Annotated in this window: 41 protein-coding genes; 29 read left to right on the forward strand and 12 right to left on the reverse strand. The window is 38.7% G+C overall.

The genetic code is table 11. The features are described from left to right. Window positions 1-680: 680 nt before the first annotated feature. From K5G00_RS23225 to K5G00_RS23250, 6 genes are all read left to right on the forward strand, one after another. Window positions 681-1,823, forward strand: coding sequence for a helix-turn-helix domain-containing protein (locus K5G00_RS23225; protein WP_238768879.1), 1,143 nt, complete (start codon window positions 681-683; stop codon window positions 1,821-1,823). A gap of 213 nt (window positions 1,824-2,036) precedes the next feature. Continuing rightward, window positions 2,037-2,408: a hypothetical protein gene (locus K5G00_RS23230; protein ID WP_238768880.1), complete on the forward strand. Its 372-nt coding sequence runs from the start codon at window positions 2,037-2,039 to the stop codon at window positions 2,406-2,408. A 131-nt stretch (window positions 2,409-2,539) separates the two neighbouring features. Then, entirely contained in the window at window positions 2,540-4,060 is a 1,521-nt protein-coding gene (locus K5G00_RS23235) for a glycosyl hydrolase family 79 N-terminal domain-containing protein (protein WP_238768881.1), read from the forward strand. A gap of 11 nt (window positions 4,061-4,071) precedes the next feature. Then, window positions 4,072-4,872 (forward strand): SDR family NAD(P)-dependent oxidoreductase, encoded by an 801-nt coding sequence (locus tag K5G00_RS23240; protein ID WP_238768883.1) that lies wholly within the window; start codon window positions 4,072-4,074, stop codon window positions 4,870-4,872. 48 nt (window positions 4,873-4,920) lie between these two features. After that, window positions 4,921-5,181 (forward strand): hypothetical protein, encoded by a 261-nt coding sequence (locus K5G00_RS23245; protein WP_238768884.1) that lies wholly within the window; start codon window positions 4,921-4,923, stop codon window positions 5,179-5,181. Window positions 5,182-5,385: 204 nt separating this feature from the next. Continuing rightward, the gene (locus K5G00_RS23250; RefSeq protein ID WP_238768885.1) at window positions 5,386-7,044 is read left to right on the forward strand and encodes a hypothetical protein; all 1,659 of its coding nucleotides are present in this window, start codon (window positions 5,386-5,388) and stop codon (window positions 7,042-7,044) included. A gap of 72 nt (window positions 7,045-7,116) precedes the next feature. On the opposite strand, the gene K5G00_RS23255 is transcribed toward K5G00_RS23250, so the two are convergent. Together K5G00_RS23255 and K5G00_RS23260 are read right to left on the reverse strand one after the other, a co-directional pair. Next, a complete protein-coding gene (locus tag K5G00_RS23255; protein ID WP_238768887.1) occupies window positions 7,117-7,413 on the reverse strand; it encodes a hypothetical protein in 297 nt (98 codons plus the stop codon). Between the two features lie 124 nt (window positions 7,414-7,537). Then, on the reverse strand, window positions 7,538-9,424 hold the full coding sequence (locus K5G00_RS23260; RefSeq protein ID WP_238768888.1) for a C1 family peptidase: 1,887 nt from the start codon (window positions 9,422-9,424) through the stop codon (window positions 7,538-7,540). 907 nt (window positions 9,425-10,331) lie between these two features. On the opposite strand from K5G00_RS23260, the gene K5G00_RS23265 reads away from it, so the two are divergent. After that, window positions 10,332-11,738 carry a Gfo/Idh/MocA family protein gene (locus K5G00_RS23265; RefSeq protein ID WP_238768890.1) on the forward strand — a complete coding sequence of 469 codons (1,407 nt, stop codon included), beginning with the start codon at window positions 10,332-10,334 and terminating at the stop codon, window positions 11,736-11,738. Between the two features lie 23 nt (window positions 11,739-11,761). Continuing rightward, window positions 11,762-12,703 (forward strand): sugar phosphate isomerase/epimerase family protein, encoded by a 942-nt coding sequence (locus K5G00_RS23270; protein ID WP_238768892.1) that lies wholly within the window; start codon window positions 11,762-11,764, stop codon window positions 12,701-12,703. Window positions 12,704-12,775: 72 nt separating this feature from the next. Here the strand turns inward: K5G00_RS23270 and K5G00_RS23275 are convergent, their stop codons facing one another. After that, complete coding sequence (locus K5G00_RS23275; RefSeq protein ID WP_238768894.1) at window positions 12,776-14,569, reverse strand: glycoside hydrolase family 15 protein; 1,794 nt, start codon at window positions 14,567-14,569, stop codon at window positions 12,776-12,778. A 73-nt stretch (window positions 14,570-14,642) separates the two neighbouring features. Between K5G00_RS23275 and K5G00_RS23280 the strand changes: the two genes are divergently transcribed. Beyond that, entirely contained in the window at window positions 14,643-16,850 is a 2,208-nt protein-coding gene (locus K5G00_RS23280; protein WP_238768895.1) for a bifunctional alpha,alpha-trehalose-phosphate synthase (UDP-forming)/trehalose-phosphatase, read from the forward strand. Window positions 16,851-17,137: 287 nt separating this feature from the next. Beyond that, window positions 17,138-17,566 (forward strand): hypothetical protein, encoded by a 429-nt coding sequence (locus K5G00_RS23285; protein WP_238768897.1) that lies wholly within the window; start codon window positions 17,138-17,140, stop codon window positions 17,564-17,566. 62 nt (window positions 17,567-17,628) lie between these two features. On the opposite strand, the gene K5G00_RS23290 is transcribed toward K5G00_RS23285, so the two are convergent. From K5G00_RS23290 to K5G00_RS23300, 3 genes are all read right to left on the reverse strand, one after another. Beyond that, window positions 17,629-18,900 carry a hypothetical protein gene (locus tag K5G00_RS23290; protein ID WP_238768899.1) on the reverse strand — a complete coding sequence of 424 codons (1,272 nt, stop codon included), beginning with the start codon at window positions 18,898-18,900 and terminating at the stop codon, window positions 17,629-17,631. A 77-nt stretch (window positions 18,901-18,977) separates the two neighbouring features. Continuing rightward, the gene (hydF, locus tag K5G00_RS23295) at window positions 18,978-20,207 is read right to left on the reverse strand and encodes a [FeFe] hydrogenase H-cluster maturation GTPase HydF (protein WP_238768900.1); all 1,230 of its coding nucleotides are present in this window, start codon (window positions 20,205-20,207) and stop codon (window positions 18,978-18,980) included. A gap of 94 nt (window positions 20,208-20,301) precedes the next feature. After that, a complete protein-coding gene (locus K5G00_RS23300) occupies window positions 20,302-20,622 on the reverse strand; it encodes a hypothetical protein (protein ID WP_238768901.1) in 321 nt (106 codons plus the stop codon). Between the two features lie 119 nt (window positions 20,623-20,741). Here K5G00_RS23300 and K5G00_RS23305 point away from each other — a divergent pair, with 119 nt between their 5' ends. Then, window positions 20,742-21,350, forward strand: coding sequence for a TetR/AcrR family transcriptional regulator (locus tag K5G00_RS23305; protein WP_238768902.1), 609 nt, complete (start codon window positions 20,742-20,744; stop codon window positions 21,348-21,350). 48 nt (window positions 21,351-21,398) lie between these two features. Beyond that, complete coding sequence (locus K5G00_RS23310; RefSeq protein ID WP_238768904.1) at window positions 21,399-22,493, forward strand: alkene reductase; 1,095 nt, start codon at window positions 21,399-21,401, stop codon at window positions 22,491-22,493. 361 nt (window positions 22,494-22,854) lie between these two features. Here K5G00_RS23310 and K5G00_RS23315 read toward each other — a convergent pair whose 3' ends face one another. The 3 genes from K5G00_RS23315 to K5G00_RS23325 all read right to left on the reverse strand — a co-directional run bounded on the left by K5G00_RS23315 (window position 22,855) and on the right by K5G00_RS23325 (window position 27,141). Continuing rightward, entirely contained in the window at window positions 22,855-23,328 is a 474-nt protein-coding gene (locus K5G00_RS23315) for a T9SS type A sorting domain-containing protein (RefSeq protein WP_238768906.1), read from the reverse strand. A 10-nt stretch (window positions 23,329-23,338) separates the two neighbouring features. Beyond that, complete coding sequence (locus K5G00_RS23320) at window positions 23,339-24,973, reverse strand: autotransporter outer membrane beta-barrel domain-containing protein (RefSeq protein ID WP_238768907.1); 1,635 nt, start codon at window positions 24,971-24,973, stop codon at window positions 23,339-23,341. 221 nt (window positions 24,974-25,194) lie between these two features. After that, the gene (locus K5G00_RS23325) at window positions 25,195-27,141 is read right to left on the reverse strand and encodes a tetratricopeptide repeat protein (RefSeq protein WP_238768909.1); all 1,947 of its coding nucleotides are present in this window, start codon (window positions 27,139-27,141) and stop codon (window positions 25,195-25,197) included. A 690-nt stretch (window positions 27,142-27,831) separates the two neighbouring features. Between K5G00_RS23325 and K5G00_RS23330 the strand changes: the two genes are divergently transcribed. From K5G00_RS23330 to K5G00_RS23340, 3 genes are all read left to right on the forward strand, one after another. Next, on the forward strand, window positions 27,832-28,950 hold the full coding sequence (locus tag K5G00_RS23330; protein ID WP_238768911.1) for a DEAD/DEAH box helicase: 1,119 nt from the start codon (window positions 27,832-27,834) through the stop codon (window positions 28,948-28,950). A 32-nt stretch (window positions 28,951-28,982) separates the two neighbouring features. Then, window positions 28,983-29,270 carry an RNA recognition motif domain-containing protein gene (locus K5G00_RS23335; RefSeq protein ID WP_238768913.1) on the forward strand — a complete coding sequence of 96 codons (288 nt, stop codon included), beginning with the start codon at window positions 28,983-28,985 and terminating at the stop codon, window positions 29,268-29,270. Between the two features lie 109 nt (window positions 29,271-29,379). After that, the gene (locus K5G00_RS23340; RefSeq protein ID WP_238768914.1) at window positions 29,380-29,571 is read left to right on the forward strand and encodes a cold-shock protein; all 192 of its coding nucleotides are present in this window, start codon (window positions 29,380-29,382) and stop codon (window positions 29,569-29,571) included. A gap of 302 nt (window positions 29,572-29,873) precedes the next feature. Here the strand turns inward: K5G00_RS23340 and K5G00_RS23345 are convergent, their stop codons facing one another. The 3 genes from K5G00_RS23345 to K5G00_RS23355 form a co-directional block, all read right to left on the reverse strand. After that, entirely contained in the window at window positions 29,874-34,205 is a 4,332-nt protein-coding gene (locus K5G00_RS23345; RefSeq protein ID WP_238768916.1) for a hypothetical protein, read from the reverse strand. A gap of 11 nt (window positions 34,206-34,216) precedes the next feature. Next, on the reverse strand, window positions 34,217-39,679 hold the full coding sequence (locus tag K5G00_RS23350; protein WP_238768918.1) for a hypothetical protein: 5,463 nt from the start codon (window positions 39,677-39,679) through the stop codon (window positions 34,217-34,219). A 149-nt stretch (window positions 39,680-39,828) separates the two neighbouring features. Further along, window positions 39,829-40,518, reverse strand: a complete 690-nt coding sequence (locus K5G00_RS23355; protein WP_238768920.1) for a LuxR C-terminal-related transcriptional regulator — start codon at window positions 40,516-40,518, stop codon at window positions 39,829-39,831. Between the two features lie 550 nt (window positions 40,519-41,068). Between K5G00_RS23355 and K5G00_RS23360 the strand changes: the two genes are divergently transcribed. From K5G00_RS23360 to K5G00_RS23425, 14 genes are all read left to right on the forward strand, one after another. After that, entirely contained in the window at window positions 41,069-41,536 is a 468-nt protein-coding gene (locus K5G00_RS23360; RefSeq protein WP_238768922.1) for a GbsR/MarR family transcriptional regulator, read from the forward strand. Window positions 41,537-42,126: 590 nt separating this feature from the next. Next, window positions 42,127-42,849 carry a carboxy-S-adenosyl-L-methionine synthase CmoA gene (gene cmoA / locus K5G00_RS23365; RefSeq protein WP_238768924.1) on the forward strand — a complete coding sequence of 241 codons (723 nt, stop codon included), beginning with the start codon at window positions 42,127-42,129 and terminating at the stop codon, window positions 42,847-42,849. A gap of 14 nt (window positions 42,850-42,863) precedes the next feature. Beyond that, complete coding sequence (locus tag K5G00_RS23370) at window positions 42,864-43,568, forward strand: methyltransferase family protein (protein WP_238768925.1); 705 nt, start codon at window positions 42,864-42,866, stop codon at window positions 43,566-43,568. After that, complete coding sequence (locus K5G00_RS23375; RefSeq protein ID WP_238768926.1) at window positions 43,546-45,804, forward strand: patatin-like phospholipase family protein; 2,259 nt, start codon at window positions 43,546-43,548, stop codon at window positions 45,802-45,804. The genes K5G00_RS23370 and K5G00_RS23375 overlap by 23 nt, the downstream gene beginning before the upstream one ends. Window positions 45,805-46,005: 201 nt before the next feature. Next, window positions 46,006-47,079 (forward strand): efflux RND transporter periplasmic adaptor subunit, encoded by a 1,074-nt coding sequence (locus tag K5G00_RS23380; protein ID WP_238768927.1) that lies wholly within the window; start codon window positions 46,006-46,008, stop codon window positions 47,077-47,079. Continuing rightward, window positions 47,079-50,129, forward strand: coding sequence for an efflux RND transporter permease subunit (locus tag K5G00_RS23385; RefSeq protein ID WP_262921432.1), 3,051 nt, complete (start codon window positions 47,079-47,081; stop codon window positions 50,127-50,129). Before K5G00_RS23380 ends, K5G00_RS23385 begins: the two co-directional genes overlap by 1 nt. Window positions 50,130-50,191: 62 nt before the next feature. Continuing rightward, window positions 50,192-51,595, forward strand: a complete 1,404-nt coding sequence (locus K5G00_RS23390; RefSeq protein ID WP_238768929.1) for a TolC family protein — start codon at window positions 50,192-50,194, stop codon at window positions 51,593-51,595. A gap of 24 nt (window positions 51,596-51,619) precedes the next feature. Further along, complete coding sequence (locus tag K5G00_RS23395) at window positions 51,620-52,690, forward strand: sensor histidine kinase (protein WP_238768930.1); 1,071 nt, start codon at window positions 51,620-51,622, stop codon at window positions 52,688-52,690. Between the two features lie 52 nt (window positions 52,691-52,742). Next, window positions 52,743-53,513 (forward strand): LytR/AlgR family response regulator transcription factor, encoded by a 771-nt coding sequence (locus K5G00_RS23400; protein WP_238768931.1) that lies wholly within the window; start codon window positions 52,743-52,745, stop codon window positions 53,511-53,513. Window positions 53,514-53,576: 63 nt separating this feature from the next. Further along, window positions 53,577-54,269: a DUF6134 family protein gene (locus tag K5G00_RS23405; RefSeq protein ID WP_238768932.1), complete on the forward strand. Its 693-nt coding sequence runs from the start codon at window positions 53,577-53,579 to the stop codon at window positions 54,267-54,269. Further along, on the forward strand, window positions 54,262-55,062 hold the full coding sequence (locus K5G00_RS23410) for a sulfite exporter TauE/SafE family protein (RefSeq protein WP_238768933.1): 801 nt from the start codon (window positions 54,262-54,264) through the stop codon (window positions 55,060-55,062). Before K5G00_RS23405 ends, K5G00_RS23410 begins: the two co-directional genes overlap by 8 nt. Window positions 55,063-55,067: 5 nt before the next feature. Continuing rightward, on the forward strand, window positions 55,068-55,796 hold the full coding sequence (locus K5G00_RS23415) for a phosphatidate cytidylyltransferase (protein WP_238768934.1): 729 nt from the start codon (window positions 55,068-55,070) through the stop codon (window positions 55,794-55,796). Between the two features lie 16 nt (window positions 55,797-55,812). Then, the gene (locus tag K5G00_RS23420) at window positions 55,813-56,487 is read left to right on the forward strand and encodes a diacylglycerol/polyprenol kinase family protein (protein ID WP_238768935.1); all 675 of its coding nucleotides are present in this window, start codon (window positions 55,813-55,815) and stop codon (window positions 56,485-56,487) included. Between the two features lie 51 nt (window positions 56,488-56,538). Further along, window positions 56,539-57,645 (forward strand): SDR family oxidoreductase, encoded by a 1,107-nt coding sequence (locus K5G00_RS23425; protein WP_238768936.1) that lies wholly within the window; start codon window positions 56,539-56,541, stop codon window positions 57,643-57,645. Window positions 57,646-57,671 lie beyond the last annotated feature (26 nt).

Here is a 57,671-nt window from a genome sequence, read left to right on the forward strand (position 1 = left end):
TCAAGTTCTTTTAAATCCTCTTTTATATTGAATTTGCTTTGTCTTCCCATGCTTCAAAGATAATAAAGCGACACTATATACTCAAATTGGTATAAATTGGCCTTCTCAATTTTATTTAATCACCATTGTAACGATTAAATAGCAACTATCGTCTCTGGAAAATTAAGTCTTTTATTAAATGATTTTATTACACACATAAGAATACCAAAACAGAAAAAACAATCGTAAAATACTGAAAAGAATAACCGGCTATTTGTGTTTGCTTTGTGCCCCTCGTTTTGAAGTATAGGAAGCAATTTTTGTTTACATATTTTCCAGTTCCTAAATATTTTCTGGTTAATTTAACTTCACTATCTGTTTTTTTTAGTTATTTGAAAAACTCATACAAAAGTGTATGGATTCACTGTTTCTTTGGAAAATACGAAATTTGAATGGTACGCTTTTTATGTGCATGCTGTATTTTAATAATTTGTTTTATTGTTTCTGATTTATTGATTTTAAAACAGAGTTAAACAAACACTTTTGTACAGAAATATTCTAAAATTTTTAGTCAGAACAGACTGTTCTGTTGGAAAAGATTTAGCAGGATAAACAGGAAAAGAAGAAAATGAATATGTGAAACAAATTTACTGGGATTTATTTTGAACTGCCGACAAACTTAAAAGTTATATTTTTATGTCATGAATTTACCAATCGTTTATATTGGCTTTGCGCAGGCGCTTTTTACATCCCTGATATTCTTTTTAAAAAGGCCTTTGAGAATTGCTGATGTTATATTGGGTTTTTGGTTGATTGCCATTTCCGGAATGTTTGGTTTGAATATTTTTCAGGAATGTAACCAGGTGAAAGAAGATATGTGGTTTTTTTCTTTGAGTATTTCCATTACATTTCCGCCGTTTTTGTATTTGTATTCAAAATATCTTACCGTAGAATTTGAGCAATTTAAGCGAAGTGACTTGTTGCATGCCATTCCCTTGTTATTGCTTGTGCAACTAATTCTAATTTTTCGTAATTCAAGGGCTGTTGATCTAACACTTGAAAAAAGTGATTCTGTTCAGCTGTATTGGTTGAGAAATTATTTTGGTGCTTTTTATATTTTAATTTTATTGATTTATGGTGTCCTGGCTCTGATTCATGTTTTCCGGTATAAAAAGCAAATAAAAGATAACTATTCATATCATTCCGATAAAATAAGTTTGAACTGGCTGCTGGTAGTTGTTATTTCATTTTTGATTACCCAAATTTTGATTGTTTTGTTGAGCATGTTACATGAAATAAATGTGATTGTGCAGGACGTCGATTTTATTCGAAACGGCATCTTATTAGTTTATGTGTATGTTATAGGTATATGGGGGTATCGGCAGAGTGGACTGAGTTCGGGCTTAAAACCGATCAGACTAAAAAGAAAGATTGCGGTAAAAAATGAAAGTACACCTGGTAAGTATCAAAAGTCAGGATTAAAAAGCACGCAAAAAGAAGAATATGCACAAAAGCTGATTCTATTTATGAATCGGACAGAGTCATGGAAAGACCCGGAGTTGACTATCGCTAAAATGTCGACTCATACGAGTATTCCAAAACATTATATAACGCAAGTATTAAACGAGAGCTTGGGGAAAAATTTTTATGTTTTTGTAAATGAATATCGTATTGAATATGCTAAAAGATTGCTGGTTTCCTCTGAATACGTTGCCTGGTCTATAGTAGCCATTGCCTATGAGTGCGGATTTAATTCAAAAACCGCATTTAATACTTTTTTCAAAAAATATACAGGCATCACACCATCTGAATACAAAAAAGGAGTAAAAGACAACTCTTACTAGTCTCCCTAAAAGTTAAAGATTTAAATTGTTTAAAGGTTGTGTTTTTATTTTAAGTTTTTGTTAGACAGGTGTCTATGAAATGCGAACTTGTCTTTCCAGAGTAGACGAACATCTAATTCATTATTCCTGAAAAATCGGAACGGCTACAAAAAATCTAATCTGTAATTTTATATCCACAGGAATATTAATGTAGAAAAACTTAAAAGGATAATTATGAAAAAAGTCGGATTTATTTTAACATTGGTAGCATCACTGTTTGTTTCACTCATTTCTAATGCACAGCAGCCAGAAGATTATTTTTTAGGCGACTGGGATGTGGTAGTTGAAGGAACTCCCAATGGAGATGCAAAAATGACTATGCATCTTGAAAGGGTGGATGGAAAATTAAAGGGAGAAATGAGAACTGAAGGCGATGCAGGTGTAATAAAAATTGAAAAGATTGACGAAAAGGAAACTTCTCTGTCTATGTATTATTTTGCCGGAGGGTATGACATTAGTATGGATTTTGATAAAGTAGATAAAAATAATATCAAGGGAAATCTGTTAGGTATGTTTACAGCAAGGGGAATAAGAAAATTAGATTAAATAGAAAAGTCTTTGAACGACGAATAAGCTTTTTTATTCTTGTCCCGGAATTTTAAAGAGGGATGGACTAGAATATTTGATTCCGTTATTCGTCTGTTTTTTTGTCTGTAGAAATCAGAAAATATCTTTAAATGAATTATATAACAGATACAGCAATAATAGTTCTACTATTTGTCCTTTCTTTAGGAAAAACAAATGAAGACAGTGGTAGAAAAGTTATAGAACTAAATATAGCTGACCTAAAATTGATTGGTAGGGTTGATGATAGGTATCAATCTGTAAATATTGAAATGTGTGAAGTTGTTGGAGGAGACTTTTGGATTCCATATCACCTGGTAGATCCGGAAAAAGTAAAAAGTGGTGGTTTTGCCGCTTTGAAAAGAGAGATTCCACCGGTAAACCTGTATGATAAGAAATTACGTACCCTTGCTTCGGCTCTGGGTCCGATGTATGTGAGGGTGAGCGGAACCTGGGCAAATACGACTTATTTCCAGGATAACGATAAACCAAAATTGGAGTTCGCACCTGAAGGGTTTGAAAATGTGTTAACAAGGAAAGAGTGGAAAGGGGTAATCGACTTTTGCAACACAATGGATGCAAAATTAGTAACCTCTTTTGCTATTAGTAATGGAATCCGGGATAAAGATGGGAACTGGACTTCGGCTCAGATAGAACCACTGGTAAATTATACAAAATCGATTGGTGGAGAAATTGCAGCGGCTGAAATGTTTAACGAACCTTCGCACGCAGGCCATGGCGGAGCTCCTGATGGTTATGATGCGAACTGGTATGCCAAAGATTTTGCAGCCTTTAAAATGTATGTTGATTCAGCTATTCCTGAAATGAAAATTTTGGGGCCGGGTTCAACGGGTGAGGGAGGAATAATTCCTGGACAAAGCATTTCAACCGATGACATCATGTGTGCAGAGCCAAAACCGGAATTTGAGATTCTTACCTATCATTATTACGGATGGATGTCGAAGCGATGCATGGGAAGTTTAACTCCAGAAAATGCACTTACCAAAGAATGGTTGAGCAAAACAGAACTTGGTTTGAAATATTACCAGGATGCGCGTGATAAATATGTACCCGACGCTCCCATGTGGCTGACTGAAACAGCAGAAGCTGCCTGTGGAGGTAATCCCTGGGCTGCAACTTACATAGATTGTTTCCGGTATCTGGAACAATTGGGAAGATTAGCGAAAAAGAATGTTCAGGTGGTGATGCATAATACGCTTTGTGCAAGTGAATATGCTTTGCTGGAACAGGATACGCATGAACCAAGACCTAATTACTGGGCTGCATTGCTTTGGAATAAATTGATGGGCACAAAAGTTTACGATGCTGACATACAGACCGATGGGCCAGATGTTTTTATTCACAACCTGAAAAACGCGTCAAAAGGTTATGCTGTGCTGATTGTAAATCCAAAGGATGTTACATCATCCATAGAAATACCTGCTGCTGCAGAACAGTTTTTGCTAACGGCAGATGGTGATAATCTCCAAACCAAAACGGTAAAATTGAATGGCGAGGTTCTTCAATTGAAATCAGATGAGACATTACCAGAAATAAATGGGAAAAAGGTAAAGGCGGGTGCCGTTGAAATACCACCACATAGTATCGAATTTCTTGTTTTTGATGATAAATAAATGGTTGTCGAATGAACGTATATAATAAATTAATAATTGTAACCGGTGGCGGAAGCGGGATGGGACGTAGTTTGGTATTAAAGCTACTTGAAAAAGGCACCAGGGTTGCTGCTATTGATATCAATCAAGAAGGGTTGGAAGAGACAGCAGTTTTGGCTGAAGAGAAAAAGGATTCATTAACCATATTTAAATTAGATATCACCGATAAACAAGCGGTTGAAAAAACGCTTGGTCAAATTATAGAGCAGGCTGGAGCAGTTGACGGTATTATTAATAATGCCGGAATCATTCAACCTTTTAAAAAACTAAATGACATTGATTATGATGTCGTCGAACGGGTTCTCAATGTTAATTTGTGGGGAACAATTTATTTGACAAAAACGTTGCTTACCCATCTGCTTAAACGACCCGAGGCGCATGTTGTAAATGTTTCAAGCATGGGTGGTTTCTTTGCTTTTCCCGGACAGACCATTTACGGAGCATCAAAAGCTGCAGTAAAAATCATGACCGAAGGATTGATTCAGGAATTAAGCTCTACCAGCGTGTATGTGTCGGTTGTTTTTCCTGGTGCGGTCAATACAAACATCATGGCAAACTCAGGTCTTGAAATTAACGTTGAGCAACAAGAGGCAGCCAAACAAAGTTCCCGACTGTTATCGGCAGAACGGGCTGCTGAAATAATTATCAATGGAATCGAAAAGAATAAAAAGAGGATATTTGTTGGGAAAGATGCGCGGATAATGGATTATTTGTATCGCCTGAGTCCGAACAGAGCGGTAAAATTTATTTCCAAAAAAATGGGTGATCATTAAACTACAATCAAAAGACAGAACAGCGGTTTAGAAATTAAAACTAAAAAAATGAGGCACATAAAATTGTCGATTATACTATTTACACTTTTTGCTTTAAGTTTTCATGCCAGTGCGCAAAATAGTTTGGTGAATGCGGAACTGGTTTTTACTATAACCGATACAGTTTTTGGCAAGCCATTTATTGATATTGATGAATGGCGCGATGTCCCTGTACGTCATCGATATGTACATGGAGGTTTTAAAGGTACAGATACCCGTTTTTCGTTTTATTTTCCAGGTAAAGAAAAATATGAGGGGCATTTTTTTTAATATGTAACACCTGTTCCCGATAGTGAAAATCTTTCTCAGGGTGCTATAGGTGAAGCGGATAAAATAGGTTTTTCGCTGACCAATGGAGCCTATTTTATTGAAACAAATGGTGGCGGGAGTAGAGCTACTGCTACCTATGGTTCAGGTATCGACCCGTTAATAGGTGCGTACAAAGCAAATGCTGCCTGTGCTCAATTCTCGAAATTGGTTGCAGAAAAATTGTATGGCAAGCATCGTACCTACGGCTATATTTTTGGAGGGAGTGGTGGTGCATACCGAACCATCGGCGCTATTGAAAACAACGAAGGCGTTTGGGATGGTGCAGTACCGTATGTTATTGGTTCACCAATGGCAATTCCGAATATGTTTACCATTCGTATGCATGCAATGCGAATTCTAAGAGATAAGTTTCCACAAATTCTTGATGCTGTTGAACCCGGCGGAAGTGGGGATATGTATGCAGGTTTAAATAAGGAAGAAAAGGCAGCCCTTGAAGAAGCGACAAAGATGGGTTTTTATCCCCCGTCTTGGTACGCTCATAAAACGATGGGAATTCATGCTTTTGGTGTACTTTATCCCGGAATGGCAATGGCTGATCCGGAGTATTTTAAAGAATTCTGGACTATGCCGGGATATTATGGCTTTGACCATCCTGAATCATTTGAAGGTGATAGAATTCAATACGAAGCAAAAATTAGTAAGACTTTAACTTTGGAGGAAGGACAGAAGTTAGGATTACCCGTTTATGCAATGCCTGGGCAGGCTCGTGGTTCTGCTGATAAAGCCTGGCAGAATATGGAAAGAAAAGAACAGGAAATACCTGTTGCTTTAAAGCTCGAAGGGAGAATGCCTTCCGTACAATTTTTGGGTGGCGATTTAATTGTAAAAACAGGAGATGCGGCAGGGCAGCAAGTTGCTTTAAGAACAATTACTGAAAATGTCGTGGTTTTTGGCGTTGCGAGTGAGGATGTTCTATCCAAATTCAAAGAGGGAGATATTGTACAAGTAGATAATTCCAACTTTTTGGCTGCACAAACCTATCACCGTCACCAGGTTCCAAAAGATGGATACCCAACCTGGGATCAATTTCGTGACGGAAACGGAAAGCCAATTTATCCGCAAAGACCTATGATACTGGGGCCTATTTTTGCTATGGGAGCTTCCGGAGTAATTCCAAATGGAAGTATAAAAGGTAAGGTTATCGCATTGGAGAATTTGTGGGATACCGAAGCATTGCCATGGCAGGGCGACTGGTATCGGCAGCAGGTTCAAAAACAGCTTGGCGAGAAAACAGATGATAATTTCCGGCTCTGGTATACAGATCATGCCAATCATGCTGATTTTCCGTTTCCCGGCAATCCAAATTATATCGTCAGTTACCTTGGTGTACTTCAACAGGCACTTCTGGATTTAAGTAATTGGGTGGAAAATGGGATTGAACCAGCTGCCACAACCAAATATAAAATTGAAGATGGACAGGTGATTGTCCCGGCAACGGCGGACGAACGTGCCGGTATCCAACCAGTAGTTAATGTTACTATCAATGGGAAAAAACGCGCTGATATTTCCGCGGGTGAAACAGTAATATTTAATGCTGTTGTTGACATTCCAAAGGGCAAAGGAAAGCTGGTTAATGCAGCCTGGGATTTCGACAGTTCAGGAGCTTTTAAAGATATTGTTGATTTGTCTGACACAAAAATTAAAAATAACGGTTCACGTATTGAAATTACTATGAAACATACCTTCAATAAGCCGGGAAAATATTTTCCGGTGCTAAGGGTTGCTTCACAACGAGACGGAGATAAAGAAACACCATTCACAAGAATTCAAAATCTGGACAGAGTGCGCGTTGTTGTTAATTGAAGGCTTCGGAAAACTGCTTTTTGCATTTTTTAAGCTCGTTTTGGTTGTTGGTAAGGGTAAAGACTTTATTCTTTAGGAAACATTAACAAGAATTTCTTTTTCCCTGATATTGGTGTTTGTGTCCCAGTCTTTGTATCCTATTTTTATAACACCACTTCCGGATGAATTTGCCTTGATATGGAAGGTACTTTCAAAAGTGCCTTCCTGTTCAGGATAATCCGTTATGAGTAATGTGAGATTTTTTGGAAGATGTATAAACGCCTCAAGATTGAGATGTGGAGGAACAACAGCAACGCTGTAGTTCTCCAAAGCAAATTCATCTCCGGTTTTTAGATTTATTTGGTCTGTATTTTCAGCGAGAAATTTCATTGTATTAAGAATTGGAATTAGTGAGTTTAAGATACAACTATTTTGGTTGGTCGGCTACCAGCAAAATTGTTTTTTTTGACAAATTTTAAAACAGGCCGGAAAATTCTCCCGGCCCGTTGATTTATCAGACATAGAACAGTAACTCAATTTTTGCCCAGGAATATTTTTCAACAAAACCTACATTGTCGGAAATAACGTGCCACCACAAGTCGGCATATTTCCCACCCCCGGTTTGCAGCGTATCGAGATTATAAGTCCACGACGACGGGACCATAATTCCACGTTTGTATTTATACCTTGTGCCGTCGTCATTCAAAACTTCAAGATAGGAAATTTCAAGTTGGTTGTTGGACTCCAAATGCATAATTGCTTTGTAAGGACGATTGGTCGTTGTTTTGCCAACAACAACTGCAAAATTCAACTTGCTTGAAGGAATACCTGCATCATTAATCGAATAACTGTTAATTCTGCTTGCTGTCAGGTATTTCATATCATATAATATGCAAACTTTGGCGCCATTTCTTGGAACGAGATAATTAACACCCGGTTTAACAGCTTCCCACCAGAAGTCAGCATCATTCGATGTTTCACGGCCGCTGTCGATGTCACACAAGTAGGTGCCACGAACAACCAAGCCGCTGCGTTTCAGATGAATGGTTCCGTTCGCATTGTATACCACCAGGTTTTTCAGATAGAGATTATATCCTGCATAAGCTTCGCAAACTGCATATCTTCCTTTTGAGGTTTTAAATGCGATAATGGCAGCACGCAATCTGGTTCTGCTGATTTTGGAATAGGAATAGGGTGCCCGTAAAAGTCTTCCCGGAACACTTAGTGGTTCGAAAGGAACGGGTTGTTTAACCACAAATCCATATTTAAAGTAGGTACGAATGTAATCGTAACTCAAATATGCGTAACCGGAATGTCCCCATCCTGGGCCCCAACTATTTTTGACAATAAAGTAGTTTTGGATTTTATTGTAGCCAACAACAAGCATGGCGTGCCCCCCTTGATAAATAGGATTTCCATTTGAAAATCGGGGATCAAGAATGCCGTCATTATCGGTGTCCTGCCAGGCAACCCACGTACCGATTACAATGTTATAACCCTGGTAAAGCAGCGATTCCAGATAACGGGTGTTTTTAATACTCTCTCCGGTAAGCCCGTTGTCCTGAATAATTTTGTAATATTTAATTCCGTATGTTTGATTTCCGGTTGCATCCGATGACGGGCCGTAAGTTCCGGCACTTATTAAACTGTTTATTTGAGACTGGTTACACAGATATGGCCACTCTGATTCAAGGCAAATTTTTCCATCGCTTCGGGCGAGATATTTTGCTGCATCGGTAGTTTTTAATCCCTGATCCTGATTGTGAGGCCGACCTATAAATTCATTGAATTTGTAATGAAGATATTGTTCCGAAAGATCATCCGGAATATGATCAAACGCTTCCAAAACCCCACAAGAAGCATGGGCAACGCAGGTACCTCTGGAGCACTGGTTTTTTACGGGCGATTGGTCGCTTCGGTGATCGATTGTGGAAGGTAATCCCATAGATTCTGATTCTACAATATTTAAGTCGGTTGTTGCCTCCAGTGTATCCTGTGCATAATAAGACCTGAATTTGGCAGTATCATCATTAATTAATTTTTCACTTTTCTGATCCTCTTCATCCAATTCGGGATCAAAATCAAAGTCTTCGGGATGAATTAAAGTAACTTCAAAGGTTTCATAGTCTTTGTTTTCGTCACGTTTTTCGTCAATTTTCTTTAAAAGGTCTTCATCTTCAATTTCATTGGCTTCCAGCTTTTCAATGGCGTCGTTGCTTAAATCCAAATCTTCATCAAGAAGCTCCGCCATGTTTTGGTGGGTTTTAGCATGAACTTTAAACTTTACCTCTTTTTTTTCGGTTGTAAACCATTTTTGTACTTCATTTTCGGTAACCGAAACAATGCGTTGTTTTAACACTGTAGCTTGTTCTTTTGTGAACTTTTTAAATTCGTTTTTCATGTAGTTAATTTTAATTTAATGGTTGCTTTAATAATTTTAATCGATTGGTTCGTTAACAATCATTTTCAGAATGCTTGTGTGGTATTTCTTATCTGATGAAAAAATGAATTGTTAATTTTGAGGAGCGGATTTATTTGCTTATGATTCACAAATTGGTTAATAATTTAGTTTCCTAATTATGGCACGGCCATAGTTCACAAGTTTGCCAGAATTGTATAGAATATCTGAAGCTTGTTCTCTTATAGGTTGTTATGGTTTATAATCATATAAAAAGTTACGGCTTTTAGATTTAAACTACAAAGTATATTCTCTTAAAAAGGAGTTTTTTGTCTGAAAAAAAAACAACCTGTTTGTTTTTGTTGAATCGTTTAGAATTGCTGTGGCTTGTGATTTAAATAATACTTTGAACAGAAGAAATATTTTGAGTTTGTTTGTCAGTTCTATGTTATCTTATCGGATGTGAATTTTTTAATAAGCATATGTCTATATTTTCTTCTTTGTAGCGTCAGAATAAATAATACACCGTTTTATGTTAATAAGTTTGCCCCCAGGAGCTAAATTAATTGCAGTTTCTTTTTTAATATTGAAGTACCCTTATTTTTTATCTTTATCTTATTCCTTAAATGAGATTACAGGGTAGCAGAAAGCTACCCTGATTTTTATTTGGCATAAATGTTATGCTGCAACTCTCGAATAAAATTGAAAATTTGAGGAATTTGACGTTAAACCTTTTATAATTGATAAAGTCATAAACTTACTTTTATTCCGGTATAAATAAACGAATGTTATTTATTCGATAACTTAACTGATAAAATTATTTTTGTTTGTTTTGCAGACAACATTGTGTAGCGAGAAATGCTTACATTCGGATTTTAAATTCTAATTAATGAACTAAAAACAAAGATTAATGGAAGGAACTTCAAAAAATCAATTAAATCGTAGAAGATTTTTAGGTTTGTCGGCGCTGGGGTTAACGGGCTTAACTGTTTTACCAAGCTGGACGATGAATGGTATCAAGATAGCTCCAAGTGACAGAGTAGTACTCGGTTATATTGGCTGTGGCCAGCAGGCACTTTCCGATTTCAGAGGATTTAGCAGCGTTCCTGGTGTTCAGGTAGTTGCATGTTGCGATGTTGATAGTATGAAACAACAGCGTTTCAAAAAAACGGTTGAAGAATGGCAAAAAGGGCAAGGTGTTTCTCCTCGGTGCGATATGTATGAACAGTATGAAGAATTACTGGAAAGAAAAGATATTGATGCTGTTGAAGTTGTAACTCCCGATCATTGGCATGCTTTACAGACAATCCATGCATGTCAGGCGGGGAAAGATGTATATGTACAAAAGCCATTGTCGTTTACCATTACCGAAGCTCAGAAAATGGTAAGAGTTGCCAACGACAATAAGCGTGTTGTTCAGGTAGGAAGTCAGCAAAGATCAAGTGGTGAGTTCCAGAAAGCTATTGAATTGGTTCAAAATGGCGCGATTGGTCACATTGATAAAATTTATGCAAAAGTTGGTGATCCTCCAAAACCATTGGATCTTCCGGAAGAACCAATTCCAGGTAACCTCAATTTTAATTTATGGATGGGGCCGTTAAACGATCCGAAAATTCATTATCATCCTGATCTTTGTCCCCCTATTTCTTTAGATCCGCCGGAAAGGGAACAGTTGTGGGGAGCGTGGCGATGGTATCTCGAAACAGGAAATGGCTACACTGCTGACTGGGGGGCACATATGTTTGATATCGCACAAGCAGCTATCGGTATGGATGGCTCTGGTCCCGCAGAAATTATTCCTAAAGGATACAATGGAGCTGAATATCTAACATTCAAATATTTAAATGGTATTGTAATGACAGAACAGCCTTATTTGGAAGATATGCCAGGAGCTCAGGGTATTAAATTTATAGGAGATAAAGGTTGGATAGAAGTTGCGCGTGGATATCTTGGGTGTTCAGACTCTTCGCTTGTTCCTGAAAATCTGGCAGGAAGAAGACCCCGGAATCTTACGCCGGAAGAACGGAAGAGGATGTATGAAGAAATGCAGAAAGCACAGGCAAAAGGAAGCGGCAGTTTTGAAATTAGTGCACCGCACATGGAGGACTTTATTGATGCTGTTCGTTCAAGACAAAAGCCAATTGCTCCAATCGAAGTTGGCGCAAGCACTGCTGTTCTTTGTTGTTTGGGTAATATAGCTACTGAATTGAAACGTCCGGTGAATTGGAATCCGGCTACTCAAAGTTTTGGTGAAGATAAGGAGGCCTGGAATCATCGATTGTATTATTATGATTACAGAGGTTCATATAAATTGTAATTTAGCTAACCAGTAAAATAATTATGGAGACAAAAAGAGAATTTTTAAAAAAACTTGGACTTCTCACAGTTGGAGGAGTGGTTGGTGGTGCGATGGCTCCCGCTACAGCATCAAATTCCAGAAGTAATTTATTTGCCCCCAAAAAAGTTGTGGGTTTACAGTTGTACTCTCTTGGAAGAGAACTAACTGAAGATGTTCCCAATGGATTAAAGAGAGTTGTTAAAATCGGGTATAGCCGAGCTGAGGCAGCCAGCTACCGTGAAAGAAAGATGTATGGCTACGACGTACCCGAATTTAAAAAAGTAGCGAATGATGCTGGTTTAAAAATAACAGGCTCGCATGTAAATCCTCCGGTTCGTAAATATACCAGGGATAATATGGGGGAGATTGCTGATTTTTGGAAAACAACCGTAGAAGACCATGCAAAACTTGGGGTTAATACCTTGGTTCAACCGGGGATGCCACAAATTGAAAACCATGATGATGCTGCAATTGTATGCGAAGTATTTAATAAAGCAGGTGAAATCGCAAAAGATGCAGGAATCAGATGGGGGTACCATAATCACAACCACGAGTTTGAAAGAGTAGTAAAAGAAGAAGACAAAGCCAAACAAACTAATCGGTGGATGCCGGTGGGCGATGTAATTTATGATTTGATGCTTGAGGGAACTGACCCTAACCTGGTTTTCTTTGAAATGGATGTATATTGGACTGTTATGGGGCAGAACGATCCGTTGGAATATTTCGAAAAATATGCCGGAAGGTTCCCTGTTTTACACATTAAAGACCGCTCTGTTCTTGGACAATCGGGTATGATGAATTTTAAAAATATTTTCACAAAAGCCTATGAAAACGGGCTTGATGAATATTTTGTTGAACTGGAAGGAATCAGATCCGGTATGACTCAGTTTGAAGGAGTAAAAGAATGTTTTGAATATTTGAACAACGCTCCCTTTGTAAAATAGAAGGATTACACAAAAAACGATAAATAAAAACAGGTATTTCTAAAATACCTGTTTTTTTATGTCCAAATGAATTTAAAATTTAGTTTTTAAATGTATGTCCTTTGAAAACAACATTGCTGTTTCTATCAGAGCCAGGTGTGAATAGGCCTGCGGAAAATTACCCAGCAATCTTTTGGTCTCAAAATCAATGTCTTCACTAAATAATCCTAAGTGATTGCTATAAGAAAGTAATTGGTCAAAAAGTTTTTGTGCTTCTTCTTCTTCACCGATTTTAAACAGAGCCTGAATCATCCAAAATGTACATATTGTAAAAGATGATGATGGAAGTCCAAAATCGTCTTCGTTTCTGTAACGATACATAAGTCCATTCTTTGAAAGCTCTTTTTGTGTTGCTCTTACTGTACTAATATATCTCTCGTCTGTAGCTTCAATAAACCCAAACGATTCCATCAAAAGTGTTGAAGCATCCAAATCTTTGTTCCCATATGTTTGTGTAAAAGCCTTTTTCTCTTCATTCCACGCTTTTTTGAAAATATCGTCATGAATGGTATTTTTTAACCTTGTCCATGGCTTAATATATTCCTCTCTTTTGGTAAGCTTTGCAACTTTAATTCCTCTGTCAACAGCCACCCAGCAAAGTAGTTTTGAGAAGGTAAAATGTTTTTGTTCATTTCTAATTTCCCAAATTCCCCGGTCTGGTTTTCTCCAGTTATTTTTTACAATCCGAACAATACTCCTGGTAATGGTCCACAATTCTTCACTATTTTCCAACGACACGTCAAAGAGACTAAATTGTTGATAAATGACATCCATTAAAATCCCGTAAATATCGTGTTGTTTTTGCTTGTAGGCAGCATTTCCAATACGTACCGGAGCACTGCCCTCATATCCGGAAAAATGAGTAAGAATTCGTTCTTTTAAATTCTTCTCTTTATTGATACCATACATAATCTGAATTTTTTCATCCTTATCGGATACTACATCAATAATAAAATTCAGAAAACGGCTGGCACTGCGCCAATGTCCCAACTTAGTCATTACTTTAATAACCATCGATGCGTCGCGGAGCCAGCAAAAACGGTAATCCCAATTGCGTATTTCACCAATTGTTTCGGGAAGTGATGTCGTTGCAGCAGCCAATACTGCGCCTGTCTTGTCATAGCTCAGCAATTTTAAAACAAGGGCGCTACGCAGTATCTCGTCGTTATAGTGACTAAAACGGTGTGTTTCTTCCGACCAGTTCAGCCAGTAAACCTTTGTTCGTTGTAATTTTAAATAAGCTCGTGCCTGTGTTTGGGGTAGAAGTTTTTGGTTATAACTAATCAGAAAAAAAAGGTCGCTTTTCATTGTTACTTCTTCGCTGTTTACAACCTTCTTTTTGTTCAGGTTCGTATATAGATAAAGTGAATCATACGGTCCCTTTACTGTTTTACTTTTTATAAATTCAGACCGAATTTGTGTTTTTGTTGGTTTTTCTCCGTATTCTAATCTGGGATCATATTTAATCCTGAACTTTGGCCTCCCTGATTTCCATTTGAAATAGCGAATATAATCGGGGGGAGAATAAATATGGTCTCCGCCATTCCGGTAATGATACCTCGGCATAAAATCAATGATCTCGAAAGTATCAGTACCGTTGGTAAAACGTGTGACAAGTATATTGGTTTTGGGTAAATATTTCTGGTTTGTTGAATAACTTTTGTCTACAATAATTTCAAAATTTCCACCTTTTTCTTTATCAAGTAGTGACGAAAAAACTGATGCAGAGTCAAATAAAGGAAGGCAAAGCCACTCTGTTGCGCCATTTTTTGATATTAAAGCTACACTTTTCCCATTTCCAACTATTCCGTAATCTAAATTTATCATTATGAAAACTAAATTAATTTTGAGATTCGACTTATTTTCCGTATTATCCCTTGAAAACAAATATAAAAAAACTATGAAGCGTTTTCTAATTATTTCAAATAGATTACCAGTGCAGATCGCCATCTCCGACGATAATATAGATGTAACCCCAAGTGTGGGAGGACTGGCTACCGGGATGCAGTCAGTTAGTAAATCCTTTAAAAGCAGTTGGATAGGCTGGTCGGGGGTGGAGGCCCAAAACCTTAGCTCTGAACAACAAAAAAAGGTTGATAGTGCCCTGGCAAATGAAAATTGTATTGATGTAAATTTAACAGAAGAAGAAGTTGAATTATATTATGAAGGCTTTAGCAATAAAACCATTTGGCCATTGTTTCACTATTTTAGTCAGTTTGTTGAATATGAGGAAGATCAATGGCAGGCATACAAGGCAGTGAATCAAAAATTTGCCGATGTTATTGCTGAAAATATGGAAGGAGTAGATAAGATTTGGGTTCACGACTATCATCTTTTACTTCTGCCACAAATGATAAAAGAAAGATTCCCGGAAGTTACCATTGGTTTCTTTCTGCATATTCCCTTCCCATCATACGAGGTATTTCGAATACTACCCTGGAGAAATGAAATTATAAACGGCATGCTTGGTGCCGATTTACTTGGCTTCCACACTTTCGATTATGAAAGACACTTTATGAGTTCTGTTCGCCGGCTTTTGGGCTATGATATTCAAATAAATGAAATCAGTCTTCCGCGAAGAATTGTAAAAGTAGATAACTTCCCAATGGGAATTGATTATGATAAATTTCACGATGCAGCTATTGCTTCTCAGAAAAAGTCGGTCCGTGATAAATCCGAAGTAAGAAAAGAGCTTGAGAGATATTATCTTTTATATCCCGAGACCAAATTTATTTTGTCAATCGACAGACTCGATTACAGTAAAGGATTGATTAATCGTTTGGAAGCTTTTGAATATTTTCTACAGGAATACCCTGAGTATCGGAACAAAGTAACCCTGGTTCTTCTTGCAGTACCCTCAAGAGTGGGGGTTGAACAATACCAGCAAATGAAAAGCGAAGTGGACGAAATTGTTGGACGGGTAAATGGCAAATATTCATCGATAAACCGTATGCCAATCTGGTATTTCTATCGGTCTTTGCCTTTTCAAAATCTGGTTGATTTATATAACTATTGCGAGATTGCACTTATAACTCCTATTCGCGACGGTATGAATTTGGTGGCAAAAGAATTTATCGCTTCAAAAACGGATGGGAGGGGAGTGTTGATACTGAGTGAGATGGCCGGTGCTTCAAAAGAGATGAGTGAAGCATTGATTATTAATCCGAATGACAAAGCCCAAATTGCAGCAGCGATTCAAACCGCTATCGAAATGCCGGATGAAGAGCAAATTGAAAGAAATACAATTCTTCAAAAAAGGTTAAAACGTTATAACGTTGAAAAATGGGCAAATGACTTTTTGAATAGTCTGGAAAAAGTGAAAATGAGCGAGGAAATATATCTTGCCAAGAAACTTACAAAAATTGCCCAGAAATCGCTTGTGAAAGATATTTGCAGTTCGGATAGCCGGGTTTTCTTTCTTGACTACGACGGAACATTAACCGGCTTTAAAAATAATCCCGGTCATGCAAAACCCGATGAAGCTCTTTACGATTTGCTTGATGAACTTGATGCAAATCCGAAAAATAAAGTAGTTTTAATTAGCGGACGAGATAAAGATACATTTGAAAAGTGGTTTGGCCATAAACCTTATACACTTATTGTAGAACATGGTGTTTGGGTGAGGTCGCCAGAAAAAACGTGGCAGATGATTGAACCGCTTGATGATTCCTGGAAAGAAAGCATTCGTTCGTCGCTGGAGTTTTATGTTGATCGTACGCCAGGCTCTTTTATTGAAGAGAAAAATTACAGTTTGGTTTGGCATTACAGGAAATCGGATCCGGAACTGGGAGTGAACAGGGCTATTGAATTGAAAGACGAGCTCACAAGTTTAGTTACAAACCTGAATCTTGAAATTTTAGAAGGAAACAAGGTAATAGAAATTAAAAACAGAGGTATTAACAAGGGGCGGGCAGCGCAAAAGTTACTGCACGAATTTCCGGCGGATAAAATTGTAGCCATTGGAGACGACTGGACAGATGAATTTTTATTTGCTGAAATACCTGACTCTGCAATAACGATTAAAGTTGGACTTGCAAAAACAATTGCAAAATATAAGGTGGAGAATGTTTCAGAAGTCAGACAGTTGCTAAAAGAATTTTGCTGCTAATAGTTGATTCTGTCTGTCAGTTTAAACTTTTTCTGAATTGAACGTGTTGGAGATTTTTTTGAAAAGTGGTTAAACACCTGTGTATTGTTTAAGAAAACAAAGAATAGGAATGACCTAAAGGTGCTTCTTTTGCAGGTTTAAGATTTGAAAGAAATTGGAGGTATTGGTTTTCAATAGCTTTGGCACACGTGAATCTGAGTTTTGTTTTTAATAAAAGCGTTTAGAGGTCCGATTAAACTATTGAATTGAATTGTAGTCAAAAAAAAAGTTGTTTTTAATCGGGTGATATGCGAAGCAAAATTAATTTTTCAGGACTAATAAAGTGGTTGGGCTCTACAGAAATGTTTGCCCGGCCCTCAAAAAAGCTGCCCGGGAAATGGCTTTTGCTTGAGTTTTATCACGAACCTGAAAATGAATTGATACATATATCTAAACACGAGCTAAAAGAGGAAAACTTTTTTTGGGAGATTGAGTTTGATGGTAATGAAAATTATAGTCACAATACAAATCTAAATCTTCCATTAATCTCTAGAATTGTTGACGGGACCTGGAGTCGATCCAGAAATTTTATTACGCTTGTTCATCCAAGTAATTTTCGCGACAATGTCGAGTTTCAGTTTGCCGTAGAAAGAGAGAATTTAAAATTGTTAAAAAAAGATGCTCTTGGAAGAATCGAGTTTTTTGGCTTTTTTCAGAAGGAATTGGCAAAAGAATAATCAAATAAAAAGGAAATCAGAGCTATAAGTTGAGGTACTTTTTTGTTTCAGGTTGATGTAGATTAAAATCTCATCATTCTCCTTCCGTTTCCAAATCGCGGATTTACTATGTTGTTGAATATAGACCCAAAAGTATAAGTAAGTGTAATTCCTCCATCAATTCTGTAGGCTGTTGCCAGTTCCTGCAGTTGTAAAAGTATGTCAGCCTCAGACAAGTCGCCGGCCACCAATGAAAGTTGGTCGCTGATTTTAGCTACCCCGCCACGGATACTAAATGAAAGTCCTTTTAAGATTCTGATACTGATACTCCCGTCCAGTTCAAGCCTGTATTTTGAAAAATCATTTAAATAATTCGAGCCCTCAAGCGAAACATTAATACCTCCCCATTTTTCTTGTACTTCGTAAGCAATTTGCAATTGGTGCTTTGGAAGATTTTCTTTTATTTTTTCATAAATCGTGGTGTCATTATACTGGTTTAATGAGGCTCCAATTCCGTATAAAAATCGTAATTGGTGGTGTGTTGATTCAGAATAGGGAAACAAATTGTATTCAATTGAGGGGAAAATTTCAGCCTGAAACTTACAGTTGTTGAATGTGGAGGTCTGAAGTTCTGTTTTTGCTCCAACAGACCAATGTGGTCCCAGGCTCTTAACGATCAGGTTTTCAAATTGCACCTGGATCTTGGTTGCTGCATAAGTCGAGTCATCATAAATATATTTGGTTTTTGTGTATCGGTGACTGAAATCAAACTCAAGTTTCCATTCAGGAGTAACCTTGTTAGCGTTAAAGGAATTCCAGAAGGTATATTCTTTTAACGTTTCTTCCCATTCAAATCGAGGCCTGGTTTCCAATTCAAAAACCCAATTATTCCACTTGTCAATTACTTCCTCTTGTTGTTGTTTACCATCGTGTGATATTATTATCTCTTTATGAATGGGAGTTCTTGCAACATAGCGCATCAATCCCATTTTTATCATGTTTGTTCTCCCTTGTCTTTGATGTTCTCTGGTATCATCGGGTCTGGATATATAAACAAGTGTATCCTTTAATCCGACAAACTTGTCCTGACCAAAAAAGAAATAGGAATATTCTCTTCCACCGCTTCCTGTATTTTGCCTGGTTTCGCGTAAATAAAGCTGTGCTTCTTTGATGTCCCTGACATAATTAACATAGGGAATTTCCCTTCTTATGTGGTTCATATCACAATAATCACAATCGATAAATAATTTTATGGCATTTTTTCGGAGGCTGTCCTGTGGTTCTGTTGTTTCCTGTGCTTTAAGCACGACAATAGTTAAAGTAAAGGCAAAAATCAGATAGATTTGTCTTTCCATAAATTTAGATTTGGTCAAATAGTAAAAATTTGACGGCATCAGGACTTTGGGGTTTAATGAAAAGGACTAATTTTTATTTAGTCTTCATAAGGCCTTTTGTATATGTCTAAAGCTGCGGGAAAGGGTTGCAATGCCCGTTCGAAGATTCCCAGGGAATAGGCAATTGTTAATCCGTAATTTGTAATTGGAACGTCGGCTTGTTTTGCTTTTATAATTCTTGATAACATTTCGCGACGGTTCCACATGCAAGCACCACAGTGAATAATCAGTTTGTAATCCGAAATATTTTCAGGGAAATCGTGTCCCCGGATACTGTCGATTTGAAGTTTCCCACCAACATATTGTGTTAACCATCTGGGGATTTTTACTGTTCCTATATCTTCCCCAATTGGGTGATGAGAGCAAGCCTCGGCAATTAAAACTTTATCTCCTGTCTTTAGTTTGTCTATGCTCATGGCACCTTTTACCATCTCGTTCAGATCTCCCTGAAAACGGGCAAAAAGAATCGAAAACGAGGTCATTGGGATTTGAGCGGGGGTATCCGCAGCCACTTTTAAAAAGGCTTGTGAGTCAGTTACTACAAGTTTAGGCGGTTTATTAAAAAGGGATAGCGCTTCACGAAGTTCTCTTTCTTTTACAACAGTACAAAATGAGTCGTTATCTAACAAATCGCGAATACTTTGCACCTGTGGTAAAATCAGCCGGCCTTTAGGAGCTTCTTTGTCAATCGGAACAACAAGTACTGCTGCTTCGCCAGGGCCTACCAAATCGGCCAAAATTGTTGGACGGTTAATAAAATCATTAGGGACAGTTTTGAGCAGCAGTTGCCTTAGCTCAGTTATTCCTGTTGCTTTTATTGCTGACGTATGAGTATATTTTATTTTTACACTGTCCAGTTGTGATACAATATCGATGTTCTCTCCGTGAATGTCACTTTTGTTAAAAACAACAATAAAAGGAATTTCCCGGTTTTTAAATTCTTCAATCAATTGATGTTCATACTCGCCCCAATCATTAAAATTGCTCACGATCACTCCCAGGTCAGTCCGGTCGAAAATCTGAAGTGTCTTTTGAATTCTTTTCACTCCAAGTACTCCAACATCGTCAATTCCCGCTGTATCGATAAACAAAACCGGGCCTAACGGCAAAAGTTCCATTGGCTTTTCCACCGGATCGGTTGTTGTGCCTGCAATTTCAGAAACGATGGAAACATTTTGTTGCGTCAATGCATTTAAAATGCTCGACTTGCCAGCGTTTCTTCTTCCAAAAATTCCAATGTGTAAACGAAATGTCTTTGGTGTTCTCATGTATAAATTTTGTGAATGGAAAAGTACTAATTCTTCATATTCAAACCATAAAAAAAGGGTGCAATTTGCACCCTTTGAAATGTAGCCCAAAAGTTTATTTTTTTTCTTCTTTTTCCTTTTCAGAACAACAACTCTTTTCCGAAGCAGCACAACTCTTACCTGAAGCGGCACAGCTTTTTTTCTGTGCATCTGTGCAACCTGACGAGGTTTCTGTTTTGGTAACTACTGCTTTAGCTGATGCTTTGCTTTTCTTTTTGTCTTTTTTTTCGTCTTCAATTGTTGGTTGGGAATGATTATCAGTATCCGCAACAAAAGAAATTTCTGTTTCCGATGTGGCTAACATCTTAGGTGAAGCATTTGAAACAGAGATTCCATAAATTGCAGTCAGCACAAAAATCAGTAATAATTTTTTCATAATCTTAATAGTTTAACGATTTGTAATATGTATCTATTGAACTTTTGTTTGAAATTGCGAATGTTTTGATTTCTAGTTTGTTGCAAAATACAAAAAATATATTTTATTTTTTAGACCAAATGGTCTATTTTCGTGACACGATGAGTAAAGCGGAGCGAACACGACAGTTTATTATTGAAAGGGCAGCCCCAATAATTAACAGGAAGGGTATGGCCGGAACTTCAATCAGTGATATCATGGAGGCAACACAGTTAGCCAAAGGTTGTTTGTACGGTAATTTTGTGAATAAGGATGAGATTTGTCTGGAAGCTTTCAATTACCTCACCACTCAGTATACAAATGAAAGAGAGGCATTTCTGAAGAAATATCCCAGCGCTAAAGAAAAATTGTTTGCCTACCTGGAGCATTTTAAAGAGGGGAAATTCAGGGAAGAATATGGCGGTTGCCCAGTGCTCAACTTTGGAACTGAATCAGATGATACCAAACCGGAGATCAAAAAAAGGGTTCATCAGGTGATTCTCACCTCACAGAAATACCTGGAGGACTTGCTTGCACAGGGAATTAATGACGGCGAATTTCACTCTGAACTGAATGCGAAAAGAGTGGCTCTTAAATTTTATGCTATGCTGGAAGGTATCGTTCTGATCAGCCGGGTTGGTAATGATGATAAACAAGTGAATGAGATTATTATATCGATTAAAGAAGAAATCGAATTGTTTAGTGTATAAAAAATTTTAAGTATTAATAGACCGATCGGTCTAAGAAAAAGTTAGGCAATGGAAAACAAACTATTAACACCACTCCGGTTAGGAGATTACGCATTGAAAAACAGAGTTGTGATGGCGCCGCTAACACGTATGAGGGCGGATGTCGAGTTAGTCCCAATTGACCTGAATGTTGAATATTATCGTCAACGGTCATCGGCAGGGTTGATTATAACAGAAGCAAGTCAGATTTCGAGGTTGGGACAAGGCTATCCGATGACACCTGGAATTTATTCAGATAAACAAGTAGCAGGGTGGCAAAAAATAACGGATGCTGTGCATAAAGAAGGTAGCCGTATATTTTTGCAGTTGTGGCATGTTGGTCGTATATCACATTCATCTTTTCATACCGATGAGGGATTGCCGGTTGCGCCTTCTGCGATTCAACCAAAGGGAAATACATTGACATCTGATTGGAAACAGGTTCCTTTTGAGACTCCACGTGCCCTTGAAACCAGTGAAATTAAATCCACTATTCAGGATTACAGACATGCAGCTAACAATGCTAAAATTGCAGGTTTTGATGGGGTAGAACTACATTCGGCGAACGGCTATCTTTTAAATCAGTTCCTACATGGAAAAACAAACCACCGGAAAGACGAGTATGGTGGTTCCGTTGAAAACCGGGCCAGACTCACTTTGGAAGTTATTGATCAACTGGTTGAGGTATGGGGAGCTGGGAAAGTAGGTATTCGGTTATCTCCATTCACTTTTTCCGGTGACGTTCATGATCTTGAAGCCTTACCTGTTTACGGGTATCTTTTAAAAGAGCTTAATTCAAGGCCTCTGGCTTACGTGCACTTTGTACGGGCAAGGGCAACCGAGATTGAGGATCAAAAAATATTCGAAAAAGAAAAGGAGTTATGGAATCGGTATTCCGGAACCATCATAGCTGCAGATGGATTTACTCCGGAAACAGCTTTGGAATACCTGGATAACGAATGGGCCGAAGCCATTGCATTTGGACGTAACTTTATTTCTAATCCGGATTTACCACGGCGAATAGAAATAGGTGCTGAGTTAAATCCGTATGATCGAACAACTTTTTATGGGGGAGGAGAAAAGGGATATACTGATTATCCTTTTTTACAGAAACAGAATGCTTGAGATAGATTAAAGAGGTTGCCGGGAACTCCGGTAACCTCTTTGCTCTTGTCAGGATCGACTCTGTTTGATGACTGAATACGCCTAAACTTTGGTTCTCAATTTAAGTCGAATTTAGTCAAATAATTGCTCGAGGACTACCACTGTGTTTCCTTATATTTTCGCCAAAAACTAAGAAGCAGTGTCAGACTGGTGTATGGCAGAAGGGGCGAGTCCAGAGAAAATCCCTTATCTGCTTTATTATAAATGGCAGGTAGTTTTAGGCCTTTTAAGTCTGAAAACTACCTGATAGTTAAATGCTCTTCGAGCCTGTTCAAATTCAATAACTGTCATTGAAAAGAAGCATGGTAAAGCTCAAGATTTTTTATTTTCTGACAATTTTAAATGATTGTATGTTATTGGTTTTCTTTGCACTGATCCGAAGCAGATAGGTTCCCGATGCCAGGTTGCTTACATCAATCCGGGTATCGGTTTTTGATATGTAATTTAGCCGAATTATTTTTCCTGTCATATCAAATAACGAATACTGTTTATCCTGTAATTCTGAGTCAAAATGGATCATGACAAAATCCGATGTTGGGTTAGGATACACACTTAGTTCTGAAACTCTTATCTTTGGCTCATCAATAGCTGTAACTACCAGTTTGCTTTGATGAAAACCCTGTGTGAGAATATCTGACCCGGAAGCAAAAGTTTCGGTGACTGATTCCCCCAATGTCCAGCTAAACTCTACACCACCGGCTTGCTGTGTTGCTCCGGCAGAAGCAACTACCTCCTGTGCAAAGGGAGTTGAGATTTTGAAAAGACAAAATGCAACAATTAGTAGATAGTTTTTCATTGTAGCTAAATTATAGTTTATACACAACAAAAGAAAAATCGCAATCGGAGTATGCATCAAGTTTGGTATCCCATGTTGACACTGTAAAGTAGCTCGTGTTCATTCCCATTAATTTTGTCAGAATATAGGAAGAACCTCCGGAACCCGTAACCTGAATAACACAACCGCTCCCCAGGTTGTCGATTTCAATTTTATATTGCCCGGTGGATAATCTGGAAGCCATTGAAATATTTGATGTTCCGTAAGATAAATTGCCGGCACTCGTTATATAACCATAAGCAAACGGTAACATGTTTGCAGTTCCTGTGTTTTTCTGGTGAACTTCGTTACTAACCAGGATATCTCCATCTGTTTCAACTTCCAGACCGACTAATTCGGTGCTTAATGTTGCATCTATTCTAAAATTCGATGAGCCCCTGTAAAGGCCTGTGGTAAATGTTCCCGAAGCATCTGCATTTCGATAGTCAACACGCGCATAGTAATTTTGATTTGCTCTGTCAATGACCAGATTCCCATTATTGTTTGGTGCACTTATTCTTACAATTGCGTTGTCTGCTGTATTTATGATATCCAAATCAAATGTTGGAGCAGCCCCAATTCCAACATTACCTGAGGTATAATAAATGTCATCACCATCTTGTGTCCATGTTCCGAAGGAGGACGCTGCCCAGGAGGCCAATCCGTTTGCGTCGGATGTCAGCACTTTTCCGGCTCCCTCGGTGCCGTCTTTAATTACAATCTGACCATCAAGGTAAACAGCTGTTCCGGTATTATTCTGGGCATAAATGGTTGGAAAAGTGGAACTGCTGCTGACAGCTTCAAGGCTTATCAAACCATCTCCCCAAATTTGTAATGCACCCGAATCATCGGCCGGATCGTGATTGATTCCAACTTTCCCTCCAAAATAATTAATTCCTGCTGTACTGCTTGTCCAGGGACTCACACTCCCGGTAGGTAAAGTCACGGTATTTCCACCCGAAATAGAAAGATCATTTCCCGAAATAGCAAGTGTCTGATTATCGATGAGTCCTCCGTCAATACTCAACGGGCTAGCTGTAGTTCCATCTCCCGATAAGGTAGCATCGCTGATCACAGTTTGTGTTCCCCAGTTATCGCCACCGCCCGACGATGGCAGAGTAACTGTTCCTCCTCCATCAGACAATGTCAGTAGGGTTCCGCTTAAACTAATGGTCTGAAGTTCATTTGTAGCATCAGCATCGGCATCATCTACCTTGTCAACTTCTACGGTTTGCGCGTGAAAAGCATAAGGTACAGAAAGAAGCTGTGAGGTTCCCATGTGTGTATAAGTATTTCCTCCTTCAGCATCCAGTTCAATTTTAATAAAATGAGGTATTGCTCCCCAGCTGTCAGGAGAAAAAGTACCTGTTTCAGAAGTTCCCTGCCCAACTTTTAAACTGACAAGTCCAAAGTTATTGGTTGTTGCAGAATGGGTTTCAGAATAGACTGTTATACCCGATTCAGAGTCTTCCAAAATACTAATTCGAAAGGAAACGTTTTGGTTGGAGACCAGTTCCCCCGACGAATTTCGAACAACTGCCTGGTAATTAAAGGCTGAAGGCACTTGTGCGAATACTGTACAAACCGATATCAAAATCAAAAAAAAGAAAAAGGTAAATTTTTTCATTATTAAGTAATTTTAAAGGTTATTGTTTTGAAAAAGGCTTTTTGAATTAGCTCGTAAAAACGTCGATATAAATTTCAGATTTTATAGATATATATCTATAAAAAAAACGGGACAAAAGCCGGACATCTTGTAACATAAAACCGGACAGGAGAGAAGAAATTTGTTAATAGTTTCAGATTGAGGGTAGCAGTTATTATTACATTAAATGGCGAAATACTTTGTCAGACTGTCAATAAATAGTCAAATAAGCTATCGTTGGACGATAACGAGAGTTTCTTTTTTAGCCGGTATTTTGCTTTCTGTACGGTATCGGTTGAGACATATAAAAGAAGAGCAATCTCTTTGTTGCTTAAATTCATAATGAGGTATGAACAAAGCCGAAGTTCATTTTTTGTAAGGTCGGGATGTTTCTTTTTTAAGTTTCGAAAGTAATTTGGATGGACTTCCTCAAAGTACAGACTAAAATTATCCCAATCAGAATCGGGATCCATCTGTTTTTCTATATCCTTTCGTAATTTGTCTAGTGTTGCCGAACTACTATTTTGAAGTTTAAGCCTGTCGATGTTATCAAGAAATACACGTATGCTTTCGCTTTTTTTGATGGCATAGGCAGCAGCGGTGGTCAGTTCTCTGTTTTTGTGGTCGATTTCTTTTTGCATCGCCTTAATCTCATTCTGCCGGGTGAGCTCATTGGCTTCAAGTTCAGACTTTAGTAGTTGCTTTTCTGATTCTTTTTGTTTGTTTTCGGCAAGTAAACGTTCATTTTGAAGCGCTTTTAGTTCCAACTGCATTTTGAACATATCTTCTTTCTGACGATGAATAAGCCTGTTCTTTTTATTGGTTTGAATTCCCTGCAGAATGAGAGAAACAAGTATCAAGGCAACCAAACCGAGTAAAACGATAACAATATTTTTGTTCTTTTGGTTTTTTTTGTTCAACTGGTCTTTGTATTCCAGTTTTTCAATCTTTTGTTTTTGATTTTCTATATCATTGAGAATTGTGAGGTCGGCTATATATTGCCGGTTTTTGTCGTTGGCAATACTGTCTTTGTATTTATTCGCTTCCATAAAATAGCTAAGTGCTTTTTTATAGTTGCTCCTATGTTGTTCCAGTTCCGACAACATATTATAGCTTTTTAAAAGAGCAGCTTTATATCCAATACGTTTAGATATGGCAATCGCGTTCTGAAAGAAAATATTTGCACTGTCGTTTTGATGTTGGCTTAAGTGATACCATCCCAAATTGGTATAGGAGTTCACAATGTAGGTACTGTCGCCGGCTTGTTTTGCCTTTTTTAAGGCGGGAACAAACAAGTTATAAGCCTTATCGTATTCATTTTGAAGCATTGCGATGTTTCCCAGGCTGTTGTAACAAATAGCCTTACCTAAAACAGAATTCAGCTGTTGGTTATATTCTAAGGATCTGTTATGGTAAAATATCGCAGAATCATAATCGCCCAATAATCCGTACGTTTTACCAATATTGTGGTTATCAATTGCCATCCCCAGCAAACTGCCAAGCTGTTCTTCGTATTGGAGTGAGCTTTTGTAGTATTCGATTGCTGATTCATATTGTTCCAACATGCGGAAAAGACCGCCAATTCCTTCGTTGGATATGGCCATGCTTTTAAGCATGTATTCGTCGGTATTATTACTTTCCTGCGCTGTTTTCAATGCACGCATGTAGTATTCCAGGGCAGTTTTCACAGCCGACATTCGTCGGTACACCACCCCCATCATATTTAAAGATAAGGCTTCGAGGTAATCATTTCTTGACTTCAAAGCCGCATCGTAAGCCTGTTGATGATATTGTATAGCTTTTGAATAACTGCTATTGTTGAGTTTATTTTTACCCAACATGTTGAGTACGAATGATTCCGCTTCGGAATTTTTGTTGGCTTTGCTGTATTCCCAATATGTCAACAAACGACTCGTATCTTTGATGATACTTTTTAAAAATTTGTCCGGATCATATATATTTATTGAATTGTTGATGACCCGGTTGTTCAGGCTATCAATCCAGTTATTACCGTTCTTATTGTCTGCATTTGTTTTAATCTGTTCATTTCCCTGACCAGCATTTTTTTCCGGATTTTCAGGGTTTGCCTGGCTAAAGTAGCTTACTGTAAAACAGCAGAGAATCCAAAAAAATCTAAGTGTTAGCGTCATTCATGAATGGTTTTATCTGCAAGTTATGAAAATGTTCAATAGAAGACAATATTTTAATTGAACAGATGTTAGGTTCATTGGTATGATATATAGAAAAATCCTGTTTCTTAATCACGTGTTAAAAGTCAGTACACTCGAAGGAAAACAAGTAAAGGTTTGTATTGAACGTCCGGTGTTCCTTTCCCGATTATAGAATGACTTTATTTTCCCTTATTACTTTTGTTAAAAGATTAGAGATAATAAAGAGAGGAGTAGCCAGTTCCAGTTCGGCAAAATAAGAATTGACTCTATTCATTGTCAGAATTTGTGAAATATATTTTCTAATAAAAGGAAATATTTTTATATGTTATAAGGTTTCAATATTATTTCATACCTTCGCAGCCTTGACAATCAGGTTTTTATTGAAATCGTCTAACGCAATGCTTCGTTTCGCTTCCCGTTTGCGAATCTTCTCATCGTCAATTCGACATCAAAATCAACTTTCTTGTTTAGATTAACAGGTTGCGAAGTGTGCTGCACAAATATCGTGACACACTTTTTAATGTATGATAAAAATTTTTTTCCAGGAGATAAAAGTCAAATTTCGGCATAGTTTGGAGGACATGAATGTGAGTTTATTGCCTGAAAAGTTTGGTGTTTTTACCTGGTTATATTTAAAAAAATCCGTATTTGAATGCGGTCAGGCAAATTATGACATTTAAAGAATTAAATATTTCAGAGCCGATACTAAAAGCTCTGGCAAACAAAAAGTATAAAAATCCTACTCCAATTCAGGAAAAGGCAATACCCCCGGCCCTTGACGGCAGTGATTTATTAGGGATCGCTCAAACAGGTACAGGTAAAACGGCTGCTTTTGCGATTCCAATTATTCAGCAACTCAACCGGCTTCATTTTAATGAACGGAGGCGCGAAGTTAAAGTATTGGTTTTAACTCCCACCCGTGAGCTGGCGATTCAGATTGGAGAAAGTTTTGGAGATTATTCCAGATATACAGATCTCCGGCATGCCGTTATTTTCGGAGGAGTAAACCAAAGGCCTCAGGTCGATAAGTTAAAACGGGGAATAGATATTCTGGTTGCTACTCCGGGACGACTACTCGACCTCATCAATCAAAAGTATATTTCACTTGACAGTATTCGACACTTTGTCCTCGATGAGGCAGACCGAATGCTGGACATGGGGTTTATACACGATATAAAAAGATTGTTACCTATGCTACCCAAACAGAAGCAAACCCTATTTTTTTCAGCGACCATGCCGTTGGCAATTTCTAATCTTTCAAGATCGATTCTGAATAATCCGGTAATAGTTAAAATTATTCCGGGTTCATCAGTTGCGGATAGGATTGAGCAACATCTGTATTATGTTGAAAGACAGAAGAAAAGTCATCTGCTGGTTTCCTTATTAAAACAGGAGCAAACGAAATCAGTGTTGATTTTTTCACGCACAAAACACGGAGCCGACAAAATCGCACGCATATTGAAAAGGAATGGAATTGATTGTGAAGCAATACACGGAAATAAGTCACAAGGAGCACGGCAACGAGTGCTGACAAACTTTAAATCGGGGAGAACACGCGTAATTGTTGCTACTGATATTGCGGCAAGAGGAATAGACATTGCCAATCTTGAAATGGTAATCAACTTTGATTTGCCGGATGTTGCTGAAACGTACGTACATCGGATTGGGCGTACAGGCCGTGCAGGTCAGCGAGGTACTGCCCTCACATTTTGTTCTCAGGATGAACAGATGATGATCCGGAACATACAACGGCTGACAGGAAAAAAACTAAATCGTATATTGGTTTAAAAAGAAGAATATTAAACATTTAAAAAAAAGAGATGAATATTTATGTTTCAAAGTTAAGCTTCGACACAACAAGTGAGAGCTTAAAAGAATTATTTGCAGAATATGGAAAAACGACTTCTGTAAATGTTATTACTGATAGAGCTACGGGGTTTTCCCGTGGATTTGGCTTTGTTGAAATGGCTAATGATACCGACGGTAGAAAAGCCATTGAAGAACTGAATGACACTGTGTTTGAAGGCAAAACAATTAATGTAAGTGTTGCACGGCCCAGAAGCGACAGAAACAGAGGCGGTTGGGAGTATAACAGGAGACAATTTTAACTGACTCCCGTAAAAAGGAAAGTTTTGAGGATTATCTTAATTAATCGGTATTCGTTATTTTATCCCGATAATTAAGTGTAACTTACATCCAACAATTTAATTTTATATCATGAACAAAGGAACAGTAAAATTTTTTAATGAATCTAAAGGATTTGGTTTTATTAAAGATGCGGATTCATCAAAAGAATATTTCGTACACTCATCAGGGTTAAAAGATAACATTGATGAAGGTGACGAAGTAACTTTTGATTTGGAAGAAGGAAAAAAAGGATTAAATGCGGTAAATGTTAAACTTGCTTAGTTTAAAGAATTACATTCAATCATAATTTTATCCCGCACTTTGCGGGATTTTTTTATATACAGCAAGTTGTTGAGGGGGAATGGCAAATAAAATGCTTTCATTTTTACACCAGAAACTCACTTCCCCATTAAAGGTCAATTTATGCCAGATATTGAACTCAAATTAAATGAATTTTTAATTTTTTTTATCAAAAATATTATCTGGTTAATTTATTAATATTATTGTACAAGAGGAGATTAACAAAGCCAGGGGCCGATTCCATTCATATCAAATATAAACAGAATCGGAATTGTATTTTTTTCTCAGCAATCTGTGCAGCAAACATCAGGTACTTTGGTTAGCCGGGATGTTCGCAAAATACGGTGATGTCCCAGTTCATCACTTACCGGGCTTGGTTTTTGCTGAACGTCAACAGCAGCGAATGATGCTGAACGTGCGTTAAACCTTTTTGTAAATTCACGACTGAATGTTGCCTTCTGTTCTTCGCTTAACAGGTTTGCTGTTGTTTGGGCAACCTGTGGCTGGTTTAATCCTGAAATGTGTTCAAAGATGTTATTGATTTGTGGTAGTGTTTCAACCACAACCACACTTAGCGAAGCATCTTTGGGCAATCCAAAAATGGAAAGAAACTGTGTAACTTCCTTATTTGTCCAGACTGTAGTTCCGTACTTCGTAGAGCTTTTATTTTTTCTGCTAAAATCAACAAGCTTAATGACATTGTTGACCGGCGCAACAGATGTTTGTCCTTTTTGTGTTTTTAAGGTTATTTTACTGAGTAACTGTAGTTCCTCCTTGGTATACTTTTGAAGGGCATTTTCTTCTTTTTTATTTTCCACCTGAATTCTCCAGTCCAACGGGCGATCGTCCAGCAGAATGTTCCGGTAGTCGTTGTTGTCTGCCTGTTTTACCTGTGCGTACAACAATGCCCATAATTCAGTTCGTGGCGGATCGGCAGTTACATTTTTACCTTTATGAACTGCGACTGCGTATGGTGCAGTTACCCAAAGTTTGTCCTTGTCGCGGTTGGGCATACATGTAAGTGCCGGAGCCGGGTGTTGAATGCCCTGCGATTTTAATCTTCTGCCAAAACGCCCCTGGGCTGTTGTCCATACTTTTTCCGGTTCCTGACCAGGATTGACTGCAGGCCGTTCAAAATGTCCAACCCTGAATTCATAGGTAAAGAATCCAAACATTTCATCGCTGTTTGCATGTAATCCCGGAGGTAAGGGCAGAATATAATGCTTATCGCTTGATGTACTTTTAACCATTGCTTGCATAGCACTCAATCCTGCCAGATCGTTGGATGATGAAGGAGAAATAATACGTATCAATTCCGGGTCAACGGGTAAAGGAGGCTCTTGCTGGCCAACAAAAAGCGAAGGATGATTATTGCTTAACAACTGGTCGGGTGAATTGACCAGAACCCGTGCAAAATAGGTGTCCTGAGGATCTTCTACCGGATCAGCAAATTCAATCCAGAGAAAACGTTTACGCGATTCAGAATTCTGATATTTTTCATCGCGCACATAAGGAGAAAGTGCAAAGCCGGCTGAAACTATTTTGGGAACCTGGGCCGGCGGAGTCGTAATTGGCAGGGTCATTTCCACAACTACTGGTTCATCCCGTTCTGCAGCATGATCTGCTTTAAATCTGGGTTCAAGCGTGTAAGCAACGTCAATGGTATCAGGAAACGAATTTGCTGCCTGCGGATCTTTCTTGGGTTCCACCGCGTCAATAAATACAATTTGCGTGGAATTTCGTTGCGGATTATCCAATGATTCAAAGGAGGCTGTCCGTATCATTTTTATACGTCCGATTTCAGCATCCTCTTCTTCGGGTTGATTATCGTGGGTAAAACCTTTTGTCCGTATAACTGCAAAACTATCTGTTTCAAGTGCATTCCACATCCAGTCCCTGTCTAATTCAAAATTAATGCAGCAAACCCAGTGGTTAAATAAATCAGATTTTGATGCAAATGTAATCGACGATCCATCCGGTGCTAATGTGTGACGTATACGACTCGAACAACCAAACACAACTCGTTTCCCTTTGGGTGCATTGAGAGTCAGGCCACTGCTTTCCAGATTCAGTTGATCCGCCAGTTGTTTCACATTGGTATTTTGAGTCACATTCTCACTTCCAAAAAACAAAGTAGTTAACCGGCCATCAAAAACAGTGGCAGTGTCCGGTCGCATATACAAGGCCTGTACATTCGGAACTCCCGGAGTAAGCGCCAGCAATCCGGTTTCATCAGTCGATGGTTTGTATAATTCCACGCTAAAGGGTTCCCCATATCTAACATCCATTGTTTTGTCTGCTGCATCAATGACTCCGTAATATGCGCTGGTGTCGTTATCATCGGCTTTGTCTTCACAAACTGCACGAATTGTAAGACGAACGGTTCGGGCTGTAGGTAAAACCAGTTGAGGAAGATTATCAATATCATCCGTAAGGCCTAAATCCTGCACCAGGTTGATTTCAGCGCCCACATTTAATACTTTGTCGGGCCCTTCAATATCCTTGTATTCAATAGGAATATTTAATGTAGCCTCATAATTATCATCGTTGCCATCGATATCCGGGAAAAATCGTTGTGTGGTATATAAATGTACATAATCATCTTTTCCGTTTACACTGTTCAACTTATCCAGTTTCAATGTTTCAATCTCAACAGTGATTTCCACCTGGTTAACATCAGGATCCGCAATTCCCAAACCGACCCTGTGTTCTGCATTGTGACTATGGTTGGCATTGTCGACATCCAGACTCATATTTGACTGGTTTAACAAACGCTGGATCGGGTCAGTGTATTTATCGGTATAAACAACAGCCGGATACCCAAGTTTGGGCCTTCTGATGTTTAATTCATTTAATTCCGAAGGACCGTCGGTGCCTATGACCGGATGCAACTCACCGGGTTGTGCCGTTGGAACGGCTTCAATTTCCTGTATTCGCGGCTGAATGGGAGCGATGTATCTTTTAAACAAACAAGTGGCAATATCAGATGGAGACTCATTCACCGGGTTCAGATTAATCGCCGGAGTACCTCCGCTGAGATCCTGCATACGAACTCTGAACTGGTAAGTCCTTCCGTACCTAAGCTGAACACTAATTGGTCCCGGATTATACATCTGGTTGAGGTTGTTTTGTGCAGCTCCGGACACACCCGTTCCGGTAGTTACCGGATTTCCGTCTTTATCTGTTGCAGGTTGTCCTTCGGGGTCAGCATCCAGATTTGGATTGGTGGTTTGATATACTGTGGCCGCGTCGTTATCAGGTAAAACCATACTATGTCCGTTCCAGTTGGCGAAATACATCGGAAGCCAGTAGGGCTGCATTACTCCTGTAACCTGCTCTGTGCCGTCCAACTGCTGGGGATAAACCTGGTAAGGCAATTCTCCTTCATAACTACCCAGTTGGATAAAATCAGTATTTAAGTTGGGATTTTTAGCTAATGTAAGCGGTTGTTTACTGTTGACAAGGTTTAATGATTCCCATGGATTTTCCGGGTTGCCGGCCTCTGCCATCTGGCGTACATCGATAACATAACCGTGTACTCCAATCGGGGCATCCAGCCTTTTTTCAGGATTTGCTACAGACGGATCAATGCTTAACTGACGCATATACCAGTTTAGAATTTCCACGTCGTTCCATCCCAGGTTAATTCCCGTGTCTTTTACCGGGTAGGAGCCGTCGGCTTCCTCAACCAAAGGATCGCGGTGTGGTGGTTGATGACAGTGTACAATTTTAGCAAATCCGTCATCAAACTCTGCCGTTTCAATAAACAGTTTGTCGTAATTTCCGTCGTGAACGTTTACAACCGGATACAGCAACGATGCAAATACATGTCGTGGCTCGCCCGGAGTTAAAGCCGGAATTCGGGCGGCATATCTTTTAATAAATGTATCATCAGCTGCCTGTTGAGGACTAAAAGAACTTCCCCCAGCCAGATCTATGTATAAAAAACCGCCGTCAGGGAAGGTATCCGTTTCAACGGGAATACTAGCTGAGTAGATAAATCCGGCTCCTCTGGCTAACAGGGGTTGTCTCAGAATGTGTGCAAATACTTTCCCCCAGCTTATTATATTACTGCTTCTTTTAAAACCTTCATAAAATTTGGCACCCTTTACAGCACAATGGTACTGGTCACCGGTAAAGGCGTTTTTGTTTCCGACAGGTTTGTTTCCTGTAGCTCTAAGAAATGATTTAGGAATGTGTTTATATACACTAACCTGCGCCGGTCTTGCTTTTTGAAATTGTCGTTCAGCAGGAATATTTTGCAGGTTTATATTGGAGTTCACCATGCCGAGATTAAAAATTTGCAGGTGATTTGCCATTGCTTCAAATATTTCCCGTGGGTTTCCGGGCGGCGTTGTTGTTAACTGAATCGCTTCGCTGAGCGGCTTGGGTTGGGGTAGAGGATTAACACCAAAACCCTGTAATAACTGAGCTCCGAAAGAAAAGTTCGCATCGGCAAATGCTGCTGTAGCATCCGGAATCTGAGGCTCTTCCCCGACAATAATCGGGTTAAGCGGATTGTGGTCGCGCGGGATGACCACTATATTTATCTGAAGTTCATTCCCGTCAAAAAATTGCGGAAATGTCATTATTGATAATCTTTGATTTGGATTCATAATTGTTGTTTTTAGGCTATTTGACGTTGCTCCTGCCAGGATTCTGTGAAACTAATGTTAATAATAAACGCAATACTGATGTCCAGTCCGAAAGTAACCTGGCACTGCAGATCGGTACGGGAAGCGCCGCCACCCAGTGCTTTTTTTGAATAGGTACCTTTGGCTTCAATCCGTATGGTGATGGAAACAATACCACCTAAAATTTCTGCATGCCCCTCAAACAGCATAAAAGCTGAAACCTGGACGATGCCCGAGGCAATAAAAATTTCGGCTCCAACCACAAACAGTATACTTACATTACCTGCAACCGGAAGACCCACTACGATTTGTGCGCCAAATCCAAACTTCATCCGAAGTGAGGGGCCAATTTTGGTATCGGCCGCAATATCAACATTTGCCTGACCGATGGCATAAACCGTAGCTGCCGAAACCGAAACACACATTACCGATAAACGGGCATAAAACCCTAAAACTCCGCCTGCACTGGGCAACAGTTCATTGGCATCGGTAGTTACTTTTAGCGCTGCATTAAAGTAGGCTCCAATTTTTAATCCTGCCTCAAGTTTGAAAGGTGTATTGGGATCGTTGTATACAGCATCGGGAACAGGAAAACGTATAACAGGTATTTCTTTTGAGGCTTCAAATTTGTATTCCCAGCTACCGGCTTTATTACTCATGGCCAGTTTTAATCCGTTCTGAACAGCCTCGCCGCAATCACCCTCCTGAAGACTCTGTAAAATTTCCAGGAGGTCAACCAATGGATCCAGTTCGGGAGCAAATTCCAAATCCGGTTTCGGGTAAGTTGCTTCTTTCCCGTTTTCCGAATCCCAGTTACCCCGGATTGTCATTAGTCTTTTTATCCCTGCCAGGTCAATCACCAGACCAATATTGTTCATTTTACCTTTCCAGCTCTCGGCTACAGAGTTGATATCAAAATCCAACTCTCCTGATTGTTCAACATTTCCGTTTTTATCTTTTTTGTCGTATTCAATATAAATTCTGAAGTTTCCGTCACCAACGTCAATTAATTCAAACTCGGTGGGTAAATCAAACGCGTCTTCCGGATTATGCAATAACTGAAGTCCCTGTTGTTTGACATTGTTAATGGTATCCTGGATATCCATTAATTCAAAAACGTCTTTCCCAAGATCTTGCAGATTGCTGATGTTAAACGGGAAATTTCCTCCCTTTTTCATCAGGATGGCTTCTCCCAAAACATCTCCGGCAAAATTTTCTGCTTCACCAATATTCGGGAATATTCCTTTGGTGTTGACAATACGAAAAGCGTCAACAAAAAGAGGAGGCGTTTTACTGAGTAATTTTTTTGTATTCTTTTTAAAGGAAGGTGTCAGGAATAACGCTTTCTGGGTGTCGGTACTTTGTAAAAGTCCGTAATTTATGGTATTGCTCACAGGTTGGCGAAGTAGCTCTGCTGGTTCAGCAATTCGAGTTAAGACTTTTGTGACTGGTGTGGCCGGATCAATTTTAACCGTATTTCCATTTTTTACAATTTTCCCTTCTCGAATCACAGGAATACTTAAATTTTCCGGTACCGGGCTGACATCTCCGTTTGCTCTTTCATGTTTCACCATGCTCCAGCTTCCTTCTTTGGGTAACAATACATTCCCTCTTCCTGCCACACAGAATGTCGGGTCTGTACCATTGCCTGCAAAAGAATTATTAAAATCAAAACGACTTAAACGCATCTTTTGAGTGCTGTCCACCAGGTTGACTTCACAATCGATAGAGCCGCCAATAGTACCCTGACGGGTTATCAGGAGACGCAAAGCAGTATTATTAAGCGGAAATCCCTTCGGGCCAAGCTGAACAAAACCCAAAATTCTTTTGGAGGGTACAATTTTTTTATCACCGTCGGAGGTCGGTTTTGTGACCATTCCCGACAGAACACCTTCCACTTCAACATCGGCATCAAAATATACAGGTTGAAGTTCTATGTCGTAATTTTTGGGTGTATTTATTTCAACGCCAAGCTGGTCAACCGATTTATCGAATGTCACATTTTCGTTAAAAGGCTCTACTTCATTGGTTTCAATAATGTTGCTTACGTTATATAATGCTTTTACAAGCCCGGGATGAATTTCAAATTCGGCAAATTGCTCTTTCGAAATAAGTTGCGGCTCCGGATTTTCCGGTGTGCCTCCCGGGAAATTGGGGTTGTTTTCATAGGTAAAATATCTGAAATCAAATTTACCGTCGCTTTCAGCTCTCCATCCGCTGTCGAAACGATATACATAACCACTGTTTACACGGAAAAGCGTGATGGTTCGCACCACTTTTATGGCCCAGGGATACAATATACTTTTTACCTGAATTATCTCGTGAGAACAACGACCAACAAACACATCAAATTTGGCCTGACTTGTTTCGGCAATGGCTGCTTTGGTATTCAGCCAGTTGCTAAACATACTAGCGCCGTAGCCGCTTAAATCCATCCTTGTTACGGGAACGCCACGTTGTTTAAACAATTCAAACGGATAATTGGTGTCGTAAAAAAACTCGCGGTTAAAAATGCTGGTGACACTGCCACCAAGTGTACTGTTTCCGGTTTCGTTTCCTGCAAAATCAAGAATATTATTGATTTGAACCGTCGTTCCCATAAACATTTTGCTGTCGCCTTCACGCAGCGGTATTCCGGCATCCATTTTTAGTTGAAGACCGGAATGTATCTCGTTATCAAAGGATACCTTTAATTTATTTAAGTCGCCGCCATCCCGAGGGACATTGTTGTACACATATTTTTCGCTTAAAAGAGCGACTGATTTCATTCCAAAAGGAAGGGTAAAAAAAGAAAAGGCTTTAAAATCACTTTCTGTATCACGCTTGTCAACTAAAAAACTGGTTACCGGCAAAGGTGCCAGAGGTACTTTGTCAGCGCTGTTGTTCAAAATACGGGTTGGTCCGCCATCGTTTGGATAGTAGTTAAAACCACCCGCAGGATCGCCCGGAACAGGGCCGTCAGGTGGTGGCGCCGGTGGAGAAAGATTAAACACAGGTTCCCATGATATTTGTGGTACAGTGAAAGCTTTCACATTTGCCCCGGCACTTACAACATCCATTCCCTCAACCTGAACAGGGAAAAAGCTGGATACCGCTTCGCCGGTAGCGTTTGTACCCGTAGTTACCCTAAAATCTCTTCGCATAAGCAGGTCGAAACTGATTCCAAATAAATCAGCGTTGGTACTTACATCCAGCAATGCAAACAAATCACGCCGGTACCGAAACGTATCTTTATCCCATTCTTCCTCGTAATCGGGTAGCCTCTTGGGTAAAGCTGCAGCAGATTCCGATGTTGTTGCATCTGTTTCAGTCAAACCCCTGTCGGTGGTCACATTTTTAAACGTGGAGGTAAGTTTGCGTGTCCCGCTCAGTGTGTTGGATAAATTAAGTCCGGAAAGCCGGGACACAGGTGTGTCAGTTTTTGAAATGATACCGGAAACCTTAACAGCTGTAATATTGGTATTCCCAACGGGTGTAACAGGAGATTCCGGTTCGGGATTTGAAGGCTCTTCTGTTTTGGGTGGATTCAGAGAGATATCTCCAAACTGGTTGTTAAGAGAAGCAAAGTGAAAAGAAACAAAAACGTCATCCATTTTATTTTCATCAGATGACACAGACCAGGCTGTGCGACAAACAAGCCAGGCGTTTATCTGCTGGTTCCCTGAAACTCCCCCCGTTATGCCTTTGCTTGTCCCTCGTATTTGTCGTTGAAGCACTCCCAGGTTAGCCGCGTAAGGATCGGGTAACGTTGGGATATAGGCCAGAAGCCCGAATGTGAGAAAAAGGAATCCTTTTTCAACTTTGTCATAATCTTTATTCATGTTTCCAAAAAGCAAACAACCATTGGGTTGTGTTACTTTAAACAATGCATTGGTTAATGCCAGCGCCATTTCTTCGGGAACAACAGGATCCTGATTGTTTATTTGCGCATCATCAAGTATAAGATTGTTATCGTACAAATAGACCAGTTTGTTACTTGTACCGGCCGCGATGATCAACAGCGAATCCAGTGAACGGACCAGCGGCGGCTCTCCATTTACCTTCACCGGACGATCAATCCTAAAGTCGGCATTGGAATAGGTCATTAGTAATTCATTGCCGTTACCATTACTTACATAAAAAAATGGTGCACTGTCAGAAAAGCTGAGATTTACCGAAGTTCCTGTTTGACTTGAATTTTCTTTCCATAGCTTTAAGAGCTGGCTGGCATGCGGATTTCCTACGGCGAGATCAGCAACCAAAATTTGACCCGGGCCAACCAAAAAGCCGGGGGCATTTAACGCAAAACTGCCTCCTTTTAAGCCCGCCCATTTATTAAAAAGTCCTTGCTTGCACCGCACAAACATTTCACCAATACCGGATGCTGCTGTTGGTTGAGAGGTGTCAATTGCAGCCACTGGCAGAACCCACCCGCTTTTTTGAATTGCAGCCTTTTTATTTAGGTCTAAAAAATGAAAATCGGATTGATTTTGTTTGATGGTAATATTTTGTCCCGAGGGTTTAAAAGGAAAAAATATACGCTGCATATTTGTATCGTAAACCGTTTGCTGATTGGCAATCCACTCAAATTTCATTTTTTGTCCGTAAAGACTCCATGAAGCATTCCCTACCTTGTCAATAATTCTTCCGTTTCCGGAGAAATGAAACTGAAGTGTTTCGGGCAATTGCAGCTGGGCATTTCTTGCATCTTTTCCATAAGGACTGGCAGCGTCTGCATCTGTATCCTGTGGCTGATCCAAATTCAACAAAACATTGACATTTGTACTGGAGGCAATGGTAAGTTTATTGTTGATGGTTTGAGGGGCTTTGCTTAAAGTAATTGTTCCGCCGGAAATGGTCAGACCTGCGTAAGTTCCTGCCGGAGCATTGGGAGCTAAAAATTTTGTATTGATCCAGATGCTGCCTTTAACGAGAGAATATGTCCGGGTAAGACTAACCCGTATCGGAATGTTTGGGCGGGCTGTCAGCCTTGGGTTTTGTTTTATTTTAAATAAAAGAACAGGTTCGGCCACTCCTTTCATATACAAAGTGACAAGTTTTTCAATCGGGTAAAAATCATACCAGAGCTGACGGCCATCGGGGCCTGTTAATGGCCCTATACTGTGATCAACCCTGGATCCCGCAGCCCAGTCCGCGACTGAATTGTATAACAACTGCTCCCTCACGGGAACTTCTCTGCGGAAAACTTTGTAACTGGCTTCATTCTTGGTTTTTGTCCGGGTCTTAATGATGGCGCTGATTGATTTTTTCTGAATATCTGAAATCGTGTCATCGGAGAATAAATCGGACTTTTCAATCGAGAATTCTTTTTGTCGCGGTATGGATTGATCTTTCTCAATCACCGATTTCGACAACGATGTTTTTAGCTGATTTAATTTTTTTTGATCTTCTGCACTTTCAATTTTTAAATGCCCAATAAGCCCTTTCAGGGTTGTGGAAATTTGTTGGGTTTCCATACGTCGTGAATTTAATGGTTGCTTGTATATGAGTGTAAATCCCCAAATCGTCCTTCTTTTGCAGATTTACACTATACAAGTTACGATTGGTAATCGTAAAAAGCAATTCCCATTTTTGGGTATTTTCCGAAAGGTTGGATAAATAAAAACTACATCAATATCGATTTTGATGCTTCTTTGATTAACTGTGCTGTATTTTTAACATTAAATTTTTCAATCAGATTTTTTCTGTGGGCAATCGCGGTGTGGTTGCTTATGTATAGTTCATCTGCAATTTGTTTTGAAGAAAAACCTTCCGATATAAGCAATAGCACTTCTTTTTCCCTTTTTGAAATAGCAATATCGTTGTTGGCTAAAGGAGCTTGTTTTTTTATTCCTAAAAAATATTCGATTTGTTCCTTTTGAGAAATGTCATGAAGGTAATTGAGAACGATGCGGTTTTTTTTGATTTGGTGAAAAGTTAGCTCGTGACTGACCCAGTGCCACTTGTTGTAAACATCTTTTATGTGATAGGAAAAGGAGAGTGCTTTGGGGCGTATTTCTGAAATCACTTTCTGATTCCATGAGTCAATTTTGTTCTTTATATTTCCAACTTCAGATGTGCTTATTTTACTATACCAGTATTCCCATCCGCCCCTGATGATCTCTTTCGGTTTATATCCCAATATATTTTGAAATGAATCATTACCATAAAGAAATTTATTTTTTTCTAAATCAAATACACTTATCATCAGGTTATGTTCTTCTTTGCAACACAAAGAAATTTGTTTTAGAAAAGTTTTTATAAGGCCATTGTTTTTTGCCTTTATGCTGGTTGTAGGTTTCTGATTTGCTGACATGACAAACAAGTCTTTATAATAAAAGGTAAACCTTCATTTTTTTAAAAAGTTCATATTGGGCGTTTTTCTATTTAAGTTTTTTTGTTGTTTTAAAAATATCCTCTTTTTGCAACTTAGGTTTTTTATAGGAGGCGGTTTAAAATTGTTTAACCGGTGATATTAAAAAATCATTAGGAGACGAAATGATTGTTTTTAGGCGGAAGTACTTCATGCCCCCCCAGGGATTTTATTCATTAAAGTTTTCTTTGATGCTCTATCTCAGCTTACCTCTTAAATATGCCTGCACTGTTGATTTTTTGAAAATAAGACAGGGGCCTGTAATTTTACAGCACATATCGTTGGTTTTTATACATCGTTTCAGGAGCTGGAAGACAGAAGGCAGATATTAGGTATTTATCATTTCTCTCTTCTGTCTTCCGAGCCAATATGGAATGTTTTTTTGAATTTCATTTTTGATATTTAAACCGATTTATTTTAATACATAGTAATTCAGGTTGGTTCTCTATGTTGCGAACTAAAAAAACTTTGCTATTTTTGGCAAAAAGGTCAAATGGAAGAACCGGAAAGATTGCAAAAACAAAAGGAGCTGGTTGAATGCATCGGAAGGTTACATGAAAAAGATGGTTTTCAGCCTGTAACAGCGCGCATTATGGGGTTGTTAATGGTTATGGATAAAGAAGAGTATACCTTTGATGAAATTGTTCAGGAAATGAAGATCAGTAAAAGCTCTGCCAGTACTGCACTGAAGAATCTTGAAATTCGCGGTGTAATAGAGTATGTTACTTATCCGGGAGACCGCAAACGTTACTTTCGTTTTGTTTCGGGAGACATAAATGAAATGATTGACGGCATTGAAAAGAAAATGAAATTACAGCTTGATGTTATTGAGCAGGCTCTGGAATTAAAGAAGAATCCTGATTCCAGAAATGCGAAGTTTTTGGAAAATGTAAAGGAAGGAATTCATTTTTTTATCAAGAATATGCGTAAACTAAAAGCTGAATATAGTAAAGAGCATTAATTTTTTTTATTTTGCTGGTTCGATTGTTTCCGAACTAACTAGTTTTTATAAAAGAAAAGAAAGCAGTATTCTTATGGAAATTAGATTTTTGCAGTGTTTTTTATTTCCGTTAAGGGAACAAACGGGAATATTTTATTTCGCGTAGGTTATTGAAATGAATTTCGGATGACAATTAAGCTGTGAAAGAAAGGAGACAATTAGAAATATTTACATTAAAGCTTAACAAAAGGAAAGAAGCTAATACAAAAATACAAGTCCAAGCTGATTGTTTTCCTGCGAAGTGGAAAATAAAGGAGTAAACGTTTTTGATACCGTTTGGCAACCTTGCGCTTTTTAGTTCAGTCAGATGATGATTGACTTGATATTTGTATTGGTAAAGTATTGAGCGTGCTTTGCAGATTTTGGGAAAATTAGAAACAGCCGGTTTTACAGGAGGAAAGACATGTTTGATTTTTTGGGATTGCTCTCCTGCCGTTTATTTCTGTATGTATTCCCGCATAAAAGGCAAAAATAAGATAAAAAGATAGACGATTTTATTTTAATCGGTGTACACTGCTAAGGGAGTACCCGAATATAAAAACAGGAAAGTAATGAAAGATAACATTTTTAAGAGCAAGTTGGACAAGTCTACTGATTTTACTTTTGATGAAAAAGTTACTAAAGTATTCGATGATATGGTGGTGCGTTCAGTTCCCTTTTATTTGGAGGCTCAACGTATGATTGCCGAACTTACCAAAGATTATGCAAAACCAAATACGAATGTTTATGATTTAGGGTGTTCAACTGGAACAACATTTCTTAATTTGGATATGGTTCTGGATCCAGCCATTGGCTTTGTGGGAATTGATTCATCTGCGGAAATGCTTGCTCAGTGCAAATCAAATTTGATTTCATCGGGAATACAACGGAAGTTTGATTTAATTGAAGCCGATCTCAATACAGGAATTCATATCGACAATGCTTCGGTGGTAGTCCTTTGTTTGACACTTCAATTTGTACGACCACCCAAGCGGACGAAACTTTTGCAAGCAGTTTATGAGCAGTTAAATCCGGGAGGATGTGTGATACTTTTTGAAAAAGTTTTGGGGGAAAGTCAGGAGTTTAATCGTCAGTTTATAAAGTATTATTACGACTACAAACGTCGTAACAATTATAATGAAATGGAAATCGCTCAAAAGCGCGAAGCTTTGGAAAATGTATTAATTCCTTATAAGCCTTCCGAAAATATTGAAACGTTGGAGGAGATTGGATTTCAATCTGTTGAAACGTTTTTTAAGTGGTATAATTTTTCCGGATTTGTTGCATTAAAATAAAAGGTATATTAGATATGAATGGTTATTTTATCAAATTTGGAAACTGGATTTTCCGCTACCGAAACATTATCTTTCCCCTGTTTTATGCAGCGCTTTTTGTTCCTTCACAACAAATATTTCCAAACAGTACAGCTTTAGGGCTCGGTGCTTTTATTATAGCCCTTGGTATAGCAGTCAGGTGTGTCACCATCGGGCTTGAATATATAATACGCGGCGGACGTCACGGGAAAATTCATGCAAACAATCTTGTAACAGGTGGAATTTATTCCATTTGCCGTAATCCGATGTATGTGGGGAATATCCTTTTGATCCTTGGGTTTGGAGTATTTGCAAATTCATTGCTTTTTTTGCTCCTGTTCTTTCCTCTTTTTCTGATAATATACAGAGCCATAATAAAAGCCGAAGAATCTTTTTTATATGAAAAATTTGGACAGGAATATTTGGATTATACAGCAAAAGTCAAATCATTAATCCCTGACTTAAGAAAGATAAATTCAGCTTTTAAGGGATATACTTTTAACTGGAAAAGAGTTCTTTTAAGAGAATATAATTCGCTTTATCTTTATATCTCAGGAATTGAATTGCTATTGTTTTACAATAAAGTTATTGAATTTTCAACGCTATTAATCCTTTTTGTAATTACTACCGTATTATATGTTTTGATGAAAATGCTCAAAAAAACAAGATTTAGTGATTATGCAAAAAATACCGAAAAATAAAGGCTTAAAAAATACAAGCTTGGTGCCCGAAAAAATTGGTATTTTTATTTTATTATGTTTGATTGCAGGTTCGGGTGTATTTGCCGCAGCTGAGCAGCAGACAAAACCTGCAGCAGCTGAAGGCCGCCCCAAAGTGGCGGTGGTTTTGAGTGGAGGCGGTGCAAAAGGCTTTGCTCATATCGGGGTTTTAAAAGTACTGGAAAAAGAGGGAATCCCGATTGACATTATTGTTGGTACAAGTATGGGCAGCTTGGTAGGAGGTATTTATTCGCTCGGATACAACGCTTCTCAAATTGAAAACCTTGTAAAATCACTAAACTGGGAAATGACAATCACAGATGAGGTTCCCCGGTTATTTCAGTCTAAATATCAACAGGAATTAAAACAGCGTTATTTTCTTTCTTTGCCTATTTCCGACAAAAAGGAAATCAAACTCCCCAGGGGATTAATGAAAGGGCAAAATGTTCTGAATATATTTTGTGGTCTGGCAGGCGAGGTACCGGCTCATGCCGATTTTTCGCAATTCCCTGTTTCGTTTGCCTGCGTGGCAGCTGACCTTGAAACCGGTGACGAAGTAGTAATTGACAAAGGCTTTTTGCCAACAGCTATGTATTCGAGTATGGCCATCCCAATTGCTTTTCAACCATCGGAAAGAGACGGGCACTTGTTGGTTGACGGAGGAATTGTAAATAATTTTCCAACTGATGTCGCAAAAAGAATGGGCGCGGATATCATCATTGGAGTTGATATTCGAAACGATTATTACGGACAGGATGAGCTAAAATCAATAACCAGCGTTTTAAATCAACTAATCAGTTTTTTCGATAAAGACAAAGATGCAGTAAATAAGTCTTATTGTGACGTTATTATTAGGCCCGATATAACAGGATATTCCGTTTCCAGTTTTAGTAAGAGGGCAGCCGATACACTGATTTTCAGAGGTGAACAAGCGGCTCTTGATGTCGTTTCACAATTGCGAAAAATAAAAACGGAACATAATCTTCAGCCCCGGCAACCACTCCGTAATTTTGTAAAACCGGAAGACTGGTATATTACCAAAGTCAACTACAACGGAAGTTATTATTTGAGCAACGATTTTATAGCCAATACATTTGGATTGGAACTTCCCGGGAATTATTCGGCAGACGACATTAAAAACGGAATCGACAGAATCTATGGTCTGGGAGGTTTTAAAAAAGTATATTACTATCTGGAAAACAATGACGAGGGAAAAACTTTAATCATCAATATAGAGTCTGAAAAAGTATTTACCCAGAATTTTGGATTTAAAGTAAATACAACCGATGCAGCAGCGATTTTAATCAATACAACTCAACGGAACTATAGAAATATTTTTGGTTTGTTTTCTATAAACGGTGAGCTTTCTGTAAACCCGGGATTGGATATTACCATTGAAACAAACAGGACTAAATTTCCTACCGCAGGACTGAATTTTAACGGAAAATACCAAAATATCAATATTTACGAAGACGCAGACAAACTGTTTAAGACAAGCCTGTTTTATACATCGGCAGGAATATATTTTTACCAGCCGTTTTTTAAGCGGTATTATTTTGGAGCCGGTATTCGTGAGGAATACTTTAACGGTGATTTATTCACTAAAGAAACTAGTTTTCAATGGGAGGAAGATAAAATAAATATGTTTTTAACCAATGCATATGTCTATGTTTCTTATGATAATATGGATGATTTTTATTTTCCAACAAAAGGAACCTCGATGAAGACCAGATTCTCTCTGCTCGGAGATCTGGAGGATAAAAAAGAGATTTGTCCGGCATTGTATTTTGAAATGAAGAATATAATTCCTGCCTGGCAGGAAACTGCCTGGCTTTTTGATATATACGCAAGAGCTTTGTTAAATACCAATTATCCGGATGTTAAAATGACTCTGATTGGGGGAGAGGCCTATACACAATACTTTGATTACCATCTTCCTTTTATCGGGTTGCCCGCGGTAAACGTCGGACAGGAGTATGTTTATATTGGTATGCTTGGTTACCGGTTTCACATGTCGGATTCGCAGTATATGACTTTGTTGGCAAATGGATTGTTACAGGATTCCGACTGGTTGTTAGGTGAAGATTCCGAATTTATTTTCGGGGGAGGTGTCAGGTATTCGCTAAAAACAATGCTTGGCCCCCTGGACGCAACTTTAGGCTTTTCCAATGTAGTGGATAAACCGACATTTGCCGCCAGTTTTGGGTATTGGTTTTAATAATATTGATGAGTAGATCTTGACACAAGCAACAAATAGCAACTGTAATGATTGTTTTTGGGAATGGGAGTTTTAAAATCAGCTATTGTTTACTGCACTTCATGTGTAATTTTTGTCAGTTGATACACTTTATTATTTATAAGGAATAAGTTCTGTCTAGTTTTGAGCTATTAAAAACAGAAACAAACAAATTGTTGACACATGAAATTCAGAAACATTTATCTGGTACTTGGCCTTGCAATAATCATATTGTCAGGATGTAAAAATTCATCAGAAGAAGCGCCTCAGGCCGAAACAATTAAAAAGGTTAAAGTAGAAACAATTACGGATGACGTTGTTCAGAACACAATGACCCTTAACGGTAAGATAAAGGAAAAGAGTTTGACCTCTCTTTCTTTTCGTGTAGGGGGACCGTTAAAAAAGTTGAATGTAAAACAAGGTGATTATGTTCGCACCGGGCAAGTTGTTGCGGAAATAGATGACCGCGATTACCAGCTCCAGGTTGAAACTTCCAAAGCTCAGTTTGAGCAGGTTGAAGGAGAGTATAAGCGTTACAAACAGTTGGTAGGACAGAAAAAGATTCCCGAAAACACTTTTGAAAAAATTAAATCAGGTTACCTGATGGCAAAAACGGCTTATGAAAATGCACAAAATCAGCTGAATGATACAAAATTGAAAGCTCCCTTTTCTGGTTTTATTTACGAAAAATTTGTGGAAAATTATCAAACAGTAGGTGCAGGCATACCCATCGTTTCTATCATTGATAATTCTCATCTGGAGGTTGTCGCCTCGGTTGCAGAAAGCCAGCTCAACCGGATAAAAAGTGACAAGAAAAGTTTTTTGGATGTTGAAAATGCAGGAATAGAAAAACTTCCGGTGCAGCTGTTTAGTGTGAGTGAAAAAGCAATGCAGGACGGTTTGTATGAAGTTAAGTTTTCTTTTGAAAACAAAAAAGATTTCAAAGTAGCACCGGGAATGACCGCAGAAGTAACGATTTATTGCCAGTCGGGAGAAAATCAATTGTCGGTTGCGTCAACAGCTATTTTTCATGAAAAAACAAGTACATATGTTTGGATATACAATTCATCCACCAGCCAGGTTGAAAAACGTCAGGTTAAAATATCACTGGATGGATCAAATGGGAGAGTAAACATATCATCCGGATTAAACAACGGAGAGAAGGTTGTTACAGCAGGTGTGCACTACCTGGTGGAAGGGCAAAAAGTAAAACCGCTCTCTACTCCTTCTGAAACTAATGTTGGAGGGCTGCTATAATGTTTGAAAGGCTTTTAAATCAGAAGGCCATGATTTCAACCATACTGTTTGCAGTGTTGGTTGGTGGCTTTATCGCATATAATAATATAGGGAAGCTGGAGGATGCTGAAATTCCGATAAAAGCAGCAACAGTAGTTACCGTTTATCCCGGGGCAACCGCACACGAGGTGGAACTTGAAGTTACTGATGTGTTGGAAAAAGCCATTCAGAAACTGGAAAATATCGATGAAATAACTTCGGTTTCGCGTCCCGGTTTGTCAATGATAACCATTAATATAAAAGCAAGGGTGAAAACTCCGCAGTTACCACAGCTTTGGGATCACCTTCGTCGTAAAGTGAATGATGCAAAAGGTTCCTTGCCTACCGGAGCAATGGATCCAATCGTAAACGATGATTTTGCGGATGTTTACGGAATTCTGTACGCTGTTACAGCAGATGGATATAACCACGAAGAACTTACAAAATATACAGAGTACATTGAACGCGAATTGCTCGGAGTGAACGGAGTGCGCCGTTCGCAGGTTTTTGGTGAGCATACACAAGCCATTGATGTTGTTTTTTCGCCTGAAAAGCTTGCAGGCTTGAGCGTTAATCCCATGTATATTGCAGCGGCCATTCAAAATGAGACAAGCATAATTAATCCCGGTTCTGTTGATGTTGGTAAAGAATCAGTTCGGGTTGGAGTTGGACAAAAAATTACAAGCATTGAGGAAATTGAGAATCTTTTAATTCAGGTTCCCCGGGGAGGAAATTTCCGTTTGGGAGATATTGCTACGATAGAAAAATCGTACCTGGAACCACAAAATGAGGCTCTGTATTACAATAACAAGCCAGGTTTAACTCTTGGTCTGTCAAACGAAAGTGGAATTAATGTGGTGAAACTAGGCGCTCGCCTTGATGAAAAACTGGCTGAAATTCAGGAAGGACTTCCGGCAGGGATAGAAATCAATCAGGTGTACTATCAACCTGACCGAGTAGATGACGCAGTTAAAAACTTTATGATGAATCTGGCCATGTCGGTTGGTATTGTAATTATTGTACTAATGTTTGCGATGGGCTTGCGTTCCGGCTTACTTATTTCAAGTGGTCTTGTTTTTACAATTATGGGAACCTTAATTGTGATGTTGGGGATTGGGCTCCCATTACACAGGGTAACTTTAGCCGCGATAATTCTTGCAATGGGGATGTTGGTTGATAATGCCATTGTAGTTGCAGATGGGATTTTGGTTGATTTAAAATCAGGAATGGACAGAAGTAAAGCTTTTGTTCATACAGCAAAGAGAACAGCACTCCCTTTGCTCGGTGCTACAGCTGTTGCCATCTTAGCTTTCTTACCATTGAGAATGTCACCAAACGAAGCCGGTGAGTTCTTATCTTCCCTGTTTACCGTATTGATTATTTCATTGTCGCTGAGTTGGGTGTTCGCAATGATTCAAACACCTTTTAATGCGAAGTATTTTTACCGGAAGGAGCGTCCAAAAGGAGAGCATGCCGAGGCATACGATTCTAAATTTTACCGGATTTTTGGACGATTTTTGAAATGGGGAATTCGAAATAAATATGCATTTGCTGTAGCTTCTTTTGCCATTTTGATTTTCGCATTCTGGTCTTTTCGCTTTGTAAAAGTAGATTTTATGTCGAAAATTGACTACGATCAGTTTTATATTGAGTATTATCTGCCGCAAGGAGCCGATATTAAAGCTGTAGAAAAGGATGTGAAGCAAATTCAGGAAGAAATTTTAAAGATAGATGGTGTACATTCTGTAACCACTTCAGCCGGCCGGCCGCCAGCTCGTTACTTATTGATGCGCCACATGGCTACAGGTGGCTCAAATTATGGCGACTTAATTGTTGAAACGGACAACACCGAAAGAGTTGCGGAGATAATTCCTGAAATAGAAGAATATTTAAGCGAGAACTATCCCGACGCTTTTTTCAGGGTGGAGGAATATGGAGCTGCTTTTGCCGACGCAGATATTGAAGCGCAATTTACAGGTCCGGATTCCGCTGTGCTCAAAGATTTGGCCAATCAGGCAAAAAAGATATTTTTGGATGAGCCAACAGCAGTTAATATTACCGACAACTGGAAAAATCAGACGAAAAAACTTGTCCCTGAATATTCAGTAGAAAGAGCCCAGCCACTCGGATTAACACGCTCTGACATGGGAAACTCAATTCTTGTGGCAACAAACGGGATGCCAATTGGGGCGGTTTATGAAGGAGACAAAATGCTTCCGATTGTATTACGAACCAATACTAAACTGGGAGACAACGTGGAACAACTGATGAATATTCCGGTGTGGGGACAACAAAGCAGGGCAAGTGTACCTTTATCTCAAATAGCAGACACATTAAAAGTTACATGGGATTATGAGCTTATAAATCGTCTCGACAATCAGCGTTCGATAAAAGCGCAATGCGATGCTGCAAAAGGATATACGGCTGCAGATGTCCAGGCTAAATTTCAGGAGAAAATTGAAGCGATAGAATTACCGGATGGTTATGAAATGAAGTGGGAAGGGGCTACTGCCAGGTCAGGCGAAGCCAACGAAGCTTTGTTTATGTTTTTACCATTAGCTGTTGGTTTAATGGCCATTATTATTATTGGCTTGTTTAATAATCTGAAACAACCAATTATCATATTCCTTATTGTCCCCTTTGCTTTTATTGGTATTGTTTTGGGGCTTGTAACGACCAGGGTTTTCCTGACATTTGCAGGAATAATTGGTGCACTGGGACTTATCGGCATGATGATTAAAAATGCGGTGGTTTTGTTGGATGAAATCAACCAGAATATCAGGACGGGGAAAGACCGTTTAACTGCCACAATCGATGCTGCCTTATCGCGTTTACGTCCGGTTATGATGGCTTCGCTTACAACAATTCTCGGAATGGCGCCGCTGCTTAGTGATTCGATGTTTAATTCTACAGCGGTGGTAATTATGTTTGGTCTGGCAGTTGGTTCTATAATCACGTTGGTTGTTGTTCCTGTTTTATATACCGTATTGTATCGGGTTGACGGACGTCGTTTGAAAAAAGCCGGGAAATAATGATGAAGAGTAAAATATGTCCGTTGAAAAAAGGTGATAAATACAATTTTAGGAAGAAGAAAATGAAGAAATCAATAAAAACTACAATAAGCATCGTTATACTTTTTGTTTTTGCAATGGCATTTAATAATGCGTTTGGGCAAAAAGTTATGACACTTGAGGAATGTCGTCGACAAGCTGTTGAATTTAACAAGGAATTGAAAGCCGCAGCTTTGCAAAACAGAGAGGCGCAGGTTAATCAGGAGGTTGCCAGAACAGCATATTTGCCAAAATTGGGCTTTACATCGTCGTTAATGCACCGACCAAATATGGATCCGATAAGTATGCCAGGTTATTTCCTCCCAACTGCCGACAGCGAAGAAGAGGCAATGGCTGGCAACTACTCCGGAACAAGCAATGTGTGGAGTCCGGGGATTTCGCTTGATATAAGTAGTATTACTTTGATAAACAGCGGATTTGAGGTAACTCAGCCGGTTTATGCCGGTGGCAAAATAAGGTATTCCAATCAACAGGCAGATGCAGGTGTTGAAATAGCCAATTTATCTTTGAATATGAAATATTCGGAGATAATCGAAGCAACAGATAAAGCATTTTGGCAGGTAGCAACCGTTGAAGAGAACATTTTAATCGCAGAGGAGTATATTAAAATGTTAATTGAATTGGAAGAGCAAATGTCTGCGATGTACGAAGTTGGTTTACAACCTGCCAGTGAAAAGTTAAAAGTAACGGTTCAGAAAAATGAGGCTGAACTAAATCTGTTAAAAGCCAGAAACGGATTGAAAGTGGCTAAAATGTATTTGAACCAGATATTAGGACAACCACTGGATACCGATATAAAAATCAGTCACGATGAAAATACAGATGTACAGTTGATAAATTTTGACAACGGTATAACTCAGGCCAGTAGCAAAAGAAATGAATTAAAAATTCTGGAGAAGCAGAAACAACTAAGCGAACTGGATGCAAAAATTACCCGAGCCGATTATCTTCCGACAGTGGGCGTAAGTGCCCAATATACAAGTTACTGGTTAAAAGATTTGTACGAGGATGTTGATTTTCAACCCATGTTGGCGGCTCAGGTTTCAATTCCTCTTTTTCAATGGGGACAAGGAAAAAAGAAAATGCGTGCTGCTCAGTTAAAAATACAACAGGCAGAAACAGAACTGGAAAACACAAATGATTTGATAAGCCTGGAAGTGATGCAGGTTAAAATTCAGGTTGAGGAAGCCTATGAATCAATCCGGCTGGCGGAAAAAAATGTGACAGAAGCAGGGGAAAGTCTGGATGAAACCCGTGCCAGTTTTGATGTCGGCTTAAATACAACAACTGAGTTGTTAAGTGCTCAGGCTAAATGGGCAGAAGCAAAAGCTCAGTTAACACAGGCCATTGCCAATTTTGAGGTGTTAAGAACCAGATGGGAAAATGTTACCGGAAATTTGTACATGCCTGAAGAAAATGAAGAGTGAAAATTGACCAGTAACTAAACATGAATGAAGTGTAAACAATTACATAAGAAGAAAAAACCCGAATTGGAGCTGAGGCTGCCAAGTTACGCGCCTTTGAATATTATTGTCCGGTTTGCGATTATCAGTTTAACAGCGGTGCTGATTTTACGTTTTATTGTGCTGGTGACCAAAATACCTGCCCATTTGGATGAGCGTATTCCTGCGTTTATATATGTTGTGGTTATTATCATCTTTAATGTGGCTGTGGAACTTCAAATTGTTTTAGATAATATTCTTGAAAAATTCTTACCGGTTCCAACCAAACTAAAACTTCGCCTCTTTTTACAGATAGGTGTTAGTATTATTTTTTTGATTCTTGCACATAGGTTTATTATGTATTTTGTTGAACCAAAGCTGAGTACAGAGGAGTCACGGCCTTCTGTAATTCTTGGAATGGTTGCCGGTTTAATTTTTGTCCAAATGGTTGCCAACTCACTTACACTGGGGCGGATGACAAGAAAATGGCTTAATTCGCAGGAAGTGATTGCCAAGATGAAAAGAGAAAAACTCGAAATGGATTATAATTCTCTGCAGGATCAGCTAAACCCACATTTTCTGTTTAATAATTTAAGTGTACTAAAATCCTTGATTATATACGATCCGGAAGTTGCGGTCGGTTTCACCGAGAATTTTACAGATGTATATCGCTATGTACTTCAAAGTAAAAATAAAAGACTGGTTAAGTTAAAAGAGGAATTCGATTTTATGAAGGCATATTATGCGCTTCACAAAGAACGTTTGGGAGACGGATTATTATTGGAATATGATATTTCAGATGAAGAACTCGATAAAGAAATCGCCCCGCTAACCGTTCAGTTGCTTATTGAAAATGCGATAAAACATAATATTGCAAGCAAGGAAACACCTTTAAAACTAAAGGTAGTGGTAGAAAGAGATTATTTGGTTGTTACCAACAATCTGAATCTGAGAACTGCCTCCTATTCAACAAAAACAGGTTTGGGAAATCTGGTACGGAGGTATGAAATGCTCACCGATAAAGAGGTTGTCATCCAATACGATGAAGAGATGTTTGAAGTAAAAGTCCCTTTGTTGTAACGTAATTTGTTGTTGTGAATGATTATTTTGAACAAAACAGTCGGAGGAACATATGAGAGTTATTATAGTTGAAGACGAATTACATAATTACCGTTTGTTAAAAGGAATGGTAGAACGGTTACGGCCAGAGTGGAATATTGTTGAGGGACTGGAAAGTGTTAAAAGTACTGTTGCCTGGTTGGAAAATAATCCGGCACCGGATTTAATTTTTATGGATATCCAACTAACCGACGGAATTAGTTTTTCGATATTTGACAATGTTCAGGTGGACAGCATGGTAATTTTTACAACGGCTTACGACGAATATGCACTTCAGGCTTTTCAGGTGAACAGCATCGATTATTTATTAAAGCCTGTAAAATTGGAAAAGCTGGAACAGGCAATCGAAAAATTTGAACATTTGGCAGCCCCCCGAAAAGACGATTCAACCCTAAAACCAGATTACCATGAACTTTTGGAAGCAATTACACAGGGAGAAAAAAAATACCGCAAACGCTTTCTGATTTCAGGAGCAACTTCCTATTTTAAACTAAATGTAGAAGATATTGCCTGGTTTTATACCGAAAACAGAATGAACACAGCAGTTACATTCTCAAACAAACAGTACCCGATCGATTTAACCATGGAAAAACTGGAAGAACAACTTGATCCTGACGTATTTTTTCGTGTAAACAGAAGTACAATTGTACACATTAACGCTGTTCGGAAATTTGAGAATCATTTTGGAGGAAAGTTGATTCTTCGCTTGATTCCTCCTTTTGACGAGCCAATTACAATCAGTCGTTTAAAGGCAACCGAATTTAAAGAGTGGATTGGATTGTAAGTCAGGTGTTTATTGTAAAAGAATAGTAGAAGCTTCTGTCCGTTTAACAACAGATCAATTAAAATGAATAGTCTATTTCCGGTAAAATATCATTTTCAAAAAAAGTATTTCAACAACAAGCATTTGAGCTTACGAAATAAGTTTTGGCTTTTAAATACCATTTTGTTTTTTGTTCTTGTTACAAGCTCCGTTCCTGCGAAATCCAAAGAAATAACCTCAAAGTACAATCTGGAAATGATGGGGGCAAAGGTTGGTGAATTTTCAGTTACTCAGAAAATTGAAAATGGAAAATTGAATATTGAAGCAATAACGGATATAAAAGTGAAGCTTTTGTTTTCGTATCGTGTAAAATATGTACAGAATACCGTTTACGAGCAGGGGGTTTTGAAAAGCTCCAAAGTGAAAACGTATAAAAACGGGAAGCTAAATTCCGATATGGTGCTAAAACAGCAAAAAGACGCTTACCTGCTTGTTGTTGATGGAGATACTGCTGTTGTCAATGATTCGATTACATACAGCGGAAGCCTGCTTTATTTTAACGAACCATTGGGTATAAAACAATTATACAAAGAAAGAACAGCCGAAATGATGCAGATAACATCTTTAAGCGAACACACTTATGTAGTGAACGACGAGAAAGAAAAGGAGCTAAACAGATATATTTATAAAAACGGTGTTTTGGAATATGCAAAGATGCGGCATGCCCTGGGTATGCTGGAGTTAAAAAGAGTTACAGAAAATACGGTGAATGATTGAATTTTCAGAAATACAGAACATTTATTTTATTTTACCATTGCTGGGGTTTATTATTGGTTTGTTTGGAACCATGGTTGGCGGCGGCGGCGGATTTTTTTTTCTGCCCATTCTTACGCTGATTATAATGGTCCCTGCACAAACAGCGGTGATAACGTCGCTCGTGGCTGCTTTACCGATTTGTATTGTTGGCTCACTGGGGCACTATCGAAAAAAACATATCGATTTACGGGTAGCTGCTCTTTTTATGATAACCGGAATTACCGGAGCTTTTATTGGTGCGGAGATAACCAGCAGAATCAGTGACCTGGCGTTAAAAACGGCTTTTGGGGTTTATTCCGTTTTGATTGCACTAAACATGGTGTTTAGTGCCCGAAAAAATAAAGGAGAGAAGGAGAGGGAAAATACAAGAATATCATTTAAGAGTTTAAAAACAGTTAAAGGTTCGTTTTTCGGCCTGGCCGCCGGTTTAATTACCGGAACATTTGGAACCAGTGGAACAGCGCCTGTTCTGGCCGGATTGTTTTCAATGAGAATTCCGTTCAGGATGGTTATTGGCACATCGCTTCTGATTGTGTTGGTGAATACGATTTTTGCAGTGGGAGCTCATTTTATTGTCGGAAAAATCGATCTTACATTGGTTGTATTTCTCACGGCAGGCTCTGCAATTGGAGCTGTGATTGGCCCGCGTTTACTCGCCAAGGTTCAAATTGATAAATCAGAGAGCAAAGCAAAATATGTGTATGCGATCATTATGGCAGCAATCGGAGTTTTAATGATTTTAGGAAGGAATTAGTTTTTATGGAACAATTGATTTACAGTATTATATTGAGTTATTTTATTTTGGGCGGAATCGGTTTTTATCTGATTAACAGAAAAAAAGAACGCGAAGTGGCCCGCAAAAGTTATACAAAGTTTGGAGTTTATTTTATAATCATTAATATTTTATTTTTTAGTATTACCATCCGGGCAGTTGTTTTCTCGTATCTGGCAATTCTAATTGTTGCTGTTGGAAGTTTTGAGTTAAACCGCCTTTTTATTTCTGTAAAATTTAGGCACGCGCTGTTTTTTGTTGCAGCTCTGTTGGTTTATTTTATACTTTCAGCTGGATTCATCGTTTTTAGTCTGGCCGACCGTAATCTGATTCTGCTGACATTTTTAATACTTTCCATTTTTGACGCCTTTAGCCAAATCACGGGGCAACTTTTTGGGAAGACCAAAATAATGCCGGGTATCAGCCCGAATAAAACGCTGGGTGGTGTTGTTGGAGGAGCAATTATTTCATTGGCAAGTGCATTTTTGTTAAAAAATCTTTTCCCGGGAAGCAATTTTGAGTTATTTCTGTTTGCTTTTGGAACCGTATTTTTTGCATTTGCGGGTGATATTCTGGCCTCGCTATACAAACGAAAATATCAGGTTAAAGATTACAGCAACTGGATACCCGGACACGGTGGCTTTCTTGACAGGTTTGATAGTCTAATTGCAGGGGGGGCATGGGCTGCGCTGGCAATGCCGGTTTTGGGAATTTAAAAGAGGAAAATTTGTTATGGGAAATATTGTAGTATTGTCATTTGTGTATTTAGTCGGAATCGGCTTGTTGTTAATTTTTAATGAACTGGTTTACCGGAGGTTGAACCCAACCGGTGAAATAACACGGAAATTTGCGCATTTTACCTCAGTGTTGGCAACCGTGCCGTTTCCGTATATTTTTCCATCACACTGGTACATTCTGGTACTTGCGCTTTTGTTTGCAGCCGTATTGTTTATTACACGGAATGGAAAACAACTAAAATCAATTCACGGTGTAACACGAAAGTCGGTTGGAAGTTATTTGCTTCCCCTCTCAATTTACATCACCTTTTTGATTTCAAATATAAGCGATAACAAGTTTATATACATTCTTCCCATGTTGATTCTGGCCATCAGCGACCCAATGGCAGCTATTCTTGGAATCAACTTAAAAGCGTATAACGGAAGAATAAAATGGTTTGGAAAAAAATTAAACAAAACATGGTTGGGCTCAGGAGCCTTTCTGGTTTCAAGTTTGGTAATCAGCTTGATCGCACTGTATTTCCACCGCGGAATTTTTGACCTAAAAGCATTTTGGCTAGCGTTAACCATTGGTATTGTTAGCACTTTGGCAGAATTAGTCAGTTGGCGGGGCTCTGATAATTTAAGTATCCCACTCAGTGTTGTGGCGGTTTTGGTGTTATTCCTTTAAAATAAAAAGTTGTGCAGATAAGAAATTAAACATATTAAAAGAAAACAGAAAATGAAAACAATTGTAGTAAATGGAGCAAACGGTTATGTTGCTTCAAATTTTATAGCCCGCTTGTTAAAAACGGGCAACAAAGTGGTCGCGTTGGTTCGGCCCGGCCACAAACAGACACCGGAAGAAAGAATGAACAGTGTATTAGCGGATATCGAGGAAAATGAAACGCTAAATACCCAAAATCTTTCTGTTTATGCCTACTCCCTGCTTGAAAAAGATTTTGCAATGGAAGAGAAAATTTTAACAAAGGTGTTCAAAACAAATGTGGATTATTTTCATTTTGCAGCCAGTTTAAAATACGATGAGAAATCGGTGGATGAAATTTTTACAACTAATATTGAAGGAGTGAGGAATTCGATTGATGTATTTCAAAAATATGCCTCAAAAAAGTCGCGGTTTTTTTATATCGGAACAGCTTATTCCTGTGGAAAATATAACGATGTTTTTGAAGAGAAATTTTATAAAAATGAACCCATTTCTTCCTTCAGAAATTATTATGAACTTTCAAAAAGATATGGCGAGAATATCGTTTGCCAAAGTATCGAAAAGAGTCATTTGAACGGACATGTCATTCGCCTTTCACAGGTTGTAGGCGACCACCGAACCGGAATAACAAAAACGGATTACGGCATTTTCGATTTCTCAAAACGGATTTACAAGTTGGCCCGTCGCTATCCAAACGAGGTGGTTCGGGTGAAAGTGGATCCGGCTTCAACTCAGAATTTGATTCCAATCGGGACTGTGGTAAGTTATCTGCTACAGGCAGTTCAAACAGACACAGCTCCGCGAATTATGAATTTGGTGGCAAAACGATCTATAAAAAACGAACAGATTATAAATACTTTAAACGAAGTTTTGCCGATAACACTCATTCCGCAGCAAAACCTGAACCGGAATTCGATGAACTCACTGGAGCGTCTGATTTCAATTGGTATGTCGTTTACCGGAAGTTATACCGAAACCAATTTGAAATTTGATACCAGCCGGCGCGACGAGATTATTCAGCCAGGCGAAGATGATGAATTAAACGATGAAAGTGTTTATGCGATGCTTCAATATTTTGTGAGAACACTTTCTGCCCAAAAACGGAAAACTGTTGCCGCCTGAAACAAACTTTTAACGTTGATGAAAAA

The organism is Maribellus maritimus, assembly GCF_022267315.1.
Lineage (GTDB): Bacteria > Bacteroidota > Bacteroidia > Bacteroidales > Prolixibacteraceae > Draconibacterium > Draconibacterium maritimum.

Excerpts from the sequence above, each read along its gene's own strand:
- K5G00_RS23225 (WP_238768879.1), top strand. The coding sequence starts at position 681 with ATGAATTTACCAATCGTTTATATTGGCTTTGCGCAGGCGCTTTTTACA.
- K5G00_RS23230 (WP_238768880.1), top strand. The coding sequence starts at position 2,037 with ATGAAAAAAGTCGGATTTATTTTAACATTGGTAGCATCACTGTTTGTT.
- K5G00_RS23235 (WP_238768881.1), top strand. The coding sequence starts at position 2,540 with ATGAATTATATAACAGATACAGCAATAATAGTTCTACTATTTGTCCTT.
- K5G00_RS23240 (WP_238768883.1), top strand. The coding sequence starts at position 4,072 with ATGAACGTATATAATAAATTAATAATTGTAACCGGTGGCGGAAGCGGG.
- K5G00_RS23245 (WP_238768884.1), top strand. The coding sequence starts at position 4,921 with ATGAGGCACATAAAATTGTCGATTATACTATTTACACTTTTTGCTTTA.
- K5G00_RS23255 (WP_238768887.1), bottom strand. The coding sequence starts at position 7,413 with ATGAAATTTCTCGCTGAAAATACAGACCAAATAAATCTAAAAACCGGA.
- K5G00_RS23260 (WP_238768888.1), bottom strand. The coding sequence starts at position 9,424 with ATGAAAAACGAATTTAAAAAGTTCACAAAAGAACAAGCTACAGTGTTA.
- K5G00_RS23265 (WP_238768890.1), top strand. The coding sequence starts at position 10,332 with ATGGAAGGAACTTCAAAAAATCAATTAAATCGTAGAAGATTTTTAGGT.
- K5G00_RS23270 (WP_238768892.1), top strand. The coding sequence starts at position 11,762 with ATGGAGACAAAAAGAGAATTTTTAAAAAAACTTGGACTTCTCACAGTT.
- K5G00_RS23275 (WP_238768894.1), bottom strand. The coding sequence starts at position 14,569 with ATGATAAATTTAGATTACGGAATAGTTGGAAATGGGAAAAGTGTAGCT.
- K5G00_RS23280 (WP_238768895.1), top strand. The coding sequence starts at position 14,643 with ATGAAGCGTTTTCTAATTATTTCAAATAGATTACCAGTGCAGATCGCC.
- K5G00_RS23285 (WP_238768897.1), top strand. The coding sequence starts at position 17,138 with ATGCGAAGCAAAATTAATTTTTCAGGACTAATAAAGTGGTTGGGCTCT.
- K5G00_RS23290 (WP_238768899.1), bottom strand. The coding sequence starts at position 18,900 with ATGGAAAGACAAATCTATCTGATTTTTGCCTTTACTTTAACTATTGTC.
- hydF (WP_238768900.1), bottom strand. The coding sequence starts at position 20,207 with ATGAGAACACCAAAGACATTTCGTTTACACATTGGAATTTTTGGAAGA.
- K5G00_RS23300 (WP_238768901.1), bottom strand. The coding sequence starts at position 20,622 with ATGAAAAAATTATTACTGATTTTTGTGCTGACTGCAATTTATGGAATC.
- K5G00_RS23305 (WP_238768902.1), top strand. The coding sequence starts at position 20,742 with ATGGTCTATTTTCGTGACACGATGAGTAAAGCGGAGCGAACACGACAG.
- K5G00_RS23310 (WP_238768904.1), top strand. The coding sequence starts at position 21,399 with ATGGAAAACAAACTATTAACACCACTCCGGTTAGGAGATTACGCATTG.
- K5G00_RS23315 (WP_238768906.1), bottom strand. The coding sequence starts at position 23,328 with ATGAAAAACTATCTACTAATTGTTGCATTTTGTCTTTTCAAAATCTCA.
- K5G00_RS23320 (WP_238768907.1), bottom strand. The coding sequence starts at position 24,973 with ATGAAAAAATTTACCTTTTTCTTTTTTTTGATTTTGATATCGGTTTGT.
- K5G00_RS23325 (WP_238768909.1), bottom strand. The coding sequence starts at position 27,141 with ATGACGCTAACACTTAGATTTTTTTGGATTCTCTGCTGTTTTACAGTA.
- K5G00_RS23330 (WP_238768911.1), top strand. The coding sequence starts at position 27,832 with ATGACATTTAAAGAATTAAATATTTCAGAGCCGATACTAAAAGCTCTG.
- K5G00_RS23335 (WP_238768913.1), top strand. The coding sequence starts at position 28,983 with ATGAATATTTATGTTTCAAAGTTAAGCTTCGACACAACAAGTGAGAGC.
- K5G00_RS23340 (WP_238768914.1), top strand. The coding sequence starts at position 29,380 with ATGAACAAAGGAACAGTAAAATTTTTTAATGAATCTAAAGGATTTGGT.
- K5G00_RS23345 (WP_238768916.1), bottom strand. The coding sequence starts at position 34,205 with ATGAATCCAAATCAAAGATTATCAATAATGACATTTCCGCAATTTTTT.
- K5G00_RS23350 (WP_238768918.1), bottom strand. The coding sequence starts at position 39,679 with ATGGAAACCCAACAAATTTCCACAACCCTGAAAGGGCTTATTGGGCAT.
- K5G00_RS23355 (WP_238768920.1), bottom strand. The coding sequence starts at position 40,518 with ATGTCAGCAAATCAGAAACCTACAACCAGCATAAAGGCAAAAAACAAT.
- K5G00_RS23360 (WP_238768922.1), top strand. The coding sequence starts at position 41,069 with ATGGAAGAACCGGAAAGATTGCAAAAACAAAAGGAGCTGGTTGAATGC.
- cmoA (WP_238768924.1), top strand. The coding sequence starts at position 42,127 with ATGAAAGATAACATTTTTAAGAGCAAGTTGGACAAGTCTACTGATTTT.
- K5G00_RS23370 (WP_238768925.1), top strand. The coding sequence starts at position 42,864 with ATGAATGGTTATTTTATCAAATTTGGAAACTGGATTTTCCGCTACCGA.
- K5G00_RS23375 (WP_238768926.1), top strand. The coding sequence starts at position 43,546 with ATGCAAAAAATACCGAAAAATAAAGGCTTAAAAAATACAAGCTTGGTG.
- K5G00_RS23380 (WP_238768927.1), top strand. The coding sequence starts at position 46,006 with ATGAAATTCAGAAACATTTATCTGGTACTTGGCCTTGCAATAATCATA.
- K5G00_RS23385 (WP_262921432.1), top strand. The coding sequence starts at position 47,079 with ATGTTTGAAAGGCTTTTAAATCAGAAGGCCATGATTTCAACCATACTG.
- K5G00_RS23390 (WP_238768929.1), top strand. The coding sequence starts at position 50,192 with ATGAAGAAATCAATAAAAACTACAATAAGCATCGTTATACTTTTTGTT.
- K5G00_RS23395 (WP_238768930.1), top strand. The coding sequence starts at position 51,620 with ATGAAGTGTAAACAATTACATAAGAAGAAAAAACCCGAATTGGAGCTG.
- K5G00_RS23400 (WP_238768931.1), top strand. The coding sequence starts at position 52,743 with ATGAGAGTTATTATAGTTGAAGACGAATTACATAATTACCGTTTGTTA.
- K5G00_RS23405 (WP_238768932.1), top strand. The coding sequence starts at position 53,577 with ATGAATAGTCTATTTCCGGTAAAATATCATTTTCAAAAAAAGTATTTC.
- K5G00_RS23410 (WP_238768933.1), top strand. The coding sequence starts at position 54,262 with ATGATTGAATTTTCAGAAATACAGAACATTTATTTTATTTTACCATTG.
- K5G00_RS23415 (WP_238768934.1), top strand. The coding sequence starts at position 55,068 with ATGGAACAATTGATTTACAGTATTATATTGAGTTATTTTATTTTGGGC.
- K5G00_RS23420 (WP_238768935.1), top strand. The coding sequence starts at position 55,813 with ATGGGAAATATTGTAGTATTGTCATTTGTGTATTTAGTCGGAATCGGC.
- K5G00_RS23425 (WP_238768936.1), top strand. The coding sequence starts at position 56,539 with ATGAAAACAATTGTAGTAAATGGAGCAAACGGTTATGTTGCTTCAAAT.